The organism is Variovorax sp. P1_H2, assembly GCF_056405295.1.
In genome coordinates, this window is the sequence record NZ_JBFUCJ010000021.1 from 1 (window position 1) to 53983 (window position 53983).

The 53983-nt window shown below is 67.3% G+C and carries 56 protein-coding genes (1 of these 56 cut by a window edge); 17 read left to right on the forward strand and 39 right to left on the reverse strand.

The features are described from left to right. The 3 genes from minC to minE all read left to right on the forward strand — a co-directional run. Window positions 1-422 (forward strand): septum site-determining protein MinC (gene minC / locus AC1D2E_RS10060; RefSeq protein WP_478197272.1); only part of this gene is annotated, 422 nt, incomplete at its 5' end. Between the two features lie 57 nt (window positions 423-479). After that, the gene (gene minD / locus AC1D2E_RS10065) at window positions 480-1292 is read left to right on the forward strand and encodes a septum site-determining protein MinD (RefSeq protein WP_478197273.1); all 813 of its coding nucleotides are present in this window, start codon (window positions 480-482) and stop codon (window positions 1290-1292) included. A 2-nt stretch (window positions 1293-1294) separates the two neighbouring features. After that, complete coding sequence (gene minE / locus AC1D2E_RS10070) at window positions 1295-1567, forward strand: cell division topological specificity factor MinE (protein ID WP_286372254.1); 273 nt, start codon at window positions 1295-1297, stop codon at window positions 1565-1567. 245 nt (window positions 1568-1812) lie between these two features. Here minE and AC1D2E_RS10075 read toward each other — a convergent pair whose 3' ends face one another. From AC1D2E_RS10075 to AC1D2E_RS10105, 7 genes are all read right to left on the reverse strand, one after another. After that, complete coding sequence (locus AC1D2E_RS10075; RefSeq protein ID WP_478197274.1) at window positions 1813-2145, reverse strand: type II toxin-antitoxin system RelE/ParE family toxin; 333 nt, start codon at window positions 2143-2145, stop codon at window positions 1813-1815. Then, window positions 2142-2405: a ribbon-helix-helix domain-containing protein gene (locus AC1D2E_RS10080; RefSeq protein ID WP_478197275.1), complete on the reverse strand. Its 264-nt coding sequence runs from the start codon at window positions 2403-2405 to the stop codon at window positions 2142-2144. Before AC1D2E_RS10080 ends, AC1D2E_RS10075 begins: the two co-directional genes overlap by 4 nt. 288 nt (window positions 2406-2693) lie before the next feature. Next, window positions 2694-4532 carry an acyl-CoA dehydrogenase family protein gene (locus AC1D2E_RS10085; RefSeq protein WP_478197276.1) on the reverse strand — a complete coding sequence of 613 codons (1839 nt, stop codon included), beginning with the start codon at window positions 4530-4532 and terminating at the stop codon, window positions 2694-2696. A gap of 41 nt (window positions 4533-4573) precedes the next feature. After that, entirely contained in the window at window positions 4574-5410 is an 837-nt protein-coding gene (locus AC1D2E_RS10090) for a crotonase/enoyl-CoA hydratase family protein (RefSeq protein ID WP_478197277.1), read from the reverse strand. After that, the gene (locus tag AC1D2E_RS10095) at window positions 5407-6024 is read right to left on the reverse strand and encodes a DsbA family protein (protein WP_478197278.1); all 618 of its coding nucleotides are present in this window, start codon (window positions 6022-6024) and stop codon (window positions 5407-5409) included. Before AC1D2E_RS10095 ends, AC1D2E_RS10090 begins: the two co-directional genes overlap by 4 nt. A gap of 78 nt (window positions 6025-6102) precedes the next feature. After that, window positions 6103-6471 (reverse strand): hypothetical protein, encoded by a 369-nt coding sequence (locus tag AC1D2E_RS10100; protein ID WP_478197279.1) that lies wholly within the window; start codon window positions 6469-6471, stop codon window positions 6103-6105. Between the two features lie 155 nt (window positions 6472-6626). Further along, window positions 6627-7403, reverse strand: a complete 777-nt coding sequence (locus tag AC1D2E_RS10105) for an enoyl-CoA hydratase (protein ID WP_478197280.1) — start codon at window positions 7401-7403, stop codon at window positions 6627-6629. Window positions 7404-7531: 128 nt separating this feature from the next. On the opposite strand from AC1D2E_RS10105, the gene AC1D2E_RS10110 reads away from it, so the two are divergent. The 4 genes from AC1D2E_RS10110 to AC1D2E_RS10125 all read left to right on the forward strand — a co-directional run bounded on the left by AC1D2E_RS10110 (window position 7532) and on the right by AC1D2E_RS10125 (window position 11767). Beyond that, window positions 7532-7969, forward strand: a complete 438-nt coding sequence (locus AC1D2E_RS10110) for a MarR family winged helix-turn-helix transcriptional regulator (RefSeq protein ID WP_478197281.1) — start codon at window positions 7532-7534, stop codon at window positions 7967-7969. A gap of 154 nt (window positions 7970-8123) precedes the next feature. Further along, on the forward strand, window positions 8124-8615 hold the full coding sequence (locus AC1D2E_RS10115) for an SRPBCC family protein (protein ID WP_478197282.1): 492 nt from the start codon (window positions 8124-8126) through the stop codon (window positions 8613-8615). Window positions 8616-8868: 253 nt separating this feature from the next. After that, complete coding sequence (locus AC1D2E_RS10120; protein ID WP_478197283.1) at window positions 8869-10029, forward strand: IS30 family transposase; 1161 nt, start codon at window positions 8869-8871, stop codon at window positions 10027-10029. A 622-nt stretch (window positions 10030-10651) separates the two neighbouring features. After that, window positions 10652-11767: a S1C family serine protease gene (locus tag AC1D2E_RS10125; protein WP_478197284.1), complete on the forward strand. Its 1116-nt coding sequence runs from the start codon at window positions 10652-10654 to the stop codon at window positions 11765-11767. 37 nt (window positions 11768-11804) lie between these two features. Here AC1D2E_RS10125 and AC1D2E_RS10130 read toward each other — a convergent pair whose 3' ends face one another. Both AC1D2E_RS10130 and AC1D2E_RS10135 read right to left on the reverse strand, forming a co-directional pair. Continuing rightward, window positions 11805-13283: a cytochrome P450 gene (locus tag AC1D2E_RS10130; protein WP_478197285.1), complete on the reverse strand. Its 1479-nt coding sequence runs from the start codon at window positions 13281-13283 to the stop codon at window positions 11805-11807. 896 nt (window positions 13284-14179) lie between these two features. Then, window positions 14180-14521, reverse strand: coding sequence for a hypothetical protein (locus AC1D2E_RS10135; protein WP_478197286.1), 342 nt, complete (start codon window positions 14519-14521; stop codon window positions 14180-14182). A 388-nt stretch (window positions 14522-14909) separates the two neighbouring features. On the opposite strand from AC1D2E_RS10135, the gene AC1D2E_RS10140 reads away from it, so the two are divergent. Together AC1D2E_RS10140 and AC1D2E_RS10145 are read left to right on the forward strand one after the other, a co-directional pair. After that, on the forward strand, window positions 14910-15446 hold the full coding sequence (locus tag AC1D2E_RS10140; protein ID WP_478197332.1) for a helix-turn-helix domain-containing protein: 537 nt from the start codon (window positions 14910-14912) through the stop codon (window positions 15444-15446). 93 nt (window positions 15447-15539) lie between these two features. Further along, entirely contained in the window at window positions 15540-15983 is a 444-nt protein-coding gene (locus AC1D2E_RS10145; RefSeq protein ID WP_478197287.1) for a bacteriohemerythrin, read from the forward strand. 45 nt (window positions 15984-16028) lie between these two features. On the opposite strand, the gene ubiM is transcribed toward AC1D2E_RS10145, so the two are convergent. From ubiM to AC1D2E_RS10175, 6 genes are all read right to left on the reverse strand, one after another. After that, window positions 16029-17264 carry a 5-demethoxyubiquinol-8 5-hydroxylase UbiM gene (ubiM, locus tag AC1D2E_RS10150; RefSeq protein ID WP_478197288.1) on the reverse strand — a complete coding sequence of 412 codons (1236 nt, stop codon included), beginning with the start codon at window positions 17262-17264 and terminating at the stop codon, window positions 16029-16031. Then, entirely contained in the window at window positions 17248-18138 is an 891-nt protein-coding gene (locus AC1D2E_RS10155) for an acyltransferase (RefSeq protein WP_478197289.1), read from the reverse strand. The genes ubiM and AC1D2E_RS10155 overlap by 17 nt, the downstream gene beginning before the upstream one ends. Next, the gene (locus tag AC1D2E_RS10160; protein ID WP_478197290.1) at window positions 18135-20534 is read right to left on the reverse strand and encodes an adenosylcobalamin-dependent ribonucleoside-diphosphate reductase; all 2400 of its coding nucleotides are present in this window, start codon (window positions 20532-20534) and stop codon (window positions 18135-18137) included. The genes AC1D2E_RS10155 and AC1D2E_RS10160 overlap by 4 nt, the downstream gene beginning before the upstream one ends. After that, a complete protein-coding gene (locus AC1D2E_RS10165) occupies window positions 20531-21766 on the reverse strand; it encodes an NAD(P)H-dependent flavin oxidoreductase (RefSeq protein WP_478197291.1) in 1236 nt (411 codons plus the stop codon). Before AC1D2E_RS10165 ends, AC1D2E_RS10160 begins: the two co-directional genes overlap by 4 nt. Before the next feature lie 87 nt (window positions 21767-21853). After that, entirely contained in the window at window positions 21854-22297 is a 444-nt protein-coding gene (locus tag AC1D2E_RS10170; RefSeq protein ID WP_478197292.1) for a universal stress protein, read from the reverse strand. A 66-nt stretch (window positions 22298-22363) separates the two neighbouring features. Beyond that, entirely contained in the window at window positions 22364-22984 is a 621-nt protein-coding gene (locus AC1D2E_RS10175) for a hemerythrin domain-containing protein (protein ID WP_478171240.1), read from the reverse strand. A gap of 199 nt (window positions 22985-23183) precedes the next feature. Here AC1D2E_RS10175 and AC1D2E_RS10180 point away from each other — a divergent pair, with 199 nt between their 5' ends. Further along, window positions 23184-25862 carry a bifunctional acetate--CoA ligase family protein/GNAT family N-acetyltransferase gene (locus AC1D2E_RS10180; RefSeq protein WP_478197293.1) on the forward strand — a complete coding sequence of 893 codons (2679 nt, stop codon included), beginning with the start codon at window positions 23184-23186 and terminating at the stop codon, window positions 25860-25862. A 22-nt stretch (window positions 25863-25884) separates the two neighbouring features. Here AC1D2E_RS10180 and AC1D2E_RS10185 read toward each other — a convergent pair whose 3' ends face one another. Both AC1D2E_RS10185 and hemN read right to left on the reverse strand, forming a co-directional pair. Continuing rightward, window positions 25885-26598 carry a sulfite exporter TauE/SafE family protein gene (locus AC1D2E_RS10185; RefSeq protein ID WP_478197294.1) on the reverse strand — a complete coding sequence of 238 codons (714 nt, stop codon included), beginning with the start codon at window positions 26596-26598 and terminating at the stop codon, window positions 25885-25887. Window positions 26599-26749: 151 nt separating this feature from the next. Then, window positions 26750-28138: an oxygen-independent coproporphyrinogen III oxidase gene (gene hemN, locus AC1D2E_RS10190; RefSeq protein WP_478197295.1), complete on the reverse strand. Its 1389-nt coding sequence runs from the start codon at window positions 28136-28138 to the stop codon at window positions 26750-26752. 151 nt (window positions 28139-28289) lie between these two features. Here hemN and fnr point away from each other — a divergent pair, with 151 nt between their 5' ends. Then, window positions 28290-29006, forward strand: coding sequence for a fumarate/nitrate reduction transcriptional regulator Fnr (gene fnr / locus AC1D2E_RS10195; protein ID WP_478197296.1), 717 nt, complete (start codon window positions 28290-28292; stop codon window positions 29004-29006). On the opposite strand, the gene AC1D2E_RS10200 is transcribed toward fnr, so the two are convergent. The 10 genes from AC1D2E_RS10200 to AC1D2E_RS10245 all read right to left on the reverse strand — a co-directional run bounded on the left by AC1D2E_RS10200 (window position 28987) and on the right by AC1D2E_RS10245 (window position 37379). After that, a complete protein-coding gene (locus AC1D2E_RS10200; protein ID WP_478197297.1) occupies window positions 28987-29232 on the reverse strand; it encodes a hypothetical protein in 246 nt (81 codons plus the stop codon). The genes fnr and AC1D2E_RS10200 overlap by 20 nt on opposite strands. A 4-nt stretch (window positions 29233-29236) precedes the next feature. Then, window positions 29237-29515: a FixH family protein gene (locus AC1D2E_RS10205; RefSeq protein WP_478197298.1), complete on the reverse strand. Its 279-nt coding sequence runs from the start codon at window positions 29513-29515 to the stop codon at window positions 29237-29239. A gap of 23 nt (window positions 29516-29538) precedes the next feature. Continuing rightward, window positions 29539-30981 carry a cytochrome c oxidase accessory protein CcoG gene (ccoG, locus tag AC1D2E_RS10210; RefSeq protein WP_478197299.1) on the reverse strand — a complete coding sequence of 481 codons (1443 nt, stop codon included), beginning with the start codon at window positions 30979-30981 and terminating at the stop codon, window positions 29539-29541. 22 nt (window positions 30982-31003) lie between these two features. Beyond that, window positions 31004-31921: a cytochrome-c oxidase, cbb3-type subunit III gene (ccoP, locus tag AC1D2E_RS10215; RefSeq protein ID WP_478197300.1), complete on the reverse strand. Its 918-nt coding sequence runs from the start codon at window positions 31919-31921 to the stop codon at window positions 31004-31006. Beyond that, window positions 31918-32064 carry a cbb3-type cytochrome oxidase subunit 3 gene (locus tag AC1D2E_RS10220; RefSeq protein ID WP_478171248.1) on the reverse strand — a complete coding sequence of 49 codons (147 nt, stop codon included), beginning with the start codon at window positions 32062-32064 and terminating at the stop codon, window positions 31918-31920. The genes ccoP and AC1D2E_RS10220 overlap by 4 nt, the downstream gene beginning before the upstream one ends. A 14-nt stretch (window positions 32065-32078) precedes the next feature. Then, window positions 32079-32702, reverse strand: coding sequence for a cytochrome-c oxidase, cbb3-type subunit II (gene ccoO, locus AC1D2E_RS10225; protein WP_478197301.1), 624 nt, complete (start codon window positions 32700-32702; stop codon window positions 32079-32081). A 9-nt stretch (window positions 32703-32711) separates the two neighbouring features. Then, window positions 32712-34151 carry a cytochrome-c oxidase, cbb3-type subunit I gene (gene ccoN, locus AC1D2E_RS10230; protein ID WP_478197302.1) on the reverse strand — a complete coding sequence of 480 codons (1440 nt, stop codon included), beginning with the start codon at window positions 34149-34151 and terminating at the stop codon, window positions 32712-32714. Between the two features lie 67 nt (window positions 34152-34218). Beyond that, a complete protein-coding gene (ccoS, locus tag AC1D2E_RS10235; RefSeq protein ID WP_286372281.1) occupies window positions 34219-34356 on the reverse strand; it encodes a cbb3-type cytochrome oxidase assembly protein CcoS in 138 nt (45 codons plus the stop codon). Continuing rightward, on the reverse strand, window positions 34356-36668 hold the full coding sequence (locus tag AC1D2E_RS10240; RefSeq protein ID WP_478197303.1) for a heavy metal translocating P-type ATPase: 2313 nt from the start codon (window positions 36666-36668) through the stop codon (window positions 34356-34358). The genes ccoS and AC1D2E_RS10240 overlap by 1 nt, the downstream gene beginning before the upstream one ends. 54 nt (window positions 36669-36722) lie before the next feature. Further along, entirely contained in the window at window positions 36723-37379 is a 657-nt protein-coding gene (locus AC1D2E_RS10245) for an OmpW/AlkL family protein (RefSeq protein WP_478197304.1), read from the reverse strand. A gap of 249 nt (window positions 37380-37628) precedes the next feature. Between AC1D2E_RS10245 and azu the strand changes: the two genes are divergently transcribed. The 3 genes from azu (at window position 37629) to AC1D2E_RS10260 (ending at window position 39009) form a co-directional block, all read left to right on the forward strand. Next, window positions 37629-38081 carry an azurin gene (gene azu, locus AC1D2E_RS10250; RefSeq protein ID WP_478197305.1) on the forward strand — a complete coding sequence of 151 codons (453 nt, stop codon included), beginning with the start codon at window positions 37629-37631 and terminating at the stop codon, window positions 38079-38081. A 73-nt stretch (window positions 38082-38154) separates the two neighbouring features. Continuing rightward, window positions 38155-38646 (forward strand): TIGR01841 family phasin, encoded by a 492-nt coding sequence (gene phaP, locus AC1D2E_RS10255; protein WP_478197306.1) that lies wholly within the window; start codon window positions 38155-38157, stop codon window positions 38644-38646. 117 nt (window positions 38647-38763) lie between these two features. Further along, window positions 38764-39009: a hypothetical protein gene (locus AC1D2E_RS10260; RefSeq protein WP_478171255.1), complete on the forward strand. Its 246-nt coding sequence runs from the start codon at window positions 38764-38766 to the stop codon at window positions 39007-39009. 39 nt (window positions 39010-39048) lie between these two features. On the opposite strand, the gene AC1D2E_RS10265 is transcribed toward AC1D2E_RS10260, so the two are convergent. Both AC1D2E_RS10265 and AC1D2E_RS10270 read right to left on the reverse strand, forming a co-directional pair. After that, window positions 39049-39384 (reverse strand): hypothetical protein, encoded by a 336-nt coding sequence (locus AC1D2E_RS10265; protein WP_478197307.1) that lies wholly within the window; start codon window positions 39382-39384, stop codon window positions 39049-39051. Window positions 39385-39412: 28 nt separating this feature from the next. Continuing rightward, window positions 39413-39988 (reverse strand): cob(I)yrinic acid a,c-diamide adenosyltransferase, encoded by a 576-nt coding sequence (locus AC1D2E_RS10270; protein ID WP_478171257.1) that lies wholly within the window; start codon window positions 39986-39988, stop codon window positions 39413-39415. 68 nt (window positions 39989-40056) lie between these two features. Between AC1D2E_RS10270 and AC1D2E_RS10275 the strand changes: the two genes are divergently transcribed. Further along, on the forward strand, window positions 40057-41481 hold the full coding sequence (locus AC1D2E_RS10275) for an FAD-binding oxidoreductase (RefSeq protein WP_478197308.1): 1425 nt from the start codon (window positions 40057-40059) through the stop codon (window positions 41479-41481). 267 nt (window positions 41482-41748) lie between these two features. Here AC1D2E_RS10275 and AC1D2E_RS10280 read toward each other — a convergent pair whose 3' ends face one another. The 7 genes from AC1D2E_RS10280 to mnmG all read right to left on the reverse strand — a co-directional run bounded on the left by AC1D2E_RS10280 (window position 41749) and on the right by mnmG (window position 48347). Beyond that, window positions 41749-42630: a CsgG/HfaB family protein gene (locus AC1D2E_RS10280; protein WP_478197309.1), complete on the reverse strand. Its 882-nt coding sequence runs from the start codon at window positions 42628-42630 to the stop codon at window positions 41749-41751. A 108-nt stretch (window positions 42631-42738) separates the two neighbouring features. Beyond that, window positions 42739-43680 (reverse strand): ParB/RepB/Spo0J family partition protein, encoded by a 942-nt coding sequence (locus AC1D2E_RS10285; protein WP_478171260.1) that lies wholly within the window; start codon window positions 43678-43680, stop codon window positions 42739-42741. A gap of 5 nt (window positions 43681-43685) precedes the next feature. Further along, the gene (locus AC1D2E_RS10290; RefSeq protein WP_478197310.1) at window positions 43686-44228 is read right to left on the reverse strand and encodes an RBBP9/YdeN family alpha/beta hydrolase; all 543 of its coding nucleotides are present in this window, start codon (window positions 44226-44228) and stop codon (window positions 43686-43688) included. Beyond that, a complete protein-coding gene (locus AC1D2E_RS10295; protein ID WP_478171262.1) occupies window positions 44225-45082 on the reverse strand; it encodes a ParA family protein in 858 nt (285 codons plus the stop codon). The genes AC1D2E_RS10290 and AC1D2E_RS10295 overlap by 4 nt, the downstream gene beginning before the upstream one ends. A gap of 2 nt (window positions 45083-45084) precedes the next feature. Continuing rightward, window positions 45085-45699: a LysE family transporter gene (locus AC1D2E_RS10300; RefSeq protein WP_478197311.1), complete on the reverse strand. Its 615-nt coding sequence runs from the start codon at window positions 45697-45699 to the stop codon at window positions 45085-45087. A 60-nt stretch (window positions 45700-45759) separates the two neighbouring features. After that, a complete protein-coding gene (gene rsmG, locus AC1D2E_RS10305; protein WP_478197312.1) occupies window positions 45760-46398 on the reverse strand; it encodes a 16S rRNA (guanine(527)-N(7))-methyltransferase RsmG in 639 nt (212 codons plus the stop codon). Beyond that, window positions 46395-48347 (reverse strand): tRNA uridine-5-carboxymethylaminomethyl(34) synthesis enzyme MnmG, encoded by a 1953-nt coding sequence (gene mnmG / locus AC1D2E_RS10310; RefSeq protein WP_478197313.1) that lies wholly within the window; start codon window positions 48345-48347, stop codon window positions 46395-46397. The genes rsmG and mnmG overlap by 4 nt, the downstream gene beginning before the upstream one ends. A 488-nt stretch (window positions 48348-48835) precedes the next feature. On the opposite strand from mnmG, the gene gstA reads away from it, so the two are divergent. Beyond that, entirely contained in the window at window positions 48836-49441 is a 606-nt protein-coding gene (gstA, locus tag AC1D2E_RS10315) for a glutathione transferase GstA (RefSeq protein ID WP_478197314.1), read from the forward strand. 19 nt (window positions 49442-49460) lie between these two features. Here gstA and AC1D2E_RS10320 read toward each other — a convergent pair whose 3' ends face one another. After that, window positions 49461-50735, reverse strand: coding sequence for a YbfB/YjiJ family MFS transporter (locus AC1D2E_RS10320; RefSeq protein WP_478197315.1), 1275 nt, complete (start codon window positions 50733-50735; stop codon window positions 49461-49463). 126 nt (window positions 50736-50861) lie between these two features. On the opposite strand from AC1D2E_RS10320, the gene AC1D2E_RS10325 reads away from it, so the two are divergent. Next, entirely contained in the window at window positions 50862-51965 is a 1104-nt protein-coding gene (locus AC1D2E_RS10325) for an alkene reductase (RefSeq protein WP_478197316.1), read from the forward strand. Here the strand turns inward: AC1D2E_RS10325 and AC1D2E_RS10330 are convergent. Continuing rightward, window positions 51947-53329, reverse strand: coding sequence for a sensor histidine kinase (locus tag AC1D2E_RS10330; protein ID WP_478197317.1), 1383 nt, complete (start codon window positions 53327-53329; stop codon window positions 51947-51949). The two genes, AC1D2E_RS10325 and AC1D2E_RS10330, sit on opposite strands and share 19 nt — an antisense overlap. Beyond that, window positions 53326-53983: the 3' portion of a response regulator transcription factor gene (locus AC1D2E_RS10335; protein ID WP_478171271.1), read on the reverse strand. It continues 32 nt past the right edge of the window; the window shows 658 of its 690 coding nt (coding positions 33-690); the start codon falls outside the window, past its right edge; it ends in the stop codon at window positions 53326-53328. Before AC1D2E_RS10335 ends, AC1D2E_RS10330 begins: the two co-directional genes overlap by 4 nt.

The following is a 53983-nucleotide window of genomic DNA, read 5'->3' on the forward strand; positions in this document are numbered from 1 at the left end:
CGGTGGCGCCGGCCCCGCGCCCGGCGGCCCCGCCGGCCGAAGCCGCGGCCGAGGCGCCGCAGATCGTGCGCGAGGTGCCGGTGCCGGCCAACGGCACGCTGGTGATCGACAAGCCGTTGCGCTCGGGCCAGCAGGTCTACGCCCGCGGCGGCGACGTGATCGTCACCGCGGTGGTGAGCTTCGGCGCCGAAGTCATTGCCGACGGCAATGTCCACGTCTACGCACCGCTGCGCGGCAAGGCGATCGCCGGTGCCCGCGGCGACACTGCGGCACGCATCTACACGACCTGCATGGAGGCGCAGCTGGTGGCCATCGCGGGCATCTACCGCACCTCGGAGGTGGCGCTGCCGGCGGAGATCGCCGGCAAGCCGGCCCGGATCTCGCTTGACGGCAAGAAGATCGTCATGGAGCCGATCCTCTGATCGATGGGCGCGCTCGGCAACCGAACAACTGAAACATACGAACGAAGAAGGAATGGCATGGCCAAAATTGTGGTGGTGACCTCGGGCAAGGGCGGCGTCGGCAAGACGACCACGAGCGCGAGCTTTGCATCGGGACTGGCATTGGCGGGCAAGAAGACGGCCGTGATCGATTTCGACGTCGGGCTGCGCAACCTCGACCTGATCATGGGCTGCGAGCGGCGCGTGGTGTACGACCTGATCAACGTGATCCAGGGCGAGGCCAACCTGCACCAGGCGCTGATCAAGGACAAGCAGTGCGACAACCTGTTCGTGCTGGCCGCCTCGCAGACCCGCGACAAGGACGCGCTGACCCAGGAAGGCGTCGAGAAGATCCTCAAGGACCTCGACGAACAAGGCTTCGACTACATCGTCTGCGACTCGCCCGCGGGCATCGAGACCGGTGCGCTGATGGCCATGCACTTCGCCGACGAGGCGCTGGTGGTGACCAACCCCGAGGTGTCCTCGGTGCGCGACTCGGACCGCATCCTGGGCATGCTGGGCTCCAAGACCAAGCGCGCCAAGGAAGGCGGCGAGCCGATCAAGGAACACCTGCTGATCACGCGCTACAACCCGAACCGCGTGGCCGGCGGCCAGATGCTGTCGCTGGAGGACATCCAGGACATTCTCCGGATCAAGCTGATCGGCGTGATCCCCGAGTCCGAGAGCGTGCTGCAGGCCTCCAACCAGGGCGTGCCGGCCATCCACGACACCGACACCGACGTCGCGCAGGCCTACAGCGACGTGGTGGCGCGCTTCCTCGGCGAAGACAAGCCGATGCGCTTCGTCGATGCCGAGAAGCAGGGCTTCTTCAAACGAATCTTCGGAAGGTAGCCATGTCCCTGTTTTCCTTTCTGCTCGGCGAGAAGAAGAAGACGGCGAGCGTCGCCAAGGAACGGCTGCAGATCATCCTGGCCCACGAGCGCAGCAGCCTGGGCGCCAAGCGGCCCGACTACCTGCCCGAACTGCAGCGCGAGCTGATCGCGGTGATCTCGAAATACGTGTCGATCAAGGCCGAGGACATCAAGGTGCACCTCGAGAAGCAGGACGACCTCGAGGTGCTCGAGGTCAAGATCGAGCTGCCGGACGCGCTGGCGGCACGCGGCTAGGCCTTCGGCGGTCCTGCTGAGCGTGGCGGGGCGCCGGTGCTGGTATCCGGCTCGACTGCACCTTTGACCTGGGGATTCCAGGCGAGCACCCGCGGGGCGCCTGGCAGACGGTCGTTGGACATCCAGGCGGCGATCGGGCGCAGGGTGACCGGGTATCGCGCGGGGCGCACCAGTGCATCGGGCCCGAAGCGGTCTTTGCGTCTTCTCCAAAGCGGCCTCTCATCCGCCTTCGCCAGCATGCAGGGTCAGGGGAAGATTTCCGACGCCAGCATCCATGCAGGTATATCGCGCTGGCCGTGGAGGACGCGCCAGACGTCGATGCAGTCGGACTGTTCGAAGTAGAAGACCAAGTGCGGGAAGCGAGTCAATGGCCAACAGCGCAGCCCTGGCAAGTTGAGCTCATGTGCGTAGCGCGTGGAGCCCGTGCCGGGGTGCCGGGCGATGTGGATGTAGGCACCTTCGAGCTCGTCGATGAAGGAGAGGGCGGCACGTTCCGCGCCCTCCCCCAGGTAGTAGGCGATGGCGTCGTCAATGTCTCGGTTTGCCTGTTCTCGCGGGACGACCGTTTTTGCCTTCACCTGTTGCCGCCGGCCCTGTCTGCCTTCTTGCCCGAGCCGCGCACCCTCTCACGCAGGCCATCGAAGTAGGCCTTGTCCGCGCTGGCGGCGGGCGCCGAGAGGCCTCCTTGGAGAAGCAGACCGCGCAGGTGGAGCCTCTGTTGGTCCTTCCGGATGAGCTCGCGCACATATTCACTGCTCGTGCCGTAGCCGCGTTCGACCACTTGCTCATCGACGAACGACTTCATGGCCTCCGGCAGGGACACGTTCATGGTGCTCATGCCGCAAGCTTATGTTGTTTGGCAAAATTTGGCAAGGCAACAGCCGCGCACAGATGTCATTCGCCTGAACCGCGAAATTCGCCGCAGCTCGTAGTGTCCGGTCTTGGCCTGATTGAAGCCGTTCGCTGGCGAACCGTGGATGTCGCAGATGGGCCCGAACGCGACATTCGAGTGTCGAGTTTGGCACCGGCAAAGCAGACGTTCAGTGCCAGCGCATTACCCCAGGCAAGAACTGCAACCAACTGGCACCGAACGGCGTTCTCTTGTCAGGCGCGCCCCCCGGCAAGTTCAGGGATTCATTTCATACACGCCAGCGAGACTGCGTGCCTGTCGCCAGACCATTTCAAACCGCGCAAGATCGGCGCTGGGACGGTGGATGCATCGTTTTGCTCCGAACTGTTGATCGGCCGCCGCCGAAGGCTTGCTGTAGAGAGTCAAGGCATGGCCAGAGAAGTCACGGACTAGCACGTCGAAGATCTGGTCCACCAGGGCCAGCTCGGTGCCTGCGATCGTAGCCTGCTGCAGGATCAATTCGGCATAGGGGACCAGCGTGAACATTTCCCCGATCGCGAGCATGAAGTCCAGATCCTTCTGTTGCGCGCCAGTAGGCACCGCGCTGCCGAGCATGGCGTGCAGCGCATCGATCTGTTCGGTGAACACGGCGACGTTCGGCACGTGAGCGAAACTGGCGAAGACCGGCCGCCAGTCATGAAAACGCACCTTTTGCAAGCCCTTGGTCGGCCCCTGCCGAAACAGGAACTCATCGTCCGCGGCATCCCTGCGCGTCGGCACCTGGCAGAGCGCCGGGCTGGCATTGCCCGAATTGAGCAGGTACTCGGGCATGAACTTGAGCGCCAGCGCCAGGTTGACGTGCACGGTGCCCTCGATCTTGGGGAAGCCCTGCAGGCCGAACTGGGCCATCTGGAAGAACATGTCCTTCTCGAATCCCTTCGCGGAGATCACGTCCCACAGGTCGGCGTACGCTTTGGCGCCTTGCCGAGTGACCGTGATCTTCTCGATGGTGTTGAAAAGGAGATAGCGCCGATCTTCGAGCGATGCCGAATGCATGTAGTCGATCGCGCGCTCGCCGAACAGCTTCATGCCCGCCAGGCGCGCATAAGCATCCGTGAACAATGCCTGCACATGCGCAAAGTCGGTGACCTTGGCGTTGAAGAGCACGCGCCGCTCGGCGTGCGTTATCGCCTCGTAAAAGCAATGCTCGACCAGGCCGACTGCACCGAAGCCCAGGTTGAACTTGCCGACGTTGACGGTGTTCATGCCCGCATCGAAGGCCTCCTGCCCTGTGTGCAGGATGTCGGCCGGCGTGACGGGGTAGTCCTCAAGGTCGAACGCGGCGACATACATCTGACAGGCCACGACGTTGCCGCGCAGCTTGTAGGCGGGATGCTGGCTGTCAACGGTAAAGAACACGTAGGCGTCCGGGCCCTCGATGCCAGAGATGCGGCCGAAAACGGACACCATGCCAGCGACGTTGCCGTTGCCGATGTAGTACTTGCCGCCGTTGGCCTTGTAGCCGCCCTGCCCGTCGGGGGTCAGCACCATGTCGGTCGTGTAGATGTCCGCGCCGTGCTCCCGTTCGGAGAGACCGAACGCGAAGACTGCGCCGGCATTGAGCAAGTCCGCTGCGCGCTGCTTTGCCTCGGCGTTGGCGCTTTGCCAAATCGGTCCCAGGCCGAGAATGGTGACCTGCCAAACGTACCAGTACCCCCCGCCGTAGAAGCCGAGGATGTGGCTCATCATCGCGATGCGACTCGTGTCCCAGCGCTTGTTTGGGTTTCCGCCAGCCTCAGCGGCCGGCGTGAGCAGCGTGGCGAACACCCGCTCCCGTTTCAGGAACTCGATGAAGTCTGCATACCAGATCCGTTCGCGGTCCTGCTCGAGAAGAACACGCTTGCCGCGCTGTTCGAAGAAGGCGATCGTCGCCTGGAAGACGCGCCGCGATTCGGCGTCGAAGGCGGAAAAGTCGGCGGCGTGCGGATTGAACAGGAGAGTTGCGTTCATGGGATAGGTTTCCGTTGTGAGCGCCGGTGCATCGGCGCGGGCCATCAATGGTTTGTTGGGGACTCTGAGCGTTGCGCCAACCGGCCAAAAAGCCAGCTCGCTCATGCTCGTCCAGTTGGGGAAGAACTAGCTCGCCAAGGGCGACTTCACCAGGTTCTGGGGGCGTAATCTGCCCCGCTGTTTTTCAGTCGGCGCCCCACAGCAATGCGTTGGTTTGTCCTGCCAATCACCCGCCGCTGCCACATGCGCTCAAAGCCAAGTGCCGAAGACTCAGAGACGTTCCAGGCGCTGTGCAAAAGTCGCTTGCCAGCAGCTACGGCATCCGGAGACTGCTTCTCGATCTCTGCACATAGTTGCCGGGCCGTGCTGAGCGGATCGTCCGCAAGATGCGTCACCAAACCAAGTTGCTTGGCTTGTTCTGCATTGCACACTCGCCCGGTCAGGGTGAGTTCCACTGCCTGGTCTTTGCCAATCAACTCCCTGAGCAGCACCGTTCCACCCATATCAGGAACCAGCCCCCAGTTCGATTCCATGATCGAGAGCTGGCTTGCGGGCGATGCAATGCGGATGTCAGCGCCGAGGGCGATCTGCAGGCCTGCGCCGAAGCAGTTGCCCTGGATGACTGCCAGCACGGGAACGCTCAGGGAGCGCCAGACCAGGGAAACCTTCTGATAACGGTTCATCGTGGGCTTCCAAAGCGGGAGGAAGGCCAAGATCTTGCGAATGGCGCTCCCCGTCATGACCTCCTTGAGATCCATCCCGGAGCAGAACGAGGGCCCGTTGCCTTTGAGGATCACCGCACGGACTTCGACATTCTTCTTGATCCGATCGGCGCAATCGATCAGCTCGTGGAGCATCGGGATCGTGATGGAGTTGTGCTTGTCGGGACGATTCAGGCTGACCGTGGCGATGCCGCCATTGAACTCCAGCGTGATGAATCGCCATGAGGGCATCTGGCGACTTCCTGTCGAACTGCCGCTCATTGCGAAACCAGCCTTTCCTCGACGTCGCGCAGGCGCTCCTTGCCGAAGTACATCTCATCGCCGATGAAGAATGTCGGCACAACGAAGGCGCCGCGGTCGTGGGCGACCTGGGAGCTCTCCACCAGCCGGGCCTTGACTTCGGCTTCCTGCGCGGTCTTCATGAGCAGTTCAGCGTCCAGGCCGCCTTCGATCAGGACCGTACCGAACGTGACCGGGTCGTCCATCTTCAGCCCGCGCTCCCACATGGCCACAAAGACCGTCTTGACATAGCGTTCGAAACAGCCGAGTTGCTGCGCCGCCACCGCTGCGCGCATGAGCGGCAGCGTAATCACCGGGAAGTGGGGATTGAACTTGAAAGCCTCGAGCCGGTGCCGCGTGACGAAGCGCTGCATCTCGAGCCGCTCGTAGGCCATCTTGTTCGGCACATCCGCGAAGGCCACGAACGGCGGCCGGTTGTTCGACAGCTTGAACAGTCCGCCGAGGAAGATTGGCCGATAGGCGATGCGTGCGCCGGTCCGGGTCTCGATGCCCGCAATCGCCTTGTGGCACATATAGCTGTTCGGACTGACGAAGTCGAACAGGAATTCGACGTTGAGGTCGTGGGAGGTTTTCATTGCATTGCCCGATTGGGTCGGATTGGCATCGGCGAGGGGTCGACACTTGCTCGCTGCGATTCAGCGATCGGCAAGCGATCACTTCTTGCGGCTGTGGAGCACCCAGGCACCGATGCCCAGCAACGGATCGAGAATCGCAACGGCGCCCACCGTATGCGGAAACACGCCCGACAGTGCGAGGGGCACGAGCACGACAGGGATCAGCACCACCCGGTCGAGCACGGAAGCCGGGCCGAATTGCCTTGCTCCGGAACGACCGCCAAAGACGTAGAGCCAGCCAATGACGACCAGGCACACGCCGATCACCCGGAAGAGCGCACCTTCGTCTCCGACGAATGGCCTGTCCATGAAGATCGTCTGCACCGCGCCGGGCCAGACAATGAACAGGGCGCCGATCGCAAGATACAGGTAGCCATTGATCACCGCGTAGTTCGACTCGGTGGACAAGTGGGCCGGCTTCTCGAGAAGATCACTGATAAGGGACATGTCTTTTTCCTCTTGGGTGGCTGTGCTGCTGCGGGATCGGACCTGAGCTCGGAAAGGAGCCCCGCTGGTTGACGGTGAGCAGTGCCCAGGTACCAGCGATGTCCAGTCCCTCGGTCTCACGACGTGAACTTCGAGAAGTCAGGCGCCCGCTTCTGGCCAAATGCGGTGAAGGCCTCGCGCGCCTCCGGGCTACGCAGGCGCTCGGCAAATTGCGCGCTCTCCAAGTTCATCTGTGCCGCAACCGTTGCCGCCTGCTTCATCAGCTGCTTCGTCATCTTCAGCGACCCGGCAGGCTGCTTCGCGAGCAGCGCCGCGACCTGGTCGGCCTCGCCATGCAGGTCCGTTACCGGGACCACGCGGTTGGCGATGCCCCAAGCCAGCGCTTGCGCGGCCGAGATCGGCTTGCCCAGGGCGAACATCTCGAATGCGCGTGCGTAGCCAATGCGCGCCGGCATGAGCAGGCTCGAGGCGGCCTCGGGCACGAGAGCCAGATTGACAAACGGTGTGGACAGCAGAGCGTCCTCCGCGAGCACGACGAAGTCGCAGTGCAGCAGCAACGTGGTGCCCACGCCCACGGCGCGACCATTGACCGCCGCCACCACGGGCTTGGTGCAGCCTGCCAGAGCACGCAGGAATCGGAGGACCTGGCTTTCCCCGGCGCCGGCTGCGCCCGTGGCAACCGCCGCGAATTCGGCCAGATCGTTGCCGGCGGTGAACATGGCGCCTTCGCCACGGATCACGATGACGCGGACAGCGGGATCCGATTCGGCGCCGATGAGGGAGTCGGCCAGGGTGCCATACATCGCGCTGGTGAGTGCGTTCATCTTGTCTGGCCGCGCCAGCGTGAGAGTGAGGACGCCTTGGGTGGAAGTGACGGTGACGTGATCGGTCATGAGGTTCTCCTGTAGGTTGGCCCCGACGACGCGGGGAACGACTTGTGCCAAAATTGGTTCGTGCACGAATTATAATATTTCGTGCGCGAAATACAACCATGCCGAGTGGCAACAGAAGGTGAATTCGGATGAAGGATCAGAAGAGAACGAGACTGGTCTTCTTGCTCAATCTTGCGCAACGGGCGGTAGAACGCTGGATCGACGGCAAGGAGAATGGGTCTTCAGCACTGTCGGCGGCACAGGCGGGCACGATGTTCTTTTTGTCGCACAGCGATGGCGCGCTCATCGGCGACGTCGCCCAGGCCCTGGACATCGGCGCACCGGCGATGTCCGGCCTCGCCAACCGGCTCGAGCAGGCCGGCTACTTGCTGCGCCAGCGTGACTCGAACGACGGGCGGGCGATTCGCCTTTACCAAACTGAGGAAGGCCGTGCTGCCGGGCTACGCGCCAAGGCCTCGCTCGGCGTGTTGAATGCCAAGTTGAGCGAAGGCTTCAGCGAGGATGAGATGGCCGTCGTCGGAAGATGGCTGGAATCGCTGCCGCAAAGACTCTCCGCGGAGGAGTAGCCGAGCCCGGGCCGCGAGTTCAGCGTCCTGGCCGGATGAGGCATGCGCGTAAGGCAACGGGCCCAGGGCTGACTTTGCACTGGAGCGGCGGCCGCTCGTCACGGCGGGGATCAAGCGACTCTACAACGGCTATTCGAGGCGGGCGTCTTGGACTATGCTGCCGCGCATGGCGACGACAGAGCAGAAAGACCTCGACTGGATCGGGCAGGCCCCGGTCTCGTTCTCGGGCTCAGCGACGACGACGGCTTCTCCAGAGGCTGTGTTCGCTATTCTGGCGGACCACGAACGCTGGCCGGAGTGGTTCCCCGTCATCAAAAGTACGGAGGTGCTTGGCACGCTCCGCGAAGGCGTCGGCACGCGGCGCGTGACGACCATCCCCGGCGGCAAGGTCGAGGAGCGCATCATTGCCTGGGACCCAGGCCAGCGGTGGGCGTTCACCGCCACAGCCGTTAGCCCGGGAATCATGCATGCCCTTCTCGAGGACTGCCGCATAGAACCCACCGACAGCGGCAGCCGTGTCACTTACACCATGTACCTCGATCCGGTAGCGCCGTTACGGCCGATCATGAAATTGATGAGGGGGCCGATGCGCAAGCAGCTCGACGGGGGCATGCGGGCCCTCGCCGCCCGGGCCGAGGGGCGCTGAACGTCCTCGGCGCGAGAGGGAGCAAACTGGTTTCGAGCGCCACCCCATCCGCGGTCCATCATCGCCCGGTGAAGCATCGCGCCCGCCCTTGCGGCAGTGAATTTCTGCTGCCGGAGAACGGACTGTCGTCAATACCTGCTTCTGGCCGATCACGGTGGTACGCGAGCGCAGGTCCAAGGTCCGCTCCCGCTTGCGGATTCAACCGGTCGATGCAACACACTGAAAACTGCCGTAGGCAGAAGGAGTGTTGCAGATGAAGTATCGAACGCGGACCTACTACACGGACAGCCAGAAGGCGCTCATGTGGGAGCGCTGGAAGCAAGGTCAGACCCTCCACCAGATCGCTGGGATGTTCGATCGACACCATGGGTCGATACGCCAGATCCTGGCCGAGACGGGCGGCATACGGCCACCGGAGCGCCGCCGTTCCAGCCTTGCGCTGACCTTGGCCGAGCGAGAGGAGATCTCGCGTGCTGTGGTGGCTGGCTTTTCGATCCGCGCGATCGCCACGATTCTCGGACGTGCGCCCTCGACGGTCAGCCGCGAGATCAAGCGCAATGGTGGACAGGAACGCTATCGGGCGAGCCAGGCCGATCAGGCAGCCTGGGATCGTGCCCATCGCCCCAAGCGCTGCAAGCTGGCTGAGAACCGAGCGTTGGCACACATCGTCGCGGGCCGGCTCCAACTGCAGTGGTCGCCGGAGCAGATTGCGGGGTGGCTCAAGCATACTTACCCGAGCGACGAGACCTGCCACGTGTCACACGAGACCATCTACCGCAGCCTGTTCATTCAAGCCCGTGGGGCCTTGAAGAAGGAGCTGCTGCAGCATCTGAGGCGCACGCGAGGCATGCGTCGCTCGCGTCATTACACGCAGAAGACGGACACCCACGGAAGAATCGTCGACGCCGTGTCGATCAGCGAGCGCCCGGCCACGGCTGAGGATCGAGCAGTGCCTGGACACTGGGAAGGCGACCTGTTGTTCGGAAGCTCCAACAGCCAGATCGCAACCCTGGTCGAGCGGCAAACGCGCTACGTGATGCTGGTGAAGCTCAATGGCAAGGACACGGAAACGGTCGTCAACGCGTTGGTCAAGAATGCTCGCAAGCTGCCGCAGGAACTCTACAAGTCGCTGACCTGGGATCGAGGATCGGRGATGGCCGGCCACAAGCAGTTCACCCTGGCGACCGACATCAAGGTGTACTTCTGCGATCCTCAAAACCCTTGGCAACGCGGAAGCAACGAGAACACGAACGGGCTGCTCAGACAGTACCTTCCCAAGGGGATCGATGTCTCGACCTACTCGCAGGCCAAGCTGAATGCTATAGCGCGGAGGTTGAACGAGAGACCGCGCAAGACTCTCAACTTCCAAACACCTGCTGCAATGTTCAACCAAACCGTTGCATCGACCGGTTGAATCCGCACTGCACACCTGCTGTACATCGGTCCTTGGCGAAGGGCAGGGCCCACTACGGCTGTTGGCGACCCTTTTCTGACTGGCCGCTTCCGCTGCAACGTGCCTGTTTGATGGGCAACGTGTCAGGAAACACTGCCGAAGGCGGTTGTCCACAGCTATGTCCACGGCGCCCGTGCACAAATCTTCGCGCTGGCGAGGAACTTGCAGAAAAAGAAAAAGCTCGCGTGTGGCGAGCTTCGTTGAAAGCGGTCGTGGGCACTTACGCGACCCACGTTGCGGCAAATTCACATGCAGGAGTCACCCATAGTTTTTCTCGTCGTGGTGGCTCTTGTCCGACGTGCCGCCGTGAGATTCGGCGTTGCCTGCGCAGGCACCTCAATCGGTAAGCCGTATTGAGGAGGGATGGATTCCCTCAGAGCAGCGCCGTGCTACTCTCGACGCTTGCCACAGCGAAAGAAGTTTGTTAAGGACCGAAGCGGCCCACTGACGGCATCTGAGGCTGTCGTTAGAACCTCAGCCACCCGCGCGATCGCCTCCATCTGAAGTACCCCGTGACGCGAGTTGCGTCTGCGCGGTTTGGATTCAAAATCTCCGAAGTGCTCTTGCACATGAGCCAGCTTGAATGAAAGCCAATTCGATCACTCTGCATCGACTGTGGATGCTGCTCGCCCAAGCCGTGACCGTGGGTGCCGGCCTGCTGATCGCCTGGCATGCGTTCGGCCCTGGCGCGTCGTCGCCCGCCCGCAACGACGTCGTCACAATTCATGAGGCAGGCGGCAGTTCATCGCTGGCGAACGCGATACTTGGGCGACGCGACGCGGGCTTTCGCTCGGCAGCGCGCAAGGCCTCGGCCTCGGTGGTCAACATCTATACGCGCAGCGCGTCAAGCCGCCGCAGCCGGCGCGGGCAGGATTCGCTGAGCCTGGGCTCCGGCGTGATCGTCGCGGCACAGGGCTATATCCTGACCAACAACCACGTGGTCGACGGTGCGACTGAAATCGCCGTCATGCTGCCGAACGGCAAGGTGGCTGACGCGCAGCTGCTCGGCCGCGACCCCGACACCGATCTCGCGGTGCTGAAGGTCGATGCGACGGACCTCCCGCCGATCACGTTCGCGGAGCCGGGTTCGGTGCAGGTGGGTGACATCGTGCTTGCCGTGGGTGACCCGTTCGGGGTCGGACAGACCGTGACTCAGGGCATCGTCAGCGCAACCGGCCGGAATCGGCTTGGCATCAACACGTTCGAGAACTTCATCCAGACCGACGCAGCAATCAACCCCGGAAACTCGGGCGGCGCATTGGTGGACATCGACGGTAACCTGGTCGGAATCAATGCGGCCATTTACTCGGAAAGCGGAGGATCCCAGGGCATCGGCTTCGCGATCCCGGTGAGCCTGGCGCGCGAGGTGATGGACCAGATCATTGCGCATGGGCGCGTCGAGCGAGGCTGGATCGGCGTGGTCGCGCGCGATGCCAAACGCAGCGCCCCCGATGCATCCGGCGCGGTGGTAGAGAAGGTCCAGCGCGGTGGGCCGGGCGAGAAAGCCGGGTTGCGCGTGGGTGATACCGTCACTTCGATGAATGGCAAAAGCATCGCCGATGCCACGGCCCTCATCAATGAGACGGCGATGCTGGCACCCGGCAGCCGTGTCGAATTCAACTTGACTCGCCGCGGCGTGGCCATGGCCGTGGCAGTTGAACTGGGCCGGCGTCCAATGCCGGCAGACAGGCGCCGGTGATCGTCCGCACGCTGAAAGGCAATCCAAGAGGCTTATGTCACGAAGAAGTGCTGGTTGCCCGGGGTGAAAGGTGAACCGACAGCCCGACGGGAGACATCGTGAGCGACATGTATTCCGCGGGCCCGCCCTCGGGCGTCCTCATCTCCGCGATGTCGAAGTTCGCCAGCAATGTCGCCATCACCATCTTGATCTCCGCCAGTGCGAGATAGCGACCGGGGCACACGCGCGGGCCAGCACCGAAGGGCATCACTACGCGCTTGGAACCCATCATCCGCTCGCCCTCTGCGTGAGCGCCATCGATCCAGCGCGTCGGGCGAAACGCCTTCGGCTCATCGAAACGATTTGCATCCATGCCGGCCGGGCGCATCACGCAGGTCACAAACACTCCTCTGGGGACCGCGACGTCGCCGATCACAACGTCATGCGCGGCTTGGACGATGTTGATTGGGGCGACCGGCTTGAGGCGCATTGCTTCGTTGGCGCAGGCCTCGACGAAGTCGAGCTGTGAGAGTTGATCGGTCGAGCGTGGGATCTGGCCCGCGCCGACGATCGCATCGACCTCGTTCCGCGCACGCTTCCACTCGTCGGGGTGGTCGTGCAGGAGCCAGATGAGCCAACCAAGCGTGTTGGCGGTCGTGTCCTCGCCGGCGAGCAGCATGGTCAGCACATTGCCGGACAGATCCTCGTCACTGAGCCCCGCACTCTCGCTGTCGCAGGCAGCAATGAGCGCCTGCAGCAGGTTTTCGGGGCGCTGCATCAGTTCAGGCCGGCGCTCGATGTGCTGACGCTCCTCTCGGATGAACCCCTGCACCGCGCCCTGCAATGCTTCCACGTGCTGCCGAAGCCCAGGCTTGGGTAGCCAGTGCTCGAAGTCGATCGGCGCGAGGACGCGACGCGCCAAAGTTGGGAAGATCACGTTGAGGTGTTGCTGGATCACATCATGATCGCCCCGCTCCAGTGTGTTGAGGTTCCGGCCGAACGCAAGGCAGGTGGTCACGTCCACTGTGTAGCGCATCAAGTCGGTCATGAGATCGATTTCACGATCGCTGCGCGCGTCGCTGAACCAACGTGCGCGAAGCCGGGCCGTGACCACTTCGATGGAAGGCAGAAAAGTCTTCAGGTGTGCCGGATCCAGCCCTGCCAGCACAATCTGACGCTGCCGGCGCCACGCTTCCCCGTTGGCGGAGAACACGCCGTGAAAGCCAAGATCCTTGCAGACCTGCACCAGTCGCGGCCCTTTGATGAATCCCTCCGGGCGCTGCTTGAGCACGGAGGCGTTGAGCGCTGGGTCGCTCACGCAAAGGAAGTTGCGCTCGGCGATCGAGAAGCGGAACAAGCCCCCGTACTTCTCCGTCCATCCCTCGAGAATCTGATGGAAGGCTTCCGGCTTGATCTGGAGCGCGTTGCCGAGCAGAGGCACTCCTTTGGGACCTGGCAGGTCGAAAAAGCGACGCAGGCGCGCGGCGGGCGGTTCGGCCTTGGTTGGGGAGGCGTGGTCAGTTGGATCGGCGCTCATGAGAACCCCCTCTGCTTGCGCKATGCTAAGCCTGCTCCGCGCGCTGGCCAACTGCATCGGAGTTGTGACAGCCGTCGGCGCGAGGATATGGAGACGGTTCCGGGGCGGATGAGCGGCCTATTGAGACATCACACCTAGCCGCATACTGCCAACGTCCTATGGCCACTTCCCCAATCGCGTCGCGTTGGCTGTTCCTGCCGCTCTTACTTGCAGCAGTATCGTTCGTGATGGCCGCAGTCGAGATCTTGGATTCCGTGGTTTCATTCGCCCGCGCCGATCGCCCAACACTCAATATTGCGCTACCAAGCCTCATGCTGCTCCTAAGCGCCTTAACCCTCCGCCTAGGAATGCCGTCTATCCGGCCTCTTGGGAGGCTGGGCGTGTTGCCCAAGTGGATGTGCTGGCTAGCCTTGCTCTTTGGCGCAGCCATTACCCTTCTAGCCGGAGCCGAGCTCGCGTATGCGCTCACAGAGGAAGGTCTTGTCATGCTCTTGGACCTTCCGATCGTCATAGCGTTCTTGCTGGGCTTGTCGTGCACCTTGTTGGCGTATCTCAGCCTTCGTAGTCAACCGCAGGGGCCCTCGCAAAATGGCACCTAACCCCTGCGTCAAGGGGACGTCTTACGCGAGGGCGCAAGCTGCTGCCTTACGTCGAACGTTGAGCGGCAGCCTCCGGGTCCACCAAACGACCAAAGCCGGTTCCGCTTGGAGGACCTACTCGACATCTGGCGCTGACAACGGAGCAGGGCGCTGTGAATGTCCGCAGAGCGCCAGCGTGCGGTCGCCCGTGCTTGCCTACCAGGAGGACCGCTTACGCTGCTCAGCAGAAGTCCGAGGCAATGAATCGATCGGCTAGCGATGCCATCGCCTCTCGAGGCCCCACGCTCTCGCCGTAGTTCACCTGGACCTCCCGCGCTCGAATTCATGCAACAACGCCAACATGATCCGACGTTGCTCTGTCGTCAACGAGTGAAATCTTTCAGCGAAAGCCTTCCCGCTGATCTCCCCATCCAGCGTCTTGGGACTTTTTCGTTCGCCTTGCGGATCTGGCCCATGCTGGAGCCAATGCGGCGACACATCGAGCAGCTTCGCGATCAATGCGATGCGATCCGCTCGCGGGACTGACTTGCCCGATGCCCAGTTGTGCGTGGTCTGTACGCTGATCCCTGACGGGAAAACCGGCGTCAGCGCCTCGGCGAGAGCCGTCGCCCCGAATTCCTTGTACCCGCGCTTGGCCATTGCGACACGCAAGCGCTCGGAAAAGGACTCTGCTTCTTTGACTCGGGATCCCACCGAACGATTGTCATAAGCACTTGATTTTTATCATTCCCAAATGATTAGTAAGTTTCCCATCAATCTGGTAAAGTGAGTTTGAATGCGTTGACGCTCAAGCGAACACCCGCTTGTCGACGGAACGTCGAAGCGACCTGCCAATAGTGCTAGAGGGAGGAGATCAAATGCCTTGCAACGACAAGGCTCGGACGAGGACGCCCGAGCCATGAAGACCCAACAAGTCGCCTCCCCCTTCCCGACCGCGCGCCCCCTCAAACTTCCGCCGTCGCTCTACCTGCCGACGCCCAAGGCCAAGCCCACCCGCAGCGAAGCCGCCGCGCTCGTCGGAGCCCAGATCAATCGCCTGCGCCAGGCCGCAGGCATCTCGCCCCGGGAGCTCACACAGCGCTCCGGCGTCTCGCGCTCCATGGTCTCGCGCATCGAGAACGGCCAGGTGTCGCCCTCCCTCGAGACATTGCATCGGCTGGCCGACGCCCTGGGCATTCCGCTCTCGCGTCTCTTCGCCGAGCAGCGCTGCCGCACCGATTTCAGCCATGTGCCTTCGGGCAAGGGCCTTCGGGTGGAACGCCTGGGCGCCGTCGCGGACTACCGCTACGAGCTGCTCGGCCATGTGCTCTCGGGCAACCTGTTCGTCGAGCCCTACCTGGTCATGTTGGAAGCCGACGCCCAACCCCATGTGACCTTTCAGCATCCGGGCTTGAAGTTTCTCTATCTTCTGTCGGGCGACGTCACCTACCGCTATGGGTCCAGGCGCGTGAAGCTGCGTGTCGGTGATTCGCTGCTCTTCGATGCCACCGCCATGCATGGCATCGAGGACATCGGCACGCTGCCGGTGTCGTATCTCTCTGTCGTCTGCACCTTGCGCAGCTAGGCCTTCATCCGCGACCTGTCGCGATGCTTGTCGCAGGTCAATGACTCCCTCGCGCGGGAGGGCTAGCCTTGTGTCTTTCAATGAGGAGATCACATGGCAGCCTCGGATCGGTCCGGCGCACTTTCGCTCGATTTGCCCTTCATGGACCAGGCGCACGAGCAATTCACGGCCCTGCTGAAGCGCGTCGACGAGGCCGGCGACGCCGAGCTGCCGGCCGCCTGGCGCCAGGTGGTCGCGCTTGCGGCCGCGAGCTTCGCGTGCGAGGACCAGTGGATGCAGAGCACCGGCTTCTCCTCGCGCAAGGACCACACGCTCCAGCACCGGGTGGTGCTCGAGGTGATGCGCGAAGGCATCGTGCAGGCCGACGAAGGCCAGCGGCTCCAGGTCCGGCAAATGGCCTGGCAGTTCAGGGACTGGTACCACAAGCACGTGCAGACGATGGACGCGGCGCTGGCGCTGCACCTGCGCGGCGTGCGATTCGATCCAGCGAACGGACCGGCGCAGCCGGCGCGCAGCGGCGTAGCAGCGGCCTTTTGAAAGCACCCGAAGGCGATTGCCTCGCGCGAGCCGGTCCGCAGGGCGTCAGCGGCGCACTGCCGCGTCGCCGCGCAGTGCCGCCTCCGGCAGCCGCAGCCCTCCCCGCCCGGTCAGCCGCGACGTGATCGCCATCTTCAGCGGCGGCAGGTGCTGCGCCCCCCGCAGGATCAACTTCCGCGCCAGCCGCTGCGGCGCGCCGTTGCTCGCGTAGAGCTTCGCCACGGCATTGGTCCCGTGGTACATCACGGCGGCGTCGCGGCGGTGCCTGCGGTCGTAGCCGGCCAGCACGCCCGCGTCGCCGATGTCCAAGCCCGCGGCACGCGCATCGCACAGCGCATGGGTCAGCGTCGCGACACTCTGCAATCCGAGGTTGTAGCCATGCGCCGTGACCGGATGCATGCCAACCGCCGCATCGCCGATCAGCGCACTGCGCTGGGCCGTGAAGCGGCGCGCGAAGGCGCTCACGAGCGGGTAGGGAAAGCGCTCACCCAGCAGGCTCATGCGGCCCAGCCGCCCCGCGAACTGCGACTCCACGAGCGCTGCGTACTCACGGGCAGGCAGGGCCATGAGCCGCGCGGCGTCCGAGGTGTCGGTGGTCAGCACCGCGGAGCAGACATCGCCCGCCAGCGGGAGAATGGCGAGCGTGCGCTCGTAGCCGAAGCATTCGTAGGCCACGTCGCGATGCGGCAGCGCATGCCGCAGGCGACAGACGATCATGGTGCGGCCGAAGTCGTGCATGTCGGCGGCGATGCCGAGTTGGCGGCGCGCCCACGAGAAACGGCTGTCGGCGGCGATGAAAAGGCGCCCGCCCAGGCGCTTGCGCAGCGGCTCCGCTGCGCTTTCGATTTCGAGCTCCACGCGTTTCGCCGAAGTGACGATGCGCAGCAGCCGCGACCGGTCCCGCAGGCGCAGCCCGGGCCGCTGCGCCGCGGCCTCGAAACTGACGCGGCGCAGCGCGTGGTTGGGCACGATCCAGCCGAGCGCAGCGGGGGCGCTGAAATGCAGGCCGGCGTCGTGCCGGTCGCCATCGATCACCCGGGCCTCGCGGATGCGCCCGATCTCCTCGGGCCGCAGACGCTGCCACAGGCCGAGCACGCGCAGGGTCTCGACGCTCGCATGGGTCAACGCGATCTCACGGCCGTCCTCCTGGGGCGCGGCCAGCGCAGCGCGCGGCTCGAGGTCGAGCACGGTGGCGTCGAAGCCGGCGTCCACCAGCGCGATGGCCATTGCCAGACCCGTCGGACCGGCGCCGACGACGAGGATTTCATGTTCCTGCGGCATGCGTCTCTTCCTTCAACAATGCGGCAACGCGGCGGTCCTTCTCCGCCCATTGGCATTCGATCCAGTCGCGCAGGCGCTGCCGCTGCGCCTTGTCGCTCAGGGCATCGGGCTCGACGAAAGGCGGCGGAATCGCGCGCTGGCGAACCTCGACGGTCACGGCCGCCAGCCGGCCGCTCAGCAGTGCCCAGAAGCTGGGTGCCCCCTGCGCATAGACGATGGTGACGTCGAGCATCGACTCGAACTGCTCGCCCATGGTCTCCAGCGCCACGCCGAGACCGCCGATCCTGGGCTCGAGCAGATGCTGGTAGCGGCTGTTCTGGCCGGCCTTCTTGGCCGCCGTGAATCGCGTGCCTTCGACGAAGTTGATGACCGCCGTGGGAAGGCGCTTGAATTTCTCGCAGGCCTTGCGGGTGGCCGCAAGGTCGCCGCGCCGGGCGCCACGGCCGCGTCCGCGCTTCATGAACGGGAAGTCGAGCGCCCACCAGGCCAGGCCGATCACCGGCACCCAGATGAGTTCGCGCTTCAGGAAAAACTTGAGGAACGGGATGCGGCCGTGAAACACCCGCTGCAGCACCAGAATGTCGACCCAGCTCTGGTGGTTGCTCGACACCAGGTACCAGCCGCGCGGGCTCAATCCATCGAGGCCGCGGACCTGCCAGGGACTTCGGCAGGCGGCTGCGATCCAGGCGTTGTTGACCGCGACCCAGCCGGCCGCCACCCCGTTCAGCAGCCGGTCGCAGCCGGCCCGCACGCGCTCGGCCGGCACCAGCAGCTTGACCAGCGCCGGCACCACCATGAGCGAGAAACCCACCAGCGTGTTCAGGCCGAGCAGCAGGCCGTTGACGGCGCCGCGCAGCGCGGGCGCCAGGCTCATCCGCAGCTTCCGAGATGCCCGCACTGGGTGCAGAAGTCGCAGCCGTCCTTGCGGATCATCGCGTGAGCGCCGCACTCGGGGCACTTGCTGCCGGTTGCCGATGGCATCGCATCGGTGACGAGCGATGGCGTGGCGCCGTCCTGCGCGGAGCCCTCTGCCCGACTGCGCCGGACGATCAGTTGCTGCACCGCATAGGCGATCGCGGCCACCTCGGAGTCGTGCCAAAGGGGCACGAGGGTGCCGTCGGCCTTGCGGTGGCTGCCCAGCCGAACCGGCCCGCGGTCCCAGGCAACCTTGCGCATGTCGGCCAGGGCGCGCTCGAGAAAGCCGCCGCGCGCGGCCAGCGACAGCAGCCGCATGCTGGCGGTGATCCACTGCTGCGACTCGCCGCTCTGGCCCACCGGCATGAAAAACTCGACAGCCCGCTCGCGGCCGTCGGCCACCGGCAGGAACGAGACCACGAGGTAGAGCGCCTGGCGACCCTGGTGGGTCCAGTACTCGATCTTCTCGGCCAGCGCGTTCAGCGCGCCGGTCGGCCGGCTCTCGATCATCGCGCGCATCGGGTCGACCGCCGCCTGGCCGGGCTCGGAGGCCGCAGCCGGTGTCGGCGTCGCTTCCAGCACCGACCCGAGGATCGCGTTCGGCCGATAGGTGGCCAGGCCCTTCAGGCCGGCGGCCCAGGCCTGCAGATAAAGCCCCTTGAAACTCTCGTAGGGAAACTCCGCCGGCACGTTGACCGTCTTCGAGATCGCGGTGTCGACGTAGGGCTGCACCGACTCCATCATCGCCAGGTGGTCCGAGGCCGGCATCGACAGGGCCGAGACGAAGTAGTCGGGCAAGCGCTCGACGTCGCCACCGAGGAAGCGATAGAGCCGCCAGGCATGGTCCTCGACCTGGTACTCCGTGACGCTGCCGTCGGATTCGCGCTTCTTGCGCTTGTAGCTCCACGAGAACGCCGGCTCGATGCCGTTCGAAGCGTTGTCCGCGAAGGCCAGGCTCACGGTGCCGGTCGGCGCGATCGACACCAGGTGGCTGTTGCGGATGCCGTGGCTGCGGATCTGCGCCTGCAGCTCCGGATCGAGCCGGCTGGCGAAGGTGCCCGGCGCTAGATAGCGCTCGGCCTCGAAGGCCGGAAAAGCGCCCTTCTCGCGTGCCAGCGCCACCGAAGCCGCATAGGCGGCATCGCGCAGCGTGCGCGCGATGCGCACCGCCAACTCTCGGCCGTCGGCCCGGTCGTAGCGCAGGCACAGCATCGCGAGCGCATTGCCCAGGCCGGTGAAGCCGACGCCGATGCGCCGCTTGGACTTCGCCTCGGCCTGCTGCTGGGGCAGCGGCCACAGGCTCAGGTCGAGCACGTTGTCGAGCGCGCGCACCTGCACCGCCACCGCGGCGCCGAAGGCATCGAAATCGAATCGCGCAGCGCCGCCGATCGAGAACGGATGCCTGACGAAGCGCGGCAGGATGATCGGCCCCAGGTCGCAGCAGCCGTAGGGCGGCAGCGGCTGCTCGCCGCACGGATTGGTGGCCGCGATGCGCTCGCAGTAGCGCAGGTTGTTGTCGTTGTTGATGGTGTCCGTGAACAGGATCCCGGGCTCGGCGAAGTCGTAAGCCGAGCGCATGACCGTGTCCCACAACGCGCGGGCCGGCAGCCGGCTGTAGATCCAGCGCTCGCCGTCCTGCACCGCGCCCTTGGCGATCAGCGCCGCGCCGGGCCGCGCCCGGTGCACCAGCGGCCAGACCTCGTCGGCGGCCAGCGCGTGCATGAAGGCGTCGTCGACCGCAACCGAGACGTTGAAGTTGTTCCAGCGCCCCGGCGTGCGCTTGGCGGTGATGAACTCGAGCACGTCGGGATGGTCGATGCGCAGCACGCCCATCTGGGCGCCGCGCCGCGCGCCGGCGCTCTCGACGGTCGAGCACGAGCGGTCGAAGACATCGATGTAGCTGCACGGACCCGAGGCCAGCGATGCGGTGGCGCGGACTTCCGCGCCGCGCGGCCGGATGCGCGAGAAGTCGTAGCCGACGCCGCCGCCCCGGCGCATGGTCTCGGCGGCCTCGCGCAGCGCTTCGTAAATGCCGGCATGGCCGGCGTCGTCCTGGCCCTGGATGCAGTCACCCACCGGCTGCACGAAGCAGTTGATCAGCGTGGCCTCGAGACCGCTGCCGGCGGCGCTCATGATGCGCCCGGCCCCGATGGCGCCGGCGCGCAGGCTGTCCAGGAAGCGCTGCTGCCACACGGCACGCTCGCCTTCGGCCTCGACCGAGGCCAGTGCACGCGCGACGCGCACGAACAGGTCCTCGGCCTCCCGCTCGCCGGCCTTCAGGTACTTCTCGGCCAGCACGTCGCGGCTGATGGGCTGCTCTGGCGGCAGGCCGGTCACGCTGTCGTCGCGTCTCATGCGGCAGCCACCTCGGGCGCGGGCCGGAGGCCGCCCAGCAGCCACTGCATCAACTCGCGCACCGACCGGATCTCGCACCCGAAAGGCAGCCGGCCGGCACCGCGGAAGAAAAGGCCCTGCTCGGTGTTGCCCGTGAACGCATGCCCCAGCATCTTGTCGATGCAGAACTTGCCCCAGCCCGGCGTGGCATCGCGCAAGCCGCAGTGGGCCAGGCAGTCGAAGCGCATGGTGCACTCGGTCTCACGGTGGGTCTTGGCAAGGAGGCGCGGCTCCAGCCGCAGGTACTTGGCCAGCCAGGGCGTGCGAACCGCGCGCGCCGGCAAGCCGGCGACGCTGGTGAACTCGACCAGGTCCTCGGGCCCGGCTTCGGCCAGCACGCGCTTGAAGGCCGGGTCGGCATCGCATTCGGTGGTCACCGCGAAGGCCGTGCCGAGCTGCACCGCCGAGGCGCCGAGCGACTGCAGGCGGCGAATGTCGTCGAGGCTCTCGACGCCACCGGCCGCGACGAGGGGGATGCGGCCTTCGATGCCCGCCGACTTGAAGAAGGCCTGCACCTGCGGCAGCACGGTGTCGAACTCGAAGCGCGGGTCGCGCAGGTCGCCCACCCTGGCGGCACCGAGGTGGCCGCCGGCGAGCCGCGGATGCTCGATCACGATGGCATCGGGCAGGCGCCCCTTCTTCTCCCACTTGCGCACGATCAGCTGCACGCCGCGCGCATCCGACAGGATCGGGATCAAGGCCACGCGCGGGTGCTCGCGCGCCAGGTCCGGCAGGTCCAGCGGCAGGCCGGCGCCGACCACCAGCGCATCGGCGCCACAGGCCATCGCGTGCCGCACCTGCGCCTCGTAGGCGCTCAGGGCCTTCATGACGTTGACGGCCACCAGGCCCCGGCCGCCGGCCAGTTGCCGGGCCTTGGCGATCTCTCGGCCCAGGGCCTCGAGGTTGGCGGCGTCGATGCGAGCCCCGGCATCGGGCGCGTGCTCGATGTGCGAGGTCTGCGCCCACAGGTCGGGATGCAGGCGCCGGAGGTCGACCGAGGACACCGTGCCGATGCCGCCCAGGCCGGCCACCGTGCCGGCCAGGCGGCCCGCCGAGACGCCGACGCCCATGCCGCCCTGCACCACCGGCAGCAACTCGCGGCCGGCCAGCGTCCAGCTTCGAAGGCCCGATGCCGAGGCGAGCGCCTCGAGGCTGCGGGCAGCGACCGCCACTTCGTTGGATTCGTCCGTCATCGAGGCCGTCGCCGGGCCGCTCCCAAGGCGGCCTGCGCCCCCTCGGGGGGCAGCGAGTACACGAAGTGACTCAGCGTGGGGGCCCATCTAGCGAAGCACCAGCACCGGCAGGGTGGAATGGGTCAGCACATGCTGGGTCTCGCTGCCGATCAGCAGGCGCCCGAGGCCCTTGCGGCCATGCGACGCCATCACGATGAGGTCGCTGGCGTGCTTTTCGGCGGCGGCGATGATCGATTCGGCGACCTGGTTCGAATGGGCCACCAGCGGATGGCAGGACACGCCGCTGGCGCTCGCCCGCTCGCCGATCGCAGCCACCATGGCCTGGGCCTTCTCGAGCCGCATCTTGTCGATGTGCTCGCTGTCGGTCGTCTGCTGGAGCGACGTGCCTTCCATGTAGCTATGGGGCGGCCGGCGGGCCACGGTGAACGCGACCAGTTCGGCGCCGTGCTGCCGCGCCAGTTCGATGGCGCTCTCGACAGCCTTGTCGGACAGGGAGGAACCGTCGGTCGCGACCAATATCTTCTTGAACATGATGGAAGTCTCCAAATGGAAGGCCTCCAGTCTCGGCCAGGCCGGGGCCGGGCGAATTGACAGGGATCAAGCTTGCATCGCTTGCCGGCTCGGCTTGCCGGGGGCCAGCGCGGGGCCCAGGCCGATCGGCGTCGGCACGGCATTGACGATGCGGGTGAAGAGCGCGCGGTACTCGTCCTCCGGCTCGTTGCCGGCGAACGGATCGCGGTGGGCGCCGAAGACGGCGTCGAGGTCGCGCCAGTCTTCCTCGGTCAGCACGCGTTCGGCCAGCGGCAGGATTTCCTTCTCTTCGAGCGCCATGTGGGCCAGGTAGAAGTCGGTGTAGCGGGCGACCTCACGCTCGAAGGGCTCGCGGTGGGCCTCGCCGAGCATCTCGTAGACCAGCAAGGCATGCTCGACCTCGCGGATGTTGCGCTCGCCGCGCGCATGGTCCTGGTCCAGGTGGTCCAGCAGGTCGCGCGACAAGGGCGTGCGGGCACGCAGCTTGGGGAACAGCAGCTCGGTCTCGTGGCGGTGATGCCGCTGCTCCGGGAACTGGTCGACGTAGAACAGCATCGCCCGCAAGGCGGAGAAGTCGGGCGCGCTCTGCTGTCTTCGATGGGCATCGAGCAGCAGCAGGATGGACCGCAGCATGGCCGAGAGGGCCGCGTGCTCGTCCCGGATGATGCGGGTGGTGGCGTGTGTCATGTTTGTCTCCGTTGGATGAAGCAGCTTTTCACGCCGCCGGCCTCGCCACCTTGCCGCAGATCAAGAAACGCTGCATTCGACGCGCCAACCTGCGTCACCGGCGTCGTCTTGACCGAGGTCAACGCGGCGGCTCGCGCGCGTGCAGCCGCCGCGAAAGCCGGCGCATGATGCGTGCCTGCTGTTCCTGCCGAGGCCATCCATGAGCATCCGCCACCTCGACCGACTGTTGTCGCCGCGATCCGTCGCCGTCTTCGGCGCCTCGAACCGACCCGGCGCGATCGGCGCCACGGTCTGGCGCAACCTGCGCGCCGGCGGCTTCGCGGGCCCGGCCTACCCGGTCAATCCGAAGCATGCGCGGCTCGGCGACGAGCCGGTGTTCGCGCATGCGGCCGACCTGCCCGCGCCGCCGGACCTGGCGCTGATCTGCACGCCGGCGCGGACGGTGGCGCGCCTGGTGGCCGAACTCGGGGCCCTCGGCACCCGGGCCGCGGTGATCCTCAGCACGGGATTGAGCGCCGCAGAGAAGCAAGCCGCGCTCGACGCCGCGCGCCCGCACCTCATGCGCCTGCTCGGACCGGGCAGCATCGGCCTGCTGAGTCCGCGCCTCGGCCTCAATGCCAGCCTCTCCCCGGTCGACGCCTTGCCGGGCGAACTGGCATTTGTCTCGCAGTCCGGCGCGCTGGCGAACGCCATGCTGGACTGGGCCAGGAGCCGGGGGGTCGGCCTGTCGCACCTGGTGGCGCTGGGCGAGCACTGCGACGTCGACGTCGGCGACCTGCTCGACCGGCTCGCGAGCGACGGCCGCACGCGCGCCATCCTGCTCTACATCGAATCGATCGAATCGCCGCGCAAGTTCATGTCGGCCGCGCGTGCCGCCGCGCGCAACAAGCCGGTGATCGTCGTCAAGGCCGGCCGCGCGGGCCAGGGCCTGCGCGCCGCCGCGTCGCACACCGGCGCCCTGGCCGGTTCGGACATCGTCCACGACGCGGCCATCCGCCGCGCCGGCATGCTGCGCGTGGACACGCTGCAGGAGCTGTTCATGGCGGCCGCGACGCTGGCGCGCTTCCGCGGCAACCAGAGCGATTCACTGACCATCCTGGGCAACGGCGGCGGCGCCGGCGTGATGGCGGCGGATGCCGCGGCCCGTGCCGGCATCCGGCTGGCCGAACCCGGCGCCGCGCTGCTGGAACAGCTCGGCGCGATCCTGCCGCCGAACGCATGCCTCGCCAATCCGATCGACATCCTCGGCGACGCCCCGGCCGAACGCTACGCAGCCACGCTGTCGGCCCTGCTGGCGGAGCCGTCGACCGGCGCGCTGCTGCTCGTCCACGCCCCGACCGCGGCGCTGCATGGCGAGGACGTCGCGCGCGCCTGCGCGCCGCTGCTGCGCAGCGGCAACCCGCGCCTGATGGGCTGCTGGCTCGGCGATGCCGAGATGGACCCGGCGCGCCGGCTGTTCGATGCCGCCGGCGTTCCCGACTACCCGACGCCCGAGGACGCCGTCCGGGCCTTCGGGATGCTGCAGACCTACCGCCGCAACCAGGCCCTCCTGATGGAAGCGCCCAGCGCGAGCGAGAACCCGGCGCCCGACGTGCCGGCGGCCAGGCGGCTGCTGGAAGCCGCGGCCGCCGACGGCCGCGAATGGCTCGGCGAGCATGAGGCCAAGGCGGTGCTGCAGGCCTACGGCGTGCCGGTGGTGCGCACCCTGGTCGTGCCGGCCTCGGGCGAGGGCCTGCTGGAGGCGGCCCGCGAGCTCGGCTATCCGGTGGTGCTCAAGATCGTCTCGCGCGACGTCGCGCACAAGACGGACGTCGGCGGCGTCCGGCTGGACCTGCGCGATGCGGCGGCGCTCGAACGCGCCGCGATCGAGATGCGGCAGGCGGTCGAAAGCGCGCAGCCCGGTGCCCGCATCGACGGCTTCACGGTGCAGCCCATGGTGCACCGGCCGCATGCACAGGAGGTCATCGTCGGCGCCAGCATCGACGAGGTCTTCGGCCCCGTGGTGCTCTGCGGCGGCGGCGGCATCGCGGTGGAGGTGACGGCCGACGTCGCCGTCGCCCTGCCGCCGCTCAACCGCAGCCTGGCGCGCGAGCTGCTCTCCCGCACCCGGATGTCGCGGCTGCTGGCCGGCTACCGCGACCACCCGCCGGCCGACCTCGACGCGCTGCACGATGTCCTGATCGCGGTGTCGCAGATGCTGGCGGACCTGCCGCAGCTGGCCGAGCTCGACATCAATCCGCTGTGGGTCGACGAGCACGGCGCGCTGGCGCTCGATGCGCGGCTGCGGGTGGCGCCCGGGCCGGTCGCCGGTGCCGCCCGCTTTGCGATCCGGCCCTATCCGACGCAATGGGTCCGGACGATCGAATGGAACGGCCGCACCCTCGTCCTCCGCCCGATCCGGCCCGAGGACGAGGCGCAGCACCTGCGCTTCCTGGCGAAGCTCGATCCGGAGGACATCCGCATGCGGCTGTTCCAGGCCCGCAGCGAGTTGCCGCGCAGCGAACTCGCCCGCCTGACCCAGATCGACTACGACCGCGAGATGGCCTTCATCGCCGAAGCCATCGGCGACGACGGCCTGCCGGAGACGCTGGGCGTGGCCCGCACCATCTGCGACCCCGACAACGTGGAGGCCGAATTCGCGCTGGTCGTGCGCTCGGACCTCAAGGGCGGCGGGCTCGGCAGGCTGCTGTTCGAGCAGCTGATCGCCCATGCGCGCAGCCGCGGCACCCGGCGCCTGGTCGGGCTGATCCTGCGCGAGAACGCCCGGATGCTGAAGCTGTCGCGTGCCCTGGGCTTCGTGCGCGCGCGCAGCGAGGAAGAATCGTCCGACGTGTTCCACGTGGTCATGAATCTGGACCCGCCCGCGTCCGGCGCCTGAGGCGCCGCGAAGAAGGCGAAGCTCAGCGGCACCAGATCTCGATCTGCTGCGCGAGATCCATCCGGAGCGCCTGCAGGGCCACCGCGGCGAGCAACACGCCCGCCAGACGCGTGCCCCACTGCTGCGACATCCGGCCGGCCCCCGAACGCAGACGCTCGAACAGCCACGGCGCCAGCAGCAGCGACACGGCACTGCCAGCCGCGAACAACGCCATGACGGCCGCGCCCTCGAGCACGCCGTTGCTCAGGGCCGCCAGCATCAGCGCCGAGTACAGGAGGCCGCAGGGCATCGCGACCCACAATGCACCGGCCGCCAGCACGCCGAAGGGGCTGCGGGTCATGGGCCGCAGCCGTGCCGCGGCCCATCGTCCGAAGCGATGCGCCCACGCCGGTTGCCGGCCCGAGGCGGCGAGCAGAAGGCCCCAGGCGAACACGAAGACATGCAGCAGCATCCAGGCCGGGCGCAGCGCGCTCAGCTGCCCGCCCGCCAGGGCCAGGCCCTGCACCATGGCGGCAGCCACCGCCCCGGCAGCCGCATAGCCCGCCACGCGCCCGGCGTGAAACAGCATCCCCGCTGGCAGCGAACGGGCCGAGGGCTCCAGCACGGCAGCGCCGCCGCCGACCGGTGCACGCACCAGGCGGACCACGCCCGCGCAGGCGGCGCCGCACATCGCGACGCAGTGCGGGCCGCCCACCAGCCCCATCACCAGCGCGGAGGCCAGCAGCGCCGCCTGCATGGCTCAGTTGTCCATGTCGCTGCGCGCCACCCACAGCGCATGAAACCGACGCAGCCCAATGCCAGGGATACCGCGGAACCGGCTTTGCCGGGCCGCTGGTATCGCCCCCTCGAGGGGGGCGCCGCAGGCGCTATCGGGGGTGGGCTTCACTTCAGACGATGCGCGAGAAGCGCGTCCGGTTGCGGTCGGCCTGCAGGTAGCGGTCGAACACCATGGCGATCGCGCGCACGAAGAACCAGCCGAGCGGCGTGACCTCGATGTGGCGGTCGCTCAGCAGCACCAGCCCCTGCGCCTCGAGCGGCTCGAGCGCTTCGAGTTCGGCGGCGAAGCACTGCGCAAAATCGACCAGGTGCGCCGCACCGATGGTTTCGAAGTCGACCCGCCCCTGGCACATGATCGCCATGATCACGGACCGCCGCAGCACGTCGTCGCGCGTCAGTGCCAGGCCGCGCACCACCGGCAGCCGCCCCTGGTCGAGCAGGTCGTAGTACTCCTCGAGCGTCTTGGCGTTCTGGCTGTAGGTGGCGCCGATGCGGCCGATCGCCGACACGCCGAGGGCCACCAGGTCGCAATCCGGCTGCGTGCTGTAGCCCTGGAAGTTGCGGTGCAGCCGACCCTGCCGCTTGGCCACGGCCAAGGCGTCGCCGGGCAGCGCGAAATGGTCCATGCCGATGTAGACATAGCCGGCCGCGGTGAGCGCGGCGATCGAGCGCGACAGCATCTCGACCTTGGTCGCCGCGTCGGGCAGGGTTTCGGTGGCGATGCGGCGCTGCGCCTTGAAGCGCTCGGGCAGGTGGGCGTAGGCGTAGAGCGCAATGCGATCGGGCCGCAGCGCGCAGACCTGGGCCAGCGTGCGGTCGAAGGACGCGGCGCTCTGACGCGGCAACCCGTAGATCAGGTCGACGTTGACCGAATCGAATTCCAGCCCGCGGGCGGTGGCCATCAGGTCGAAGACCTGTTCGGCGGGCTGGATCCGGTGCACCGCCTTCTGCACGTCGGGGTCGAAGTCCTGGACGCCGAAGCTGAGCCGGTTGAAGCCCAGCGCGGCCAGCGTCACGAGGCGCTCGCGGTCGACGGTGCGCGGGTCGATCTCGATCGAATGCTCGCCGTCGGGCGACAGCGTGAAGGCATCGCGGAGCATGGCCATGAGCTGGCGCAGGCAGGCATCGTCGAGGAAGGTGGGCGTGCCGCCGCCGAGGTGGAGCTGGCGCACGACGGCACCGCGGCCGAGCTTCTCGACCTGCAGCGAGATCTCTCGGGCCAGGTAGTCCAGGTACTCGCGGCCCTTGCTCTTGTGCTTGGTCACGATCTTGTTGCAAGCGCAGTAGTAGCAGAGCGATTCGCAGAACGGGATGTGCACATACAGCGACAGCGCCCGGGCGCTGGCGCCGGCCCCGCCGCGCTGCTCGAGCGTCTGCGCATAGTCCTCGGCCGTGAAGGCGTCGACGAAGCGGTCCGCGGTCGGATAGGAGGTGTAGCGCGGCCCTGGGACGTCGAATTGCTGCAGCACGGCCGGCGTGGGCACCGGGACGGACGGCATAAGAACGGGAGCGGAGGCAATGAGCATCGCGGACGGCGGCAAGGGCTTTGGTGTGTCACTATGCCGCTGTCGCGACCCGCAAACCTTGACCTGGGTCAAGCATCCGGCCCAGCCCCCATCGGACAATCCGCCCATGACCTCGACTGCATCAATGAAACCAGAAAATATCAAGGTCGCCTGTTCCAACTGCAACCTGCGCGAACTGTGCATGCCGGTGGGCCTGGCGCCCGGTGAGCTGCAGCGCATCGACGATATCGTCGCCACGCGACGCAAGGTCAAGCGGCGCGAGACCCTGTTCCGCAACGGCGAGCCCTTCACCTCGCTCTATGCGATCCGCACCGGCGTCTTCAAGACCCGGGTCACGAGCGAGGACGGGCGCGACCAGGTCACGGGTTTCCAGATGGCCGGCGAGATCATCGGGCTGGACGGCATCGTCAACGACCAGCACACCTGCGACGCCGTGGCGCTGGAGGATTCCGAGGTCTGCGTGATGCCCTTCGACCGCATCGAGGAGCTGTCGCGCGAAGTGACGGCGCTGCAGCGCCATGTGCACCAGATCATGAGCCGCGAGATCGTCCGCGAGCACGGCGTGATGCTGCTGCTCGGCAGCATGCGGGCCGAGGAGCGGCTGGCGGCCTTCCTGCTGAACCTGGTGCAGCGGCTGCATGCGCGCGGCTTCTCGCGCTCCGAGCTGGTGCTGCGCATGACCCGCGAGGAGATCGGCAGCTATCTCGGGCTCAAGCTCGAGACCGTCAGCCGGACGCTGTCGAAGTTCGCGGCCGACGCCATCGTCGAGGTCGAGCAGCGCAACGTGCGCATCCTCGACCCCGAAGCACTCCGGCACATCGTCAATCCGCCAGGTTGTTGATCTCCCGCGCCGAGCGGGTCAGCATCAGGGTCAGCGCGCCCGACGCCACGGCCAGCAGCCAGAAGGCGAAGAAGCCGACCGTGTAGACGGCCTGCCGCGAGGCCCCGAGCGCCTCGCCGCGCCAGTGCAGGTCACCCGGATCGACCAGTGCGAACACCAGCACCTCGAGTGCGCAAGCCAGCAGGAAGGCCGGCCAGAGAATCCACATCCAGCGCTGCGCCCGCATGGCCTCAGCGCCTCGGGCCCGGCACGTCAGCGCCCGGCGTCACTGCGTGGTTGCGACCGGCCACCGCCGGCATCAGCTTCTTGTCGGGCAGCGTGCGGTTGATTTCCACGCCCTTGCGGTAGTAGTCCTCGTCGACCACCGGATCGGGCGTGCGCAGGGCCAGCCACAGCGTGGCGAAACTCGCGATCACCACCACGCCCGGCCCGCCGATCACCATCCACACCAGCGGAAAGCGGTACCAGGGCGGACAGGGGCGGCTCGCGTCGTTCTCGTCGGTCATCATCGTCTCCTAGGAAACCAGGGGGTTCATCGCGGGACCAGGAACACGGCCTTCTCGGACACGCTGCCCAGGCCGCCTTCCGCACGGACATCGAAGTGCACCTTGTGCGAACCGGCCGGTGCCGCGCCGTAGGGCAGCTGCAGCCGGACCGCCACCCAGCGCGACTGCGCCGGCGCGACCTCGACCACGGATTCCGAGGACACGTGCAGCCCTTCGAGGCCGCTCGCCTCGATCCGGTAGCGCTGCACCTGCTCGGTGGCATTCATGATCTGCAGGCGATAGACATTCTCGAGCTGGCCGCCCTCGACGATGCGCGCCAGCGACGCGCGATCGCGCACCACGTCGACCTTGAGCGGCGTGCGCGTCACCAGGCTGGCAAGCAGGCCGATGCTCAAGGCGGCCAGGATCGTGGTGTAGATCAGCACCCGCGGCCGCAGCACGCGGCGCAGCACCTGCTGCGGCGTCCAGCGTCCGGCCATGCCGTTCTGGGTGGCATAGCGGATCAGGTCGCGCGGGGTCTCCATCTTGTCCATGACGATGTTGCAGGCGTCCACGCAGAGGCCGCAGCCGATGCATTCGTACTGCAGGCCCTGGCGGATGTCGATCCCCGTCGGACAGACCTGCACGCACAGCTTGCAGTCGATGCAGTGGCCGAGTGCCGGCGCCGTCGCTGGCCGCGCCTTGGACGGCACGCCGCGCGGTTCTCCGCGCGCGGCGTCATAGCTGACGATCAGCGTGTCGCGGTCGAACATCGCGCTCTGGAAGCGCGCGTAGGGGCACATGTACTTGCACACCTGCTCGCGCATGAAGCCGGCGTTGCCGTAGGTCGCGAAGCCGTAGAACAACACCCAGAAGATTTCCCAGGAGCCCATGCGGGTCTGCAGGAACTCCATGGCCAGCTCGCGGATCGGCGTGAAGTAGCCGACGAAGGTGAAGCCGGTCCAGAGCCCGATCGAGATCCAGACCACATGCTTGAACCACTTCTTGACCAGCTTCTCGGTCGAGAAGTCGCCGCTGTCGAGTCGCATCCGCGCGATCCGGCTGCCTTCGATCTTCTCCTCGACCCACATGAAGATCTCGGTGTAGACGGTCTGCGGGCAGGCATAGCCGCACCACAGGCGGCCCGCCACCGCGGTGAACAGGAACAGCGACAGGGCCGAGATCACCAGCAGCCCGGTCAGGTAGATCAGGTCCTGGGGATAGAGCACCAGCCCGAACAGGAAGAAGCGCCGGGCGCCGAGGTCGAACAGCACGGCCTGGCGCTGGCCCCACGCCAGCCACGGCAGTCCGTAGAACACGATCTGCGTCGCGAACACCAGCGCCCAGCGCCAGCGAGCGAAATAGCCGCTGACGCTGCGCGGATAGATCTTCTTGTGGGCCGCGTAGAGGCCGACGCTCTCCTCGGCCGGCGCGATCGGGATCACGGTGCGCGGCTTCTGTGGCGTCGGTTCGGTCATGGAAGCGCTCATGGGGGAACTCAGGCCATCGGCTTCATTGCGTCGCGGCGGCCGGCTTGTTGGACAGGCCCCAGACGTAGGCGGTCAGCACATGGATCTGCGCCTCGGTCAGGCGGCCCTGCTGCGCCGGCATCTGATTGGTCTTGCCGCCATTGATCATCGCGATGATCGCCTCCTGTCCGTAGCCGTGCAGCCAGATCTTGTCGGCCAGGTTTGGCGCACCCAGCGCAGGGTTGCCGACGCCGCCGATGCCGTGGCAGGCTGCGCAGGCCGAGAACTTGCTCTTCCCGAGTCCGGCGCGCACCGAGTCGTGCGGGCTGCCCGACAGGCTCAGCACGTAGTTGGCGAGGTTCTTGACGTCCTCGGCCGATCCGACCGCCTCGGCCATCGGCGGCATCACGCCGACGCGGCCAAGCGCGATGGTCTCGTGGATCTTCTCGGGCGTGCCGCCGTGCAGCCAGTCGCCATCGGTCAGGTTCGGAAAGCCCTTGCTGCCGCGCGCATCCGAGCCGTGGCACTGTGCACAGTTGTTGAGGAACAGGCGCTCGCCGATCGCCAAGGCGCCGGGATCGGTCGCCAGGCGCTCGACCGGCTGGGCCGAGTAGGCGGCGTAGACCGGCCCCAGTTCGGCGTTGGCCTTCTCGACCTCCTTGGCGTATTCGCCCTGGGTGGTCCAGGCCAGCGTGCCGCGGTAGCTGCCGAGGCCCGGRAACACCACCAGGTAGCCGATGCCGAACACGATGGTCAGCACGAACAGGCCCATCCACCAGCGCGGCAGCGGGTTGTTCATCTCGCGCAGGTCCTCGTCCCAGACGTGGCCGGTGGTGTTGTCGGTGCTGGCCGGGCCGCGGAAGCGCGCGGTCCACCACAGCAGCAATGCGCAGGCCAGGATGCCGCCGAGCGAGATGGCGGTCACGAACTGCGACCAGAAGTCGCTGGTGAAGTCACTCATGAGGGGTCCTCTTCGAAGGGGAGTCGTGCGGCCTCTTCGAAGGCCTTCGCGTTGCGGCGCGAATAGGCCCAGACCAGGATGCCGATGAAAGTGGCGAACGACGCCAGCGTGGCGGCGATCCGCAGGGTGGTGATGGTGTCCATCGTTGCGCTCCTGCTTACTTGAGTGCGAGACCGAGCGACTGCAGGTACGCGACGATGGCGTCCATCTCGCTCTTGCCCTTGACCTCGGCCGCCGCAGCCGCGATCTGTGCGTCGGTGTAGGGCACGCCGACCCGGCGCAGCGCCGTCATGTGGGCGGCGGACTCGGCGCCGTCGAGCGGCGTCTTCTCGAGCCAGGTGTAGGCCGGCATGTTCGACTCGGGCACCACGTCGCGCGGATTGTTCAGGTGGATGCGCTGCCATTCGTCGCTGTACTTGCCGCCGACCCGGTGCAGGTCGGGGCCGGTGCGCTTGCTGCCCCACTGGAAGGGGTGGTCGTAGACGAATTCGCCGGCCACCGAGTAATGGCCGTAGCGCAGCGTCTCGGCGCGGAACGGCCGGATCATCTGCGAGTGGCAGTTGTAGCAGCCCTCGCGCACGTAGATGTCGCGGCCCGCGAGCTGCAGCGGCGTCAGCGGCTGGACGCCGGTGACCGCTTCGGTGGTCGACTTCTGGAAGAACAGCGGCACGATCTCGACCAGGCCGCCGACCGCGATCACCAGCAGGATCAGCACGATCATCAGGAAGTTGTTGGTCTCGATCTTCTGGTGCGAGAAGCCGGCCGGGGTATTCGAACTCATGGTGTGTCCTCAGGCGTGGGCAATGGCGGTCTGCGGAATCGGCGACGGCCTGGAGAAGCCCGAGATCACCGTCATCCAGACGTTCCATGCCATCACCAGCATGCCGCTGAGATACAGGACGCCGCCGAGCACCCGCACCACGTAGTAGGGATAGGTCGCCTTCACGCCTTCGACGAAGGTGTAGGTCAGCGTGCCGTCGGTATTGACCGCGCGCCACATCAGGCCCTGCATCACGCCGGCGATCCACATCGCGGCGATATACAGCACGATGCCGATGGTCGACATCCAGAAGTGCAGCTCGATCGCCTTCACGCTGAACATCTCGGTGCGGCCGTACATGCGCGGGATCAGGTAGTAGAGCGAGCCCATCGAGATCAGGCCGACCCAGCCGAGCGCGCCGGAGTGCACGTGGCCGACGGTCCAGTCGGTGTAGTGCGACAGCGCGTTGACGGTCTTGATCGACATCATCGGGCCCTCGAAGGTCGACATGCCGTAGAACGACAGCGAGACGATCAGGAAGCGCAGGATCGGGTCGGTGCGCAGCTTGTGCCAGGCGCCCGAGAGCGTCATCACGCCGTTGATCATGCCGCCCCAGCTCGGCGCCAGCAGGATCAGCGAAAACACCATGCCGATCGACTGGGTCCAGTCGGGCAGCGCCGTGTAGTGCAGGTGGTGCGGGCCGGCCCACATGTAGGTGAAGATCAGCGCCCAGAAGTGCACGATCGAGAGCCGGTACGAGTACACCGGGCGGCCCGCCTGCTTGGGCACGTAGTAGTACATCATCCCGAGGAAGCCGGCGGTGAGGAAGAAGCCGACCGCGTTGTGGCCGTACCACCACTGCACCATCGCGTCCTGCACGCCGGCATAGGCCGAGTAGCTCTTCATCGCGCCCGCGGGAATGGCGGCGCTGTTGACGATGTGCAGCAGGGCCACCGCGATGATGAAGGCGCCGTAGAACCAGTTGGCCACGTAGATGTGGCGCACCTTGCGGACGCCGATGGTGCCGAAGAAGACGATCGCATAGGCCACCCACACGAGCGCGATCAGGATGTCGATCGGCCACTCGAGCTCGGCGTATTCCTTGCCGCTGGTGTAGCCCAGCGGCAGGCTGATGGCGGCGGCCACGATCACCGCCTGCCAGCCCCAGAACACGAACGAGGCCAGTGCCGGCGCGAACAGCCGGACCTGGCAGGTGCGCTGCACCACGTGGAAGCTGGTGGCCATCAGCGCGCAGCCGCCGAAGGCGAAGATCACCGCGTTGGTGTGCAGCGGCCGAAGCCGCCCGTAGCTGAGCCAGGGGATGCCGAAGTTGAGGTCGGGCCAGGCCAGCTGCGAGGCGATGATGACGCCCACCAGCATGCCGACCACGCCCCAGACCACCGACATGAGAGCGAACTGACGCACCACCGTGTCGCTGTAGACGGGCGCGGAAGGAGTTGGAGCATGCATCGCAGAACCTTCATTTATGAAACGAGCCCAGTGTCCCGGCGCCACGCGCGCGCGCGCTTGATGCAGGTCAATCGTTGCGCAGAATGCGCTCGCCTTCGCCCTCGACGTCGTCGAATTGACCACGGTCCACGGCCCACCAGAGGCCGGCGAGGATGAACAGCACCAGCACCACCGAGAACGGGATCAGCAGGAACAGGATGTCCATCAGGCGGTCTCCGCGCCGAGCGGACGGCCGGCCAGCCGCGCCGCGTTCAGCACCACCATCAGCGAGCTTGCGGCCATGCCGAGTCCCGCGAGCCATGGCGGCAACCAGCCGGCGATCGCGAGCGGCACGCACACCGCGTTGTAGCCGGCCGCCCACCACAGGTTCTGCCGCACCACCCGGAGGGTTTGCCGTGCCTGCGCGATGGCACCGGGAATGACGCCCAGCGAATCGCCAAGGACGACGAAGTCGGCGTTCGCACGCGCCAGCGGCACGGCCCGGCCGAAGGCGAAGGACGCATGCGCATGGGCCAGCACCGGCCCGTCGTTGAGTCCGTCGCCCACCATGGCGACCGCCCGCCCCTCGGCCTGCAGGTCCTTCAATCGGCGGAGCTTGTCCTCGGGCGTGCAACCGCCGAGCGCCTGGGCGATGCCGGCGCGCTGCGCCACCTCGCGCGCCGCGGCGCCGCTGTCGCCCGACAGCAGCCGCACCGACTGGCCCTGTGCGTGCAGCGCCGAGACCGCGGCAGCGGCGTCCTCGCGCAGGTCCTCGGCAAGCACGAAGCTCGCCACCCAACCCTCGTCGTCGCAGAGATGGACCTGGGCCGCCTCCACCTGCAGCGGCGCCACGCCGCAGTACGCGGCGGAGCCCAGGCGCAGGTGGCGCTCGGGGGCACCGGCGCCACGGCCCAGCGCGCCTTCGAGGCCCTCCCCCGCGCGTTCCGCGAGCCGCAGCAGCGTCCAGTCCGGCGCCATCCGGTGCTGCTCGTACCAGGCCCGGACCAGCGCCCGCGACGCCGGATGCAGCGACTGTGCCGCCAGCGCGGCCGCCAGTTCGACCGCGTCGCCGGGCCGCACGCCCTTGCGGCTGTAGACGCGCTCGAGGCGCGGCGTGTCGCGGGTCAGCGTGCCGGTCTTGTCGAACACCACCGTGTCGACCGCAGCCAAGGCCTCCAGCGCCTGCAGGTTGCGCACCAGCACCCCGCCGCGCGCCAGCGTGCCGGCGCTCGCGAGCATCGCCGCCGGCGTGGCCAGCGACAGCGCACAGGGACAGGTCACGATCAGCACCGCCACGGCGACCATCAGTGCCTTGCCCGGGTCGACCTGCCACCAGAAGGCGGCGGCCGCTGCCGCCGCAGCCAGCACCGCGAGCAGGAAGGGACGGGCGGCACGATCGGCCAACTTTGCGAGCCGCGGCTTCTGCAGCGAGGCGCTCTCCATCAAGGCGACGATCTGGGCGAAGCGGGTGTCCGGGCCGAGCGCCTCGACCCGCACCTCGACCGTCGCGCCGACGTTGTGGCTGCCCGCCAGCACCCGCGCGCCACACGGACGCGCGACCGGGCGGGACTCGCCCGTGATCAGCGCCTCGTCGGCCGAGGTGTCGCCGGCGACCACGCGGCCATCGGCCGGAAAGGCTTCGCCGGGCAGCACCCGCAGGATGTCGCCGACCGCCAGCCGCCGCACCGCGACGCGCTCGAACAGGCCCTCGGCATCGCGCCGCAGCACGCTGTCGGGCAGCCGGTTCATCAAGGCGTCGAGGGCGCCGGCGGTGCGGTCGCGCAGCCGCGCCTCGAGCCAGCGGCCGGTCAGCAGGAAGAAGACGAACATCGTGAGCGAATCGAAATAGAGCTCGCGGCCCAGCGGCCCCTCGGAATCGAAGGTGGCCGAAGTGCTGACGATGAAGGTGATCGCGATGCCGAGCGCCACCGGCAGGTCCATGCCGATGCGACGCTGCCGCAGGTCGCGCCAGGCGCTGCGGAAGAAGGGGCCGCAGGAAAAGATCAGCACCGGCAGCGTCAGCACCCACGAGGCCCAGCGCAGCAGCTGGGCGGCGTCGGGCGTCATGTCGCCGGGCTGCGCGATGTAGGCCGGATAGGCGTACATCATCACCTGCATCATGCAGAAGCCCGCCACCAGCCAGCGCCAGAGCGCGAGCCGCGACTCGCGCGCCCGCCGCGCGCTCGCCAGCATGTCGGCGGCCGGCACCAGACGGTAGCCCGCCAATTCGGAGGCCGAGAACCAGCGCGAGGGCTTGACGGTCGCCGCCGACCAGACCACGCGGGCTCGCCGGCTGGCCGCGTTGACCTCGGCCGAGAGCACGCCCGGCACCTGCCTCAGCGCGGCCTCGACCGTGAACCCACAGGCCGCGCAATGCATGCCCTCGACCACGACCTGCGACTCCCAGCGGGCCGCAGTGGCATCGCCGTCGTCCAGCGCGCGCCCGAAGCCCGGCCATTCGGCCGGATCGTCCAGCACCGACCAGGCCGACTGCGGCGCGGCAGGCAAGCCCGGGGCGCGAGAGAGCACAGCTTCCATGCCCCGAGGCTAGCCGGCGCAGCCGGCGGGAGATTGACCCAAATCAAGGGAGGGTCAGAATCGGTACCCCACGCCGACGCCGAACAACCAGGGGTCGATCTTCACCGTGGAGAGCGTCTGGCCCAGATGGCTCACGTCGGAGCGCATCTGCACCTTCTTGACGTCGAAGTTCAGGAACACGTTCTTGGCGACCGCGATGTCCACGCCGCCGCCGACGGCGAGGCCGAAGCTGCTGTTTTCGAGGTCGAGGCGGCCCACGGTGGGCACCGCCAGCTTCACCGAGCTGATGCGCGTGTAGTTCAGGCCGGCGCCGACATAGGGACGAATCGTCGCGTCGGGCTGGAAGTGGTATTGCAGCATCAGTGTCGGCGGCAACTGCTTGAAGGTGCCGATATCGACCGGGCCGCCCAGCGCGCTCTGCTGCACCGTCACCGTCATTTTCTGCGGCACGGTCAGCACCAGTTCGGCGGCGATGTTCGGCGTGAAGAAGTAGGTGATGTCGACTTCGGGAATGGTCTTGTCGTTGACCGTGATCGCATCGGCCGGCACGGCCAGCGAAGGAATCGGATCGGACTTGTTGGCCGTGTCGATGCGCACGGCGCGGGCGCGCACGAGCCAGTTGCCCTGCGCTTCCTGCGCCGCTGCAGGGAGGACGCACAAGGTGCCGAGGGCGGCGCCGATCAGTGCGCGCGTGAGATTGCTGCTAACCATTTCTTTTTGCTTCTCCAGTGATGGCCGACACACGAAAGTCGGCACTGGAGGCAGTGTCGGCCGCGGCTCGCCGCAGCGTCCTTGATCCAGGGCAACACGACGGTCGCCGCCCAAGCGGGAAGTGCAGGCTCACTGCGACGATGTTGACGCAGGTCATTGAACAGCGGCGAACACCCTCGACAATGAAGTCCGCGTTGCGCAAGGTGCGCGGCTCGCCTGTTTCTGTTTCTTTCCCTGGGGAACCCTTCCATGCTTCATCACCGTCTCACCGCACTCGCCGTGCTGGCCCTCGCCTGCGCTCCCGTCTTCGCCGCCGATTGCGCGGTCGAGATCGAAGGCAACGATGCCATGCAGTTCAACAAAGCCGTGATCGAAGTCAGCCAGAGCTGCAAGGAGTTCACGGTCAAGCTCAAGCACAGCGGCAAGATGCCCAAGCAGGCCATGGGCCACAACTGGGTGCTGGCCAAGACCGCCGATGTCCAGGCGGTCGCCGCCGACGGCATCGCCGCCGGCCTGCCGCAGGACTACGTCAAGGCCGGCGATGCGCGCGTCGTGGCCCATACGAAGATCGTCGGCGGCGGCGAGAGCGCCAGCGTCGGCTTCTCGCCGGCCAAGCTCGCGGCCGGCGACAGCTACACCTACTTCTGCTCCTTCCCCGGCCACTCCGGGCTCATGAAGGGCACGCTCAAGCTCGTCAAGTAGCCGCGGGGCTTTCACGAAACCCCTTTCAGGGCGTATCGTGGCAGCCCAACCTCAAATACTGGAGATAGCGCACATGGCCACCAGCAAGTCGAGCACCACCGCCGCCAAGAAGCCCCGCGCCGGGGGCATCCCCACGCCGGCCGATGTCCAGGATGCCTTCATCAAGCCGCTCAAGGGCATGGCCGAGCGGCTGCAGGACCTGCCGCTGGCCGGAGCCGCCGGCGCCATCGTCGAGAGCGGGCGCAAGGACCTGCAGGCGCTGGTGAAGGCCAACGAGAAGTCCTACCAGGGGCTGCAGGCCGTGGTGCAGCGCCAGACCGAGATGCTCAAGTCCTCGATCGAGGAATGGCAGGGCACCGTGAAGGGGCTGTCGGGCAACGACCCGCGCGAGGGCTTCGCCAAGCTCGACGCCATGGGCAAGGCGGCCTTCAAGCAGGCGCTGGACGACATCCGCGAGTTGTCGGAGATGGCGGCCAAGTCGCAGTCCGACGCCTTCGAGGTCGTGCGGCAGCGGATTCGCGACAACGTCGACGAGGTCAGCAAGCTGCTGCAGCCGCGCAAATAGGGCGCCCCGTTGGGCGGAATGGGTGTTTGTCCTGCGCGATATCGCGAAATAGGTCCGTGACTGATTGCGCAGGAAGCGTACATTGGAGCGATTCCTCAGCGATTGGAACGAAACCGCATGGCATCGAATTCTCAGACGCGCATCTCCGCCAGGGCGGCCGACGAAGCCGCTTCCCGCGAACGACTTCGGCAGGCGCTGCCTGGCACCGTCGGCCACCTGCAGAACCACCAGGCCGACCGCATCGACGACAGCGACATCGACGCCTACGTCCGGCTCAACTGGCTCGAATGGCATGGCGGCGGGCTGCGGCTCACGATCACCGGGCGCAACGTCTGCGCCCAGCTCGCACCTTCCGCGGCCTGAGCCTCGCTGCTTGCGGGCCGAAAGCGGCTCGGCCTCGTGTCAGGGCGCGTTGCCTTGAGGCCCGATGACCGGTGCGGCCGGATGCTGGCTGCCCTTCGGCGTGATCTTGCGGCCCAGGGCCTCGCCCCAGCGGCGCACCGGCGCGCTGGCGCGCTCCGCTGTGTGATCGACGCCGCGCCGGGTCGCATCGGCGCCGTGCGCAATGCCGCGGCCGGCGGCATCGGCTCCACGCCCGATGCCGCTCAGCACCTTGCTGTCTTTCACTTGCGCATTGTTGTCCGCGCCATGTGCCGAGAACGGCAGCACGGCGAGGGCGCCCATCAAGGCGCAGGCCGCGCCAGCGAGGCGGGCGCGGGGGGATTGGATCAAGGACATTCGTTGGCTCTCCTTCGCGCTTTCGGGTTCAGTCCTGGCGCTCGGCGGCGGCCCGGGCCATGCGCTCGCTCTTCCAGTAGACATCGTCGCCGCCGTCGACCCGGTTGAGCACCCGCGCCAGCACGAACAGCAAGTCGCTCAGGCGGTTGAGATAGTGCCGCAGCGCGGCGTTGATCTCCGCCTGCGCGCCCAGCGCCACCACCGCGCGCTCGGCGCGCCGCGCCACCGTGCGGCAGACGTGGGCCTGCGCAGCGGCACGGGTGCCCGCGGGCAGGATGAATTCGGCCAGCCGCGGCAGGGCTGCGTTGTGCTCGGCCAGCGCATGGTCGAGCTGCAGCACCGCCTCGGCCTTGAGCAGGGTGTAGCCTGGCATCGAGAGCTCGCCGCCCAGGTTGAAGAGCTGGTGCTGCACGTCGACCAGCAGCTCGCGCACGGCGGCCGGCATCGGCTCGCAGAGCAGCACGCCGATCTGCGAGTTGAGTTCGTCGACGTCGCCCATCGCCTGCACGCGCAGGTGGTCCTTGGGGACGCGGGTGTTGTCGCCGAGACCGGTGCTGCCGTCGTCGCCGGTGCGCGTTGCGATCTGTGTCAGGCGGTTGCCCATGATGTCTCTCTCGTGCGGGTTGAGGATGCGGTTCGTAGAATGTTAGACCCTTCAGGAGACCGCGCCCCATGAACGCCCCCACCGCCCCCTCCCATCTCACGCCCGAGATCGCGCTGCGCGCGGTGCCGGAGGCACTGATCGCGTCCCTGAAGGCCCGCTTCGGCGAGCGCTGCTCGACCGCACTGGCCGTGCGCACGCAGCACGGCCGCGACGAATCCTCCTTCGACGCGCCGCCGCCTTCGGCCGTGGTCTTCGCCGAGAGCACGCAGGACGTGGCCGATGCGGTGAAGCTCGCCGGCGCGTACAGCGTGCCGGTGATCCCCTTCGGCGTCGGCTCCTCGCTCGAAGGCCACCTGCTGGCGGTGCAGGGCGGCATCAGCATCGACGTCAGCCGCATGAACCGCGTGCTCTCGATCAACGCCGACGACCTCACGGTGACCGTGCAGCCCGGCGTCACGCGCAAGCAGCTCAACGAGGAGATCAAGAGCACCGGCCTGTTCTTCCCGATCGACCCCGGCGCCGACGCCTCGATCGGCGGCATGGCGGCCACGCGCGCCAGCGGCACCAACGCCGTTCGCTACGGCACCATGCGCGAGAACGTGCTGGCGCTCGAGGTGGTGACGGCCGACGGCGAAGCGATTCGCACCGGCACCCGGGCCAAGAAGTCCTCGGCCGGCTACGACCTGACCCGGCTCATGGTCGGCAGCGAAGGCACGCTGGGCGTGATCACCGAGGTCACGCTGCGGATCTATCCGCTGCCCGAGGCGGTGTCGGCCGCGATCTGCTCGTTCCCGAGCATCGAGGCCGCGGTGCGCACGACGATCGAGATCATCCAGCTCGGCGTGCCGATCGCGCGCGTCGAGCTGATTGACGTCAACACGGTGCGCATGGTCAACGCCTACGCCAAGCTGGGCCTGCGCGAGGAGCCCATGCTGCTGATGGAGTTCCACGGGTCGCCGGCCGGCGTCAAGGAGCAGGCCGAGACGGTGCAGGAACTGGCCAGCGGCCACGGCGGCAAGGCCTTCGAATGGGCCAGCACGCCGGAGGAGCGCACCCGCCTCTGGACCGCGCGGCACAACAGCTACTTCGCGGCCGTGCAGTCGCGCCCGGGCTGCCGCGTGATCTCCACCGACACCTGTGTGCCGATCTCGCGGCTGGCCGACTGCCTGCTCGAATCGGTGGCCGAGGCCGATGCCAGCGGCATCCCCTACTTCCTGGTCGGCCACGTGGGCGACGGCAACTTCCACTTCGGCTATCTGCTCGACCCCAACATTCCGGAAGAGCGCGTGACCGCCGAGCAGCTGAACCACGCGCTGGTGTCGCGCGCCCTGGCACTCGAAGGCACCTGCACCGGCGAGCACGGCGTCGGCCTGCACAAGATGGGCTTCCTGGTGACCGAGGCCGGCGCCGGCGCGGTCGACATGATGCGCACGATCAAGCGCGCGCTCGACCCCAAGAACATCATGAATCCGGGCAAGATATTTAGCATGTGACTCGCCCCCAGGTTGGGCTCACTTCGTGTAGCCCGCCCACCCCCTACCGGGGGCGCAGTCCGCGGCCCGGCGAAGCCGGTTCCGCGACTGCCCACGAACAGGCGCGCTGCGCGCAGCCGTAGAAAAACCCCAGCGCCAGTATTCACCGGCCGGCGCAGCCAGGCCCGATGGTGAAACACCGCGGAACCGGCTTTGCCGGGCCGCTGGTGTTGCCCCCGGTAGGGGGTGGGCGCCCGGACACGAAGTGCCGGGCAACCTGGGGGCGAGCTACTTCTTCTTTGCAGGCTGTGGCGCCGAAGTTTGCGACGGTGGGGCGGCGCCATCGACGCCCAGGCGGCCGCCGCCACCGAGGCCCTGGCCCTTCACCGTTTGCGCCTTGTAGCTGCGCAGCGCGATGACCATCTGGTTGAAGGCATCCATGAAGGCGGCGCTGATCACCTTGCCCTGGGCCGTGTTGGTGTAACCGCCGAGTGCTGCCCCGCCGCTGCCGCCGAAGACCGAGCCGAAGGCGCCGAAATCGGTCTTCGAGGCGCTGCCCTCCGAGGCCGCGACCTGCACCCCGGACCGGTTGTCGATCAGCGTCAACAACGCGCTCGCCTCCTTCGTCTGCATGCTGCCGCCGACCGCCGACAGCACGCCGCTGTAGCGGCCGCCGACCAGCCCACCGAGCGCACCGCCGACACCGCCGGCGTTCTGGTTGCTGAAGACGATCTCGGGCGACATGCCGTAGTCGGAGGCGACCATCTGGCCGGCGCCGAAGTTGCTGCCCTGGCGCATCTCGCCCGATTGCGACAACTGGCGCTCGCGCGACATGGCGTTCATCCCCGCCGCGCCGCGTTCGACCACCACGAAGCAGTTCGATTGCTGGATCAGCAGCCGCAGCAAGTTGGCGGTCGGCGGCAGCTTGTATTCATTGCGCAGGATCGTGTACCAACCCGCCGACTGGTTCTCGATCAGCGACACCGTGCCCAGCGGAGAGTCGCACTTCTCGAGTGCGCCGCTGGTGTTGGCGCTGGCACTGCCCGCGGCGCTGCCGGTGGCCACGGTCTTGGCGCTCTGGCTCCCCATCTGCATGTCAGTGGTTTGGCAGGCGGTGAGCAGCACCGTCCCCGCGGCCATAGCGGCCAGTGGCCATCTGGTGAGTGCCATTTGATTTCCCTCTTAGAACTTTCACATTAAAAAGTTGTAGCGGGAGCATAGGGCGGGTAACTGGTTGAATCAATTCAACCAGAAGCATGGGCCGCCGAGACGCGTGGTCTAGGCCGTTTGGCGGATCCGATCGATCAGGCCGTTGAGCGCATCGAGCGATCCGAAGTGGATCGCGAGCTCGCCGCGCTCCTCCACCTTCCCGCCGCGCCGGGTGCGCTTCTTGATGCGGACTTCGACCTCGGCCGCCAGCAGGTCGGCGAGTTCTTCCTCGACGCGCAGCAGGTCGCGCGACTTCTCGGCGTTGCCGCGCCGCGGCGACGGCGTGAGGCTGAACTCGGCCGCCAGCTTCTTGACCAGGGCCTCGGCCTCGCGGACCGACATCTTCTTGGCCGCGATCTGGTTGGCCGCGGTGATCTGCGTGCCCTTGTCGAGCGACAGCAGCGCGCGGGCGTGGCCCATGTCGATGTCGCCGGCCATCAGCATGGCTTGGGCGGGTTCGGCCAGGTTCAACAGGCGCAGCAGGTTGCTGGCGGCGCTGCGGGAGCGTCCCACGGCCTGGGCCGCGGATTCGTGAGTAAGCCCAAACTCTTGCACCAGTCTTTGCAGGCCATGGGCTTCTTCGAGCGGATTGAGGTCCTCGCGCTGGATGTTCTCGATCAGCGACATGGCCGCGGCGGCCTCGTCGGGCACGTCACGCACCAGCACCGGCACGCTGTCGAGGCCGGCCAGGCCGGCCGCGCGGAAGCGGCGCTCGCCCGCGATGATCTCGAATTCGGCCTTCTTCTCGCGCGCCGCATCGGCATCCAGCCGGCGCACCAGGATCGGCTGCATGATGCCCTGCGCCTTGATGCTCTCGGCCAGCTCGTAAAGCGCACCCTCGTCCATCCGCGTACGCGGCTGGTAGATGCCCGGCACCATCTGGTCGAGCAGGAGCGTGGTCGGGTTCGGCCACGCCGAGTCGTCGTTGACCGCGTTGTCCGCACCATTGAAGGTCGGGCCCAGCAGGGCCTCGAGGCCGCGGCCGAGGCCCTTGGGTTTTTTGGTCGCCATGGAGGTCATTCGTCTTTCAGTAGGTCGTTCAGCAGTTCGCGGCCTTCGGGCCAGCCGCCCAGGCCGGATTCGCTGTTGATGTGTCCGCGGGCACCGACATCGATGAAGCGTGCCCCCCAATCAGCCGCCATCTGGCGGGAACGCCCGGCCTCGCAGTACGGGTCGTCCTGGGCGGCAATCATCAGCGCCGGGAATGGCAGCGGGCGGCGCACGATCGGCGCCCAACCCGGGATCATCTGCCGAAGGTCGTCGCGCTCGACGTCGCCGGGCGCCACCAGCAGCGCCGCCCGCACCCGGTGCGTGTGACCGGAGTGGGCGGCCCAGGCCGCCACCAGGATGCACCCGAGGCTGTGCGCCGCGAGTGCGACCGGGCCTGGCGCCGCCAGGATTTCTTCCTCGAGCCGGGCGCACCAGTCGCCACGCAGCGGCCGCATCCAGTCGTGCTGGTCGACCCGATGATCGCCGTGGGCCGCCTCCCATCGGCTTTGCCAGTGGTCTGGGTCGCTGTTCTGCCAACCGGGCAGCAGCAGGATCTTTGGCGCGCTCAAAGGCCGTCCGGCATCTGAACCGCCACGGGCGGAGCGTCCATCGGGGCCGGCACCGGCGGCGCGGCCGCCTCGGACGCCAGCGCGCTGGCCGGGGGCATCTTCTCGACCAGTTCCTGCGCGAAGGCGACAAACGCCAGGCTGCCCTTGGCCAGCGGGTCGAACACCACGCCCGGCAGTCCGTAGCTCGGTGCTTCGGCCAAGCGCACGTTGCGCGGGATCACGGTGTCGAACACCTTGTCGCCAAAATGGGCTTTGAGTTGCTCGCTCACCTGCTGCTGCAGCGTAATGCGGGGGTCGAACATCACGCGCAGCAAGCCGATGATCTGCAGGTTCTTGTTGAGGTTGGCGTGCACCTGCTTGATGGTGTTGACCAGGTCGGTGAGGCCTTCGAGTGCAAAGTACTCGCACTGCATCGGGACGATCACGCCGTGGGCAGCGCACAGGCCATTGAGGGTGAGCAGGCTCAGACTGGGCGGGCAATCGATCAGGATGAAGTCGTACTCGGCACCGACCGCGGCCAGGGCCGTGCGCAGGCGCTTCTCGCGCCGGTCGAGCGCCACCATCTCGACCTCGGCGCCGGCCAGTTCGCGATTGGCACCCAGGATGTCGTAGCCGCATTTTTCGGAGTTGACACGCGCTTCCGCCACGGACGCCGACTCGAGAAGGACGTCGTACACCGTGGTTTCCAGCTGGCGCTTGTCGACGCCCGAGCCCATGGTGGCATTGCCCTGCGGATCGAGGTCGATCATCAGGACGCGCTGGCCGACCTTGGCCAGGCCGGCCGCCAGGTTCACGGTGGTCGTGGTCTTGCCGACGCCGCCCTTCTGGTTCGCGATGCAAAAGATCTTGGCCATGTTTATCTGGAAATGGCCAGCTTGAAGCCGAAGGCGATCAGGAAGACGCCGGCCAGCTTGCCCAGCGCACCGGAGATTCGTGGATTGGCACGAAGCCGCTCCGCGAGAAAGTAGGTCAGAAGCGTCACGATCAGCCCGTACAAGAAGGTCAGGAAGGCAATCGTGGCGGCCATCGCCCCGAAGGTCGCGAGGCCCTGGTGCCGGGTCGGATCGATGAACAACGGGAAAAAGGCCATGTAGAACACGATGGCCTTGGGGTTCAACAACGTGATCGTGACCGCTTGCTGGAAGTACTGCCGGGGCCGGATATGGAGGATCGGCGCCGCGCCGGGCTTGGCCCGGATCATCTTGTAGCCGAGCCAGGCCAGGTAGGCGGCACCCAGCCATTGCACCGCGCTGAAGGCGGCCGGGTAGGCGGCCAGCATGGCGGCGACGCCGGCCACGGCGGCCCACATCAGCACCTGGTCGCCGGCAATCACACCGAAGGTGGCGGCCAGTCCGCCGCGAACCCCGCCTTTACCGGTCGAGGTGATCAGTGCGAGGTTGCCAGGCCCGGGAATCGCAAGAAAAAGAATGATGGCCGCGACGAATGCGCCGTAGTCAGCGATGCCGAACATGGAGAGTGCCTCAAAAGGGAGTGCGTCGAGTCTAAGCGAGGTCGACGCGCAGAGCGCCAATCAGGCGTCGGGTTTTCGCATCCAGACGATGCATCGCTCGGCATCCAGACCGGGGACCGTCAGTTGTTCCACGTGAAACACCTCGCCATCCGCAGGGAGTTGGGCGATTTCATCGTCCGGCGCCCTGCCCTTCATGGCCATCCAGATGCCTTTTGGCGCCAGCAAGTGATGCGAGCCCTGGACGAAATCAGCCAGTGAGGCGAAGGCACGGGAGCTGATCAGCTCGTAACGGCCCGACAGCGCCTCGACACGCGCGTGCAGGCCTCGAAGATTCTTCAGGCGCAGTTCCGAGGCCACTTGCTGGACAAAGGCCGCCTTCTTCGCCACCGCGTCCAGGCAGGTGACCTGGATGTCGTCCCGCAGGATCGCGATCACCACGCCAGGCAATCCAGCCCCTGCCCCAACGTCCAGAAGATTCGCTCCGCCTGGACACTCACGCCGAAGCGGCTCGATCACCGAGAGGCTGTCGAGCAGATGGTGCGTCAGCACCGTCGCCGGATCCCTTAGTGCGGTCAGGTTGTAGACCTTGTTCCACTTCAAGATGAGGGCGCCGTAGGCCAGCAGGCGCTCGCATTGCAGATCGCTCAGGCTCAGGCCCAAGGCGCGCGCGCCTTCCCGCAGTTGTTGTTCCTGGCTCATTCGGCGGACGGCGATTCCGCGGCCTCAGCCGTGTCGCGCACGAAGGCCTGGTGCCCGCCCTTGCGAAGATGAATCATCAGCAGCGAGATCGCCGCCGGGGTCACGCCGGAAATGCGAGACGCCATTCCCAGGGTCTCGGGCCGATGCTTCGACAGCTTTTGCCGCACTTCGAAGCTCAGGGCCTTGACCTGCCCATAGTCGAAGGAAGCGGGCAGCTTGAGGTTTTCGAAATACGCAGCCCGTTCGACCTCGTCATGCTGGCGATCGATATAGCCGGAATACTTGGCGGCAATCTCGATCTGCTCGATCTCCACCGGCCCCGGCGCGACCGAAGGGCTGTACTTCCCACCGTCCAGCGACATCAAGGACTCGTAGCTGACATTCGGGCGCCGCAGCAGGTCGCCGAGGTTGTACTCGTGGTCGATGGCTTTGCCCAGCACCCGCTCGGATTCGGCGGCAGGCAGGTTGCGCGGATTCACCCAGATCGATCGCAACCGTTCTGTTTCACGTGAAACAACATCGCGCTTGCGCGAGAAGGCGTCCCAGCGAGCATCATCGACCAACCCCAGCTTGCGACCGGTCTCGGTCAGGCGCATGTCGGCGTTGTCTTCGCGCAGTTGCAGCCGGAACTCGGCACGACTCGTGAACATTCGGTAGGGCTCGGTCACGCCCTTGGTGATCAGGTCGTCCACCAGCACGCCGAGGTAGGCCTCGTCGCGGCGCGGCAGCCACGCGTCCTCGCCCCTGCATTGCAGTGCAGCATTGATGCCGGCGAACAGGCCCTGCGCCGCGGCCTCCTCGTAGCCAGTCGTGCCATTGATCTGCCCGGCAAAGAACAGGCCCTGGATCGCACGCGTCTCGAAATTGCTCTTGAGCTCGCGCGGGTCGAAGTAGTCGTATTCGATCGCGTAGCCGGGCCGCAGGATATGGGCGTTCTCCAGTCCGACCATCGAACGCACCAGCTGGTACTGGATGTCGAAAGGCAGGCTGGTCGAGATCCCGTTCGGGTAGTACTCGTTGGTGGTCAGGCCTTCGGGCTCGAGGAAGATCTGATGGCTTTCCTTGTCGGCGAAGCGATTGATCTTGTCCTCGACGCTCGGGCAGTAGCGCGGCCCGATGCCGTCGATCTTGCCCGTGAACATCGGACTGCGGTCGAAGCCCGAGCGGATGATGTCGTGGGTGCGGGCGTTGGTGTTCGTGATCCAGCAAGGCATCTGCCGCGGATGCATCTCCTTGCGGCCCATGAAGCTGAACACCGGCATCGGGCCAGCCCCGCCCGGCATGCCGTCGCCGGGCTGCTCGGTGCACTTCGAGAAGTCGATGGTCCGGCCATCGAGCCGCGGCGGCGTCCCGGTCTTCAGGCGCCCCTGCGGCAGCTTGAGCTCCTTGAGCCGGGCCGACAGGCTCACTGCCGGCGGGTCGCCCGCGCGCCCGGCCTGGTAGTTGTCCAGGCCGACGTGAATGCGGCCGTCCAGGAAAGTCCCGGCCGTCAGCACCACCGCGCGTGCGCGGAAGGAAATGCCCACCTGCGTGATCGCCCCCACCACGCGGTCGCCCTCGATCATGAGGTCGTCCACCGCCTGCTGGAACAGCGACAGGTTCGGCTGGTTCTCCAGCCGGCGGCGGATTGCCGCCTTGTACAAGACGCGGTCGGCCTGGGCCCGCGTCGCACGCACGGCCGGTCCCTTGCTCGAATTGAGGACGCGGAACTGGATCCCGCCCTCGTCGGTCGCGATCGCCATGGCGCCGCCGAGGGCGTCGACTTCCTTCACGAGATGGCCCTTCCCGATGCCGCCGATCGAGGGGTTGCAGCTCATTTGCCCCAGCGTCTCGATGTTGTGGGTGAGCAGCAGCGTGCGAGCGCCCATGCGGGCGGAGGCCAGCGCAGCTTCGGTGCCGGCATGGCCGCCGCCGACGACGATCACATCGAATTCTTCGGGGTACAGCATGGAATGGGGCGCAGCAAGCGTGCGCTCTCGGAAAGGGGCGGCAATTTTAATCGCCGCCGTGTTTCCGTGCTGCCTCGAGGACAAGCCGACTCGGCCGCAGCCACCGCTCACAGGCCATCGGCATTGGTCCGATTGCTATCATTTTGATAGCAACGCCATGTCCTCAGCCGCCGACCGAGACCTCGTGAGCCGAAGCGTCGCTCCCCGCGAGCGACATAGGCACGGCATCCATCATTCACCGGCACCGGCGATCAGCGATCAGCGATCAGCGAGATGGCCACGACGATGGCGTACTTCAACGTGATGAAAGAACTCCTCGCAGGGCGGACTCCCGCCGCAGTGGGCGGAAGCTTAGAAACGCGCGGCCGGCGACCGCATCGTCGGGACGCCCAAGGCACCGTAGGACAACAACGCGCGCACCGTGAAACCGCTAGCATCGCGCTCGCGTCGTCAAGAACGCGTTTTGCCTATTCACTGGAGTTTTTCGAATGAAGCTGTACTACTCGCCGGGCGCCTRCTCGCTGTCGCCCCACATCGCGTTGCGCGAAGCCGGCCTGGCCTTCGAGCACGTGCTCGCGAGCACCAAGAGCCACAAGCTGCAGGACGGCACCGACTACTACGGCATCAACCCGCTGGGCTACGTGCCGATGCTCGAACTCGACGACGGTACACGCCTGCGCGAAGGTCCGGCCATCTTGCAGTACATCGCCGACCTGGCTCCGGCCAAGAACCTGGCTCCGGCCAACGGCACGATGCCGCGCTACCGGCTGCAGGAATGGCTCACCTTCATCGGCACCGAGATCCACAAGGGCTTCTCGCCGCTGTTCAATCCGAACATGCCGGAAGAGGCCAAGACCGTTTTCAAGACCCGGCTGCGGTCGCGCTACGAGTGGCTCGACAGCCAGCTCGCAGAGAAGGAGTTCCTGATGGGCAACAGCTTCAGCGTCGCCGATGGCTACCTGTTCACGGTCACCAACTGGGCCAAGCCCACCGGTGTCGATCTTTCCGATCTGGCAAACGTGAATGCCTGGCATGCGCGGATCGCAGCGCGTCCGGCCGTCCAGGAAGCACTGAAAGTCGAAGGCATGAAATAGCTCGCCCCCACGCGGTGTTTCACCAACGGGCCTGGCTACGCCGGCCTTGGGGCACCGGGGTCGCTTCGCCGGTTTGGCCCGGGCGTTGGCGCCAGGCCAGGAGGGCGCCGGCCCACAGCGTGAGGGCCGAGGCCACGAGGCCGCCGGCCAGGCCGCCCCGGCCGTCGGAGATCCAGCCGGTGACCGTGGGGCCGACGATCTGGCCGAGCGCGAAGACGATCGTGAAGACGCTGATGCCGGCGGCCCACTGCGCGGACGGCAGGTTGTGCCGCACCAGCGCCGTGGTCGACGCCACCACCGACAGGAAGACAGCGCCGAACATCAGGCCGGAAGCCATCGTCACCGGCCACGCCGGACTCAGCACCGGCAGCAGGGTCGCCACCCCCAGCAAGGCATTCAGGAGCGCCTGCGGGCCGCCGCCGCGGTAGCGGTCCAGCAGCCCGGCCCAGAGCCTCGACGACGCGACGCAGGCCATGCCCAGCAGGGCGTAGAAGAGCGTGACGTCGCCAGGACTCGCACCCTGCTCGCGCAGCAGCGCGATCACGAAGGTCATGTAGCCGATGTAGCCGGCACCGAACAGCGCGTAGCCCGCAAGGGCCCAGCCGAAGCGCATCACCGGCCAGGAGGAAGCGGTTGCCGTTCCCCGCGCAGGTGGGGGCGTCATCGACGCAGAGGCAGCGCCCTCCCCCGGCATGGCCCGCACGGCCAGCGCCAGCACGGCGGTGCCAGCGAAGCTGGCGAGCGCCAGCGCCCACCAGGCCCAGGCCCAGCCCCGCGGTGCTCCCGCGGCGGCCTGCAGCACCGCCGGCACCAGCAGTGCCGACAGCGTGATGCCGAAGCCGGTGCCACCGTAGTAGAGGCCCAGCAGGAAGCCCGCACGCGACGGCTGCGAAGCGCCGAGCCGCGCCGCCAGCAAGCCGCCGGAGACGAACACCCAGGCGCTCGCCAACCCCGCCAGCAGGCGCTGCAGCAACAGCGCCGGCGCCGAGCTGAAGAAGCCGCTGGCCGCCATGAAGGCACTGGCCGCGACCGCGCCGCCGACCAGCAGCCGCACCGGGCCCGCACGCCGCATCAGGGCCGGCGTCAGCAGCGCGCCCAACAGGTAGCCGGCGGCGTTGGCGGTGTTCATGCCGCCAGCCAACGCATAGCTCCAACCCAGATCGGCGCGCATCGGCGGCAACAGCAGGCCGTACGAGAAGCGGGTGATGCCGAGCGAGACGGCCGCCCCCAGCGACAGGGCCAGTGCGAGACGGAGGGCTTGGGAAGACGTGAGCGTGGCGGCAGGCAAGGACATGGGGCGCACCCATTCTGCTGCAGCCCCTAGCAGCAAAGGGACAACCCCGTGACAGCAAGGTTGCGATCTGGGGTTTACCCTTTGGCCGTCTTCCTTCTTCCATCGACAACAACAGGCACTTCTTTCATGTCTTCTCTTTTCGACCCCGTCCAGGCCGGCGACCTGGCGCTCGCCAACCGCATCGTGATGGCGCCGCTGACGCGCAACCGCGCACCCAACGCGGTGCCGCGCGACATCACGGCCACCTACTATGCGCAACGCGCCTCCGCCGGCCTGCTGATCACCGAAGCCACCGCGATCAGCCAGCAGGGCCAAGGCTATGCCGACGTGCCCGGCCTCTACGGCACCGAGCAGCTGGACGCCTGGAAGCGCGTGACCGACGCCGTGCACGCCGAGGGCGGCAAGATCGTGGTGCAGCTGTGGCATGTCGGCCGCGTCTCGCACACCGAACTGCAACCCGACAACGGCAAGCCGGTGGCGCCCTCCGCGATCACGGCCAAGACCAAGACCGTGCTGATCAAGGACGGCGTGCCGACCTTCGTCGAAACCTCCGAACCGCGCGCGCTCGATGCCGCCGAGCTGCCCGGCATCGTGCACGCGTACGCCGCCGCGGCGCGCAGCGCGGTCGAGACCGCCGGCTTCGACGGCGTCGAACTGCATGGCGCCAACGGCTACCTGCTCGACCAGTTCCTGAAGACCGGCAGCAACAAGCGCACCGACGACTACGGCGGCAGCATCCCGAACCGTGCCCGCCTGCTGCTGGAGGCGACGCGCGCGGTGGTCGACGCCGTCGGCGGCGGCCGCACCGGTATCCGCCTGTCGCCGGTCACGCCCGCCAACGACGTGCACGACGCCGACCCGCAGCCGCTGTTCGACTACGTGGTCCGGCAGCTGGCGCCGCTCGGCCTGGCCTACATCCACGTCATCGAGGGCGCCACCGGCGGCCCGCGCGAGCTGGACGACCGGCCCTTCGACTACGAGGCCCTGAAAGCCGCCTATCGCGAGGCCGGCGGCAAGGGCGCCTGGATGGTCAACAACGGCTACGACAAGCCACTGGCCGAAGAGGCGCTGAAGGAGGGCGACGACCTGGTCGCCTTCGGCCGGCCCTTCATCTCGAATCCGGACCTGGTACGCCGCCTGCGCGAAGGCGCAGCGCTGAATCCGTGGGACAAGGCCACTTTCTACGGCGGCGGCGAGGCCGGCTACATCGACTATCCCGCACTGGCCTGAGCGTCGGGGGCGAAGGCCACGCTGACGCGCAGCCCGCCCTCTTCCGAAGCCCGGGCGAAGCGGAGTTCGGCGCCCAGCAGCTTCGCGTAGCGGGCCACGATCGCCAGGCCCAGCCCCGCGCCCTGCCCGAGCTTCTGGCCCGCCGGGCCCTGCGCCCAGCGCTGCAGCAGGTCGGGCTGGGCCTCGGCCGGGATGCCGGGACCATCGTCCGCCACGCTCAGCGTCAGGCCATCGAGCTCCACGGTGATGGTGCGGCCGCCGTAGCGCAGCGCGTTGTCGATCAGGTTGTCGAGGATGCCCTCGACCAGCGCGGCATTGCCCTGCACCGACACCGCATCTTCCAGCCCGAGCCCGCCCAGGTCCACGCCCTTGGCATCGGCACGTGCCAGGTGCCGCAGCACGGCTTGCTGCCCCAGCTGGTCCAGGCGCAGGGTCTCGCGCTGCAGGCGGGTACGCCCCTCGTCGGCCAGCGCCAACCCGAGCAGCTGGTCGACCAGGCGGCTGGCGCGCGCCTGGCTCGTCGCGATCTGCTGCAGTTGCTCGCGCCAGACGGCGGGGCTCTGCTGCGCCAGACCATAGTCGGCCAGCGCGCGGATGCCCGCCAGCGGCGTCCGCAGTTCGTGCGCCACGTTGCCGGCGAACTCGCGCTGCGCCGCGGCGCTGTGGGCCAGCCGCTCGAGCAGTGCATTGAGCGTATCGCCGAGCTGCTCGAGTTCGCGCGAACTGCGCGCCACGGGCACCGGGGCGAGGTCCTGGGCGTCGCGCGTCTCCAGCGTCCGGCGCAGTTCGCCCAGCGGATGCAGCTCGCGCCCGATGCCACGCCAGAGCCCGCCCGCCAGCAGCGCGAGCAGTACCAGTTGCGGTGCCAGCGAGTACGCCAGCAATTGCTCGATCAGCAGCGCCCGCGCCCGCGTGGTCTGCGCGATGATCACTCGATAGCCGACCGGCGCTCCCTGGTCCAGCACCACCGCGCGCAGCGCCTGGCCCCGATAGTCGATGCGCGAGAAGCGGTGGCGTGCGCCCTCGCCCGGTGGTGGCGCTTCGAGCCCGGCGTCGCCGGCGAGCAGCGAGCCGTCGGGCCGCAGCACCGCGAAGAAGACCGTCTCCGACTGGTCGAACAGCAGGTTGCCGACCTCGCGCGGCGACAGCAGGAGCTCGGCGCCGCGCTCGCCCGCCCGCACGTTCGCCGACACCGAGTAGGCGTCGTCCAGCATCGCGCGGTCGAAGGCCTGCTCGGTGAAATAGCTGGCGACCACCACGGCCACCGCGGTGCCCAGCAGCCATGTCAGGCCCAATGGCACCAGCACGCGGCGCAGGACCCGCGCGGTCAGCGACGGCGCTGCCGCCGCCGCGCCGGAACTCACGTCTCGGCTTCCATCAGGTAGCCGATGCCGCGCAGCGTGCGGATGGCCGCGCCGCTGGCGACCAGCTTCTTGCGCAGCCGCGAAATGAAGGCCTCGAGCGCGTTGTCGCCCAGGGACTCGTCGAAGGTCGACAGCTTGTCCGACAGCTCGCGCTTGCTGACCGTACGGCCCGGTGGACTCATCAGCTCCCACAGCACCTCGAACTCGCGCGCCGGCAGGTCGAGCGGCACCCCCCCCACCGCAAAACGGCGCGCCCGCCGATCGAGCCGCAACTGCCCGAGCAGCGCGATGTCCTCGGTGCCCTGGGCCCGGCGCACCAGCGCCCGCAAGCGGGCCTCGACCTCGGCCAGGTCGAAGGGCTTGCCGAGATAGTCGTCGGCACCGGCATCCAGGCCCGCGATGCGCTCATCGGTGCGGTCGCGCGCGGTCAGCACCAGCACCGGCGTGCGGTCGCCGCGGGCGCGCGCGTGGCGCAGCGCCACGAGGCCGCTCGCCAGGCCGCTGGTCGGACTGGCGGTCGCCGGCAGGTTCAAGTCCAGCAGCACGGCGTCGAAGGACTGCACCCGCCAGAGGTGATCGGCGTCCTCGACGCTGGTTGCCACATCGACGCGGTGGCCCGCGTCACCCAGGCTGCGCAGCATCACGCCGCGCAGC

What these genes read in the sequence shown, in the direction of transcription:
- minD (WP_478197273.1), top strand. Translation starts at nt 480, where the DNA reads ATGGCCAAAATTGTGGTGGTGACCTCGGGCAAGGGCGGCGTCGGCAAG.
- minE (WP_286372254.1), top strand. Translation starts at nt 1,295, where the DNA reads ATGTCCCTGTTTTCCTTTCTGCTCGGCGAGAAGAAGAAGACGGCGAGC.
- AC1D2E_RS10080 (WP_478197275.1), bottom strand. Translation starts at nt 2,405, where the DNA reads ATGAGCACCATGAACGTGTCCCTGCCGGAGGCCATGAAGTCGTTCGTC.
- AC1D2E_RS10085 (WP_478197276.1), bottom strand. Translation starts at nt 4,532, where the DNA reads ATGAGCGAGCTGGCTTTTTGGCCGGTTGGCGCAACGCTCAGAGTCCCC.
- AC1D2E_RS10090 (WP_478197277.1), bottom strand. Translation starts at nt 5,410, where the DNA reads ATGAGCGGCAGTTCGACAGGAAGTCGCCAGATGCCCTCATGGCGATTC.
- AC1D2E_RS10095 (WP_478197278.1), bottom strand. Translation starts at nt 6,024, where the DNA reads ATGAAAACCTCCCACGACCTCAACGTCGAATTCCTGTTCGACTTCGTC.
- AC1D2E_RS10105 (WP_478197280.1), bottom strand. Translation starts at nt 7,403, where the DNA reads ATGACCGATCACGTCACCGTCACTTCCACCCAAGGCGTCCTCACTCTC.
- AC1D2E_RS10110 (WP_478197281.1), top strand. Translation starts at nt 7,532, where the DNA reads ATGAAGGATCAGAAGAGAACGAGACTGGTCTTCTTGCTCAATCTTGCG.
- AC1D2E_RS10115 (WP_478197282.1), top strand. Translation starts at nt 8,124, where the DNA reads ATGCTGCCGCGCATGGCGACGACAGAGCAGAAAGACCTCGACTGGATC.
- AC1D2E_RS10125 (WP_478197284.1), top strand. Translation starts at nt 10,652, where the DNA reads ATGAAAGCCAATTCGATCACTCTGCATCGACTGTGGATGCTGCTCGCC.
- AC1D2E_RS10130 (WP_478197285.1), bottom strand. Translation starts at nt 13,283, where the DNA reads ATGAGCGCCGATCCAACTGACCACGCCTCCCCAACCAAGGCCGAACCG.
- AC1D2E_RS10135 (WP_478197286.1), bottom strand. Translation starts at nt 14,521, where the DNA reads ATGGCCAAGCGCGGGTACAAGGAATTCGGGGCGACGGCTCTCGCCGAG.
- AC1D2E_RS10145 (WP_478197287.1), top strand. Translation starts at nt 15,540, where the DNA reads ATGGCAGCCTCGGATCGGTCCGGCGCACTTTCGCTCGATTTGCCCTTC.
- ubiM (WP_478197288.1), bottom strand. Translation starts at nt 17,264, where the DNA reads ATGCCGCAGGAACATGAAATCCTCGTCGTCGGCGCCGGTCCGACGGGT.
- AC1D2E_RS10155 (WP_478197289.1), bottom strand. Translation starts at nt 18,138, where the DNA reads ATGAGCCTGGCGCCCGCGCTGCGCGGCGCCGTCAACGGCCTGCTGCTC.
- AC1D2E_RS10160 (WP_478197290.1), bottom strand. Translation starts at nt 20,534, where the DNA reads ATGAGACGCGACGACAGCGTGACCGGCCTGCCGCCAGAGCAGCCCATC.
- AC1D2E_RS10165 (WP_478197291.1), bottom strand. Translation starts at nt 21,766, where the DNA reads ATGACGGACGAATCCAACGAAGTGGCGGTCGCTGCCCGCAGCCTCGAG.
- AC1D2E_RS10170 (WP_478197292.1), bottom strand. Translation starts at nt 22,297, where the DNA reads ATGTTCAAGAAGATATTGGTCGCGACCGACGGTTCCTCCCTGTCCGAC.
- AC1D2E_RS10175 (WP_478171240.1), bottom strand. Translation starts at nt 22,984, where the DNA reads ATGACACACGCCACCACCCGCATCATCCGGGACGAGCACGCGGCCCTC.
- AC1D2E_RS10180 (WP_478197293.1), top strand. Translation starts at nt 23,184, where the DNA reads ATGAGCATCCGCCACCTCGACCGACTGTTGTCGCCGCGATCCGTCGCC.
- AC1D2E_RS10185 (WP_478197294.1), bottom strand. Translation starts at nt 26,598, where the DNA reads ATGCAGGCGGCGCTGCTGGCCTCCGCGCTGGTGATGGGGCTGGTGGGC.
- hemN (WP_478197295.1), bottom strand. Translation starts at nt 28,138, where the DNA reads ATGCCGTCCGTCCCGGTGCCCACGCCGGCCGTGCTGCAGCAATTCGAC.
- fnr (WP_478197296.1), top strand. Translation starts at nt 28,290, where the DNA reads ATGAAACCAGAAAATATCAAGGTCGCCTGTTCCAACTGCAACCTGCGC.
- AC1D2E_RS10200 (WP_478197297.1), bottom strand. Translation starts at nt 29,232, where the DNA reads ATGCGGGCGCAGCGCTGGATGTGGATTCTCTGGCCGGCCTTCCTGCTG.
- AC1D2E_RS10205 (WP_478197298.1), bottom strand. Translation starts at nt 29,515, where the DNA reads ATGATGACCGACGAGAACGACGCGAGCCGCCCCTGTCCGCCCTGGTAC.
- ccoG (WP_478197299.1), bottom strand. Translation starts at nt 30,981, where the DNA reads ATGAGCGCTTCCATGACCGAACCGACGCCACAGAAGCCGCGCACCGTG.
- AC1D2E_RS10220 (WP_478171248.1), bottom strand. Translation starts at nt 32,064, where the DNA reads ATGGACACCATCACCACCCTGCGGATCGCCGCCACGCTGGCGTCGTTC.
- ccoO (WP_478197301.1), bottom strand. Translation starts at nt 32,702, where the DNA reads ATGAGTTCGAATACCCCGGCCGGCTTCTCGCACCAGAAGATCGAGACC.
- ccoN (WP_478197302.1), bottom strand. Translation starts at nt 34,151, where the DNA reads ATGCATGCTCCAACTCCTTCCGCGCCCGTCTACAGCGACACGGTGGTG.
- ccoS (WP_286372281.1), bottom strand. Translation starts at nt 34,356, where the DNA reads ATGGACATCCTGTTCCTGCTGATCCCGTTCTCGGTGGTGCTGGTGCTG.
- AC1D2E_RS10240 (WP_478197303.1), bottom strand. Translation starts at nt 36,668, where the DNA reads ATGGAAGCTGTGCTCTCTCGCGCCCCGGGCTTGCCTGCCGCGCCGCAG.
- AC1D2E_RS10245 (WP_478197304.1), bottom strand. Translation starts at nt 37,379, where the DNA reads ATGGTTAGCAGCAATCTCACGCGCGCACTGATCGGCGCCGCCCTCGGC.
- azu (WP_478197305.1), top strand. Translation starts at nt 37,629, where the DNA reads ATGCTTCATCACCGTCTCACCGCACTCGCCGTGCTGGCCCTCGCCTGC.
- phaP (WP_478197306.1), top strand. Translation starts at nt 38,155, where the DNA reads ATGGCCACCAGCAAGTCGAGCACCACCGCCGCCAAGAAGCCCCGCGCC.
- AC1D2E_RS10260 (WP_478171255.1), top strand. Translation starts at nt 38,764, where the DNA reads ATGGCATCGAATTCTCAGACGCGCATCTCCGCCAGGGCGGCCGACGAA.
- AC1D2E_RS10265 (WP_478197307.1), bottom strand. Translation starts at nt 39,384, where the DNA reads ATGTCCTTGATCCAATCCCCCCGCGCCCGCCTCGCTGGCGCGGCCTGC.
- AC1D2E_RS10270 (WP_478171257.1), bottom strand. Translation starts at nt 39,988, where the DNA reads ATGGGCAACCGCCTGACACAGATCGCAACGCGCACCGGCGACGACGGC.
- AC1D2E_RS10275 (WP_478197308.1), top strand. Translation starts at nt 40,057, where the DNA reads ATGAACGCCCCCACCGCCCCCTCCCATCTCACGCCCGAGATCGCGCTG.
- AC1D2E_RS10280 (WP_478197309.1), bottom strand. Translation starts at nt 42,630, where the DNA reads ATGGCACTCACCAGATGGCCACTGGCCGCTATGGCCGCGGGGACGGTG.
- AC1D2E_RS10285 (WP_478171260.1), bottom strand. Translation starts at nt 43,680, where the DNA reads ATGGCGACCAAAAAACCCAAGGGCCTCGGCCGCGGCCTCGAGGCCCTG.
- AC1D2E_RS10295 (WP_478171262.1), bottom strand. Translation starts at nt 45,082, where the DNA reads ATGGCCAAGATCTTTTGCATCGCGAACCAGAAGGGCGGCGTCGGCAAG.
- AC1D2E_RS10300 (WP_478197311.1), bottom strand. Translation starts at nt 45,699, where the DNA reads ATGTTCGGCATCGCTGACTACGGCGCATTCGTCGCGGCCATCATTCTT.
- rsmG (WP_478197312.1), bottom strand. Translation starts at nt 46,398, where the DNA reads ATGAGCCAGGAACAACAACTGCGGGAAGGCGCGCGCGCCTTGGGCCTG.
- mnmG (WP_478197313.1), bottom strand. Translation starts at nt 48,347, where the DNA reads ATGCTGTACCCCGAAGAATTCGATGTGATCGTCGTCGGCGGCGGCCAT.
- AC1D2E_RS10320 (WP_478197315.1), bottom strand. Translation starts at nt 50,735, where the DNA reads ATGTCCTTGCCTGCCGCCACGCTCACGTCTTCCCAAGCCCTCCGTCTC.
- AC1D2E_RS10325 (WP_478197316.1), top strand. Translation starts at nt 50,862, where the DNA reads ATGTCTTCTCTTTTCGACCCCGTCCAGGCCGGCGACCTGGCGCTCGCC.